A 56676-nucleotide genomic window follows, 5' to 3' on the forward strand; every position below is an offset into this window, starting at 1 on the left:
ATAATCTTCAATCGTTAAGGGTTTTACATTCATGACTTGTTCCATGGGGTGTATCTCCTTTATCAAGCGTGTGCAACTTAATATTCTCACACGCTGACAGAAAAAGTCTATTCAGAAAGATTAGACTTCATCACGCTTGATATCAATTGGAAATGCTTATGAGTTTTGGTACAATGAAGGGACGCAACAGAGGAGGAAAAGGTATGCCAAGAGGACATGGAAAAACATTAGCTCAAAATAAAAAAGCCCGTCACGATTTCGCCATAGAAGAAACGTTTGAAGCAGGAATCGTCTTACAGGGGACAGAAATCAAATCGATCCGTAATGGACGTTTGAACTTGAAAGACAGCTTTGCCCGTATCCATAAAGGGGAAGTGTATTTGCACAACATGCACATTTCTCCATATGAGCAGGGGAATATCTACAACCATGAACCGACACGGGCCCGTAAGCTGTTGCTGCACCGAAAAGAAATCAATCAGCTGATCGGTCAAACCCAGCAAAAAGGTTATTCTTTAGTACCATTGAAAGTGTATATTAAAAATGGTGTGGCTAAAGTGCTTGTTGGAGTTGGTCGAGGCAAGAAGAAATATGATAAACGAGAAGACTTGAAGCGTAAACAGCAGAAGCGTGAGATCGACCGAGCAATCAAGGACAGCCTTCGCTAACAGCTGCCTCTTGAAAAATATTATATTTCTGCTATAATAATATTTGTCGTCAACACGACATGGATCAACAGCTTGACTGTTATCCCTTAATCCTAACGGGGACGTTACGGATTCGACGGGGATAGGTCGAGCTCGGGTTGCGAGTCGAGCGACGCCTCGTAAAACCGTCATTTGCCTAAATATAACTGGCGAATCTAACGAAAACCTAGCTGTAGCTGCGTAAGTAGTCTATAGCTGATCCTTCCTGGCATCGCCCATGTGCTAGATGAAGGGTCTCAAACTAAAGTGGGCTACGCGTTTTTCCACCGCCTGAGGAAAAACGAAGAGAACAATCAGGCTAGCTCCTCGGAAGCCTGTTGGTAGGCTGAAGAGGCAGTGAATGATAATATATCAACTACGCTCGTAGAAGCCCGAGTGCCGATATCTCCGGACGTGGGTTCGACTCCCACCGTCTCCACCAATACATACATTGGTGGTTTTTTTATGCTCAAAATAAAATAACCATAATATGTAAGACCTGGTCACCCATTTTTTGGGTGACCAGGTCTTACTTTATTTTCCATATTACCTTCTTTCAATGGGTAAAGTCATACATCGGATTCCCCCGCCCCCTGCTTCCAATTCGTCCACATTCACTTCGATCAGCCGTTTCTTTTTCAGGCGTTCGTGATGGAAGATTTTTTTGTGGGCTTTTGAGCTAATCAACAATGTTTCAGGGTCTAGGTTTAAAAAGTTGATATCCGCTACCGTATGCTTTACTTCCTCTGTCCAAATGATTTCATAACCGTGTCGCTTAAGAAATTCGTGCATCATGACATAGGACGATCCTGTGCAGGTTAAGACTTCAACAGGGAAATAGCGCATATAACTTTTGGCTAAGGCTATTCCTGCTCCTGCAATATTGAAATTCATGTCTAAGTGCATCGTGTCTCCGCGCCGAGGCAGGTCGATGATACCAACCTCAGAAAAACCGAGAGGAATAATCTTCTCTTTTAATGCTTTTGCGCTCTCGTAACTTGACCGCATTCCTACATTAATGAAGGCTGCATCCTTGTTTAAAACAAATACATCGCCATTCTCAAGCGCATTAGCTTTGTCATTTTCATGGATGGAATATTGTTCCTCGTCAAACCACTGTTCGAAAATTTTGTGGGCATGAAAATACTCTGGTCTTCTCATCGTGGTCCCCGCTTCACCCGGGATTACTTTATTACCGAAGACACAGGCTAGGTCTCTTACAAAAACGCGATTGATCAACTGTTCATGGAAGGCTTTCTCTTCTTCCTTGAGGTAAGTGGAATAGTCGACAACTTGGACTCCCTCTTTACTCATAGCCTCGACCATATGATCAAAACAGTGCTTCATTTTATTGCTATCCGCTGTTTTTTCCCAACGGATATCTGTTGCGGTTTGTTGATCAGGGACATGGAGAACGGAAGGTGTGCATACAACCACATTTTTAAGTTCATCGTATTCATTCCAGCAATTAGGGTTCCAATTCATCATGAATGCCACGCTCCTTCTATATCTCTTGATACTTTCTCCTCAACTACATAAAACATTCTTCGTTTCACACATAATCCTGGCAAATCCTTTCAAACTAAACGCAGAAGGAGGGGTGATCATGGCCGAAGTACATAAAAAAGGAAAACTATCATGGTGGCAGCTGTCGTTCATCGGGGTTGGGTGTATTATTGGAACAGGTTTTTTTTCTGGGGTCCAGTATCGCCATTGAAAAAGCCGGGCCAGCGGTATTGCTAGCCTATTTCACCGCAGGGATTGGGACGTATATTGTCTTCCGTTCCTTAGCCGCCATGACAGCGAATCATCCGGAAAAAGGATCGTTTCGCACTTATGCCAAACAAGCTTTTGGTCCATGGGCTGGGTTCAGTAATGGCTGGGTTTACTGGTCTTCAGAAATGTTGATTATGGGGAGTCAATTAACGGCCCTCGCCATTTTTGCGCAGTTCTGGTTTGAAAAAATTCCTCTATGGGTGTTGGCTTGTGTCTTTGCCGTCCTTGGTCTCTTGGTGATATGGCTTGGGGTCAAACAAGTAGAGCGAATGGAGAATGTTTGCGGGCTAATAAAAATATCTGCGATCATCATGTTCATTCTTATAGCGATCCTTGCTGTGACTGGAAACATTGGGGGAGGAGAACCGAAGGCTATGACAAGCCCGCTTTCTTCCATTTTTGATGGGAAGTGGTCCGGGCTGTGGATCGCCCTGCTCTACGCGTTTTATGCGTTTGGAGGGATCGAAGTCATGGGGTTGATGGCCAATGAATTGAAAGACCCTAAGGATGCACCAAAGTCCGGGACAATGATGCTCTTCGTGCTCACTAGTGTCTACGTGGTCGGCTTTTATTTTGTTCTTAAACTTACCTCATGGAAGAACATTTCCACTGAGGAAAGTCCTTTTCTGACAGCCTTGACGGAATATTCCCTTCCTTGGGTGCCACATGTATTCAACGGTGTCTTAATCATCGCTGGATTTTCAACCATGGTAGCATCTCTATATGCTGTCACAACCATGCTGATGGCCTTGAGTGAAGAAGGGGATGCACCTGGCATATTCGCTGAGAAGGAGGAAGGGAAAGTATCAAAGCCTGCCTTTCTTCTAACCATTTTCGTTGTCATTCTCTCCATTATTCTTGCTGTGCTGCTGCCTGATCGGATTTTTGAATATGTAACGACGGCAGCAGGTTTGATGCTCTTATATAACTGGGCTTTCATCCTCCTGTCTTATAAAAAGTTGATGGTGAAAGGGAAAAAGGGAACCCTGCTCGTGCTCATTGGGATCAGTCTAATTATTGTAGCTGTAACAGGCACGTGGATTGATTCCATGACTCGGATCGGTTTTTTTGTAAGCTTAGCGTTCCTGGTCCTGATCGGCTTTGCAACATGGGTGAAGCAAAAGAAAACACCCCATCCAGGCTCAGGGGCGTAAAGTTTTCCATTTGTTTTTCAATGCCGTAAAGGGACATTTGGATAGGGATGATTCGTCGTCTTTCAAGAAGTATTGTTTCCACTCATGGTTATCTTTTTGTCCATACCATTTTAAGGCAGGGTGGGTAGGGATACCATCGTAATCCTCTAACCGCTTGCGAATCACCTTTTTGATTCTTCTTCCAAAAGGAGTCGAATCGTTGATTTCATCAAAAACCCAGCGTGGCTGGAAAGCGAGCAACATACAAGGGAAGCTTCGACTGTTCCTGACTTCATGGGCAGGGGTCGCACAAAATGCGAAGTAAGGTTCACCATTGAAACAAAACTCCCATGCAGGGTCCTCAGGGTTCTTTGGTATGTCTTCCGGCCAAGGGGATGGATCTTTCGTGTGTGTGACGTTCAGTAAAGTCCAAAAAACCTCTTCATATTCGTCCATCGTCGTTTGTTCATCCAGAAGTTTTCGGGTATCGCAAAAGATTACGAGGGATGCGTAGTTCCCTGTGGATCTGGATATCTCACCATATTCCGTTAATAATTCAGCTAAATGATCTGTACTTTCATCTGAACGTGGATCTCCGACAAACCCGAATCGCAACATGTTCTTCATAAAACCTTGTATTCCAGGTACACAAGGATAAGGGTTCTCTCGCTGAGTCATCATGTTCGAGAATTGATGATAAGCCTTAAGTTGCCAAAGGTCGAGGTCATTTGCGTGGTTCTCTATTTCTTCTTTGGTGTACAACATAAAAAATTTCCCTCCTAGGATACATCCATATCCTATTGGAGAGAGCGGGTATAGGTGACTGTCTACCCAACAAACATCTTGACTGCTTGAAACGCAAAATAAACACCGAAACCAATCAGCAATACTCCTGAAAGTACGGAAACCCCTCTTAACAACTTTGCTGTCATCCACCTTCTAGCTCCTGATGCTGCTCCAGCCATCGTAAAATCCCACAACATGATCCCTATAAAGATGCCTCCACTGTATATAAGGAGTTGAGTGTGTTCATATTGAGAAGAAATCTGGGCGAGGATGGAACCGTAAATGCCAATCCAGAAAAGAATGTTCAATGGGTTTGATAACGCCATCAAAAATCCTGTGCGGAAGGATTTCATTTTTGTCGATGAATAGGACCGATTTGTTTCTTCCGTGTGGGATGCCGTCATACTTTCAATTCCTGTATAAATCAATACAAAAGCGCCAAAAGACCAAAGGAATGTTTTCACAAGAGGAAGCTCTACATATTGAGCCAGTCCAAAGTAGATCATCAGCATGAACAAGGCATCCGCGCACATCGCTCCCACACCGACAAGTCCAGGCATGCCAAAAGCCATATCGAATCCCCTTGTCCAACTGGGCGGCGTTGATGGGACCGATCGGAGCGGATAATGATAAGCCGAGCAGAATATAACTGAATAGCAAGGTGAAGGACCTCCTTTATAGGTGCTTGTCCCTATACTATATTAAAACGATGCTTTTGGTATTAATAAAATCACAAATCAACAGTATTCCTAAAATCCATTTACGTAGGATTCTCCTTCAGGGTGCGTGAAACAGTCATGGAGACAAATGTAGGTTTGACGTAAAAGCATCTAATAAAAAGGACGCCCGCGGAAAAACAGGCGTCCTTTTTATTTAGTGTGGCATGTTACCTTGTGACGCGGTTGTATAGCTCTGTAACATCTGGTTCATGTCTTGTTGCTGCAACTGTGGAACCTGGTAGTACCCGTGTTTGTTCTGATAAAGAAAAACCTCATAACTCATCTCGATGAAGTTCGGGACACTATCTGCAATCACACGGCGCAGGACAGGGTTCGTCATTTCAAGCGCTGTCATAGACAATAAAGTTGCAAGCGTCTTTGTTTGTCCCAGCATATAGGCAGAGAGCCCATTATCTGCGAGTTCATTGACCGATTGGTTCGGTTTCTTTGGCTGGCCTGGTTTGATTCCGTAAACGACTTCGTTGCTTTGCTGCATTTTATATTGTTGTGTATCTTGAGCTGGATCTTGACCAGTGCTGAAACTCTGGACAATCGTATTGTACATTTGGGTCACAAACGCATGTTGACGCTGCTGAATGCTTTGAAGCTCTGGGTCCTGGATATGCTGTGCATACATTTGGTATTGATCCAGCATATTGATTAAACTTGCGATGACTTCATGAGCATCAAATAACTCATGACCACCGTGGTTTGGATTCATCATGTTTTGTGGCATTTGTTGTCCCTGCGGTTTTTGGTTTTGACCTTGATTTGGATTCATATCTTTTCCTCCTCCTTTTTCATCTTTTAAGTTTTCCTTATTTTCTTGTTTCATGTACAGGGAAAGAAACCCACAAGATACTCAAGGAAAAGGAGGCAGGTTGATGAATGTAATAGGATATCGCTACATGAATTTGGAACAGTATGGAGAATTGATGTACTCCTTCAAAGTCCCAAGTTAGGACGATGACCATTCAAAAAAAGGTATAACAATGATGAACTGGAAACGGTTTCTTTTTACTTATGGACAACTTCGGAGAAAATGGTAAAATGAAGTCATCCTTAAGTAGAGGGAGACTTTCTGAAATGAAGCCGCTAATGAGAAAAGTATTTGTTGTACTTATATCTGTCATGACTCTAGGCCTTTACGTACCACCAATGCAGATCGATACCGATGCAGCTGATAAAAAAGAGCTGTCGGCCGATCGCCATGTTCAAGAATCACCTCATGATACAAAGACTGAAGAATTTGAAATCACGCCTCCATCATCTGTAGAGCCTTTGACCACGGATGATTGGATTGAAACCATAACAGAGCAAGCCAAAACACAGACCCTTACAAAGCTAGGGCCACGAATTATTGAAAAAGTAGATGAAGACATGACGACAACGATTCTACCGAAGATTGAAGAGGTTATGGGAGAGATTCTTACATCTGCTGATGAAAACGAAGTCCCTTATTATGAAATTTCTGAAGATCCGTCTCCTGGATACGGAGAAAGAATTTTTAATATCCATAACAAACATACAGATGAAGAAGTCGCTCGTTTTCATGTCCGCAGGGATAAGCGGCCTGGTGAAGGGTACTGGTTTAACTTCCATTACCATTTGCAAGAGGACAACTTCATGAAACACCATGAACTTGGCGAGATTTACTGGGAAAAAAACACGCCCCCGAAATGGATGTCTTAAAAAAAGCGACCTCAACAGGTCGCTTTTTATTTTTGCATAAAATCCCGGCCTGTCCAACAGCTGTTCATCTGAATCCCTTCTTGTTCCGCATAATCATCCCCCCATTGACACATTCCATAAAGAACCGGTTGCAGCTTGCGGCCAAATTCAGTCGTAGAATACACAACCCTGGGAGGAACATCTTCAAAAACTGCCCGTTTTACAAGTCCATGTTCCTCAAGCTCTCTCAATTGTTGTGTTAACATTTTTTTGGTGATCTCAGGAATGGTTCTCCTCAATTCATTGAACCTCTTATCCCCTTCATTCAAATGCCAGAGTAATAAAACTTTCCACTTTCCTCCAATTAAATCGATGACTAAATTAATCGCGCACTGGTATTCTGATTGCAGTTCTTTCATCGTGTTTCCCTCATTTCTAACCATTGTTAGGTTACCCTTTAGTAACTCAGTTACTGAAAAGTGCCTTCTTGTTTCTTCTTGAACCTCTCGTTAGTATATAATATATCGTTTCAATTGTTGATGGAAACTGTTTATAGAGGAGTTGAAAACGGTGAAAGCACTTCTTTTACAAGATAAGAATCAATGGAAAGAGATGAAGGTGGAGGAAGTAGAAAAGCCTCACCCTCGAAAAGGGGAAGTTCTTATTGAGGTTCAAGCGGCTGGATTGAACCCTGTCGATTATAAAACCGCAACGAATGGGAACCCCAATTGGACGTATCCTCATATCCTCGGTCTGGATGCTGCGGGTACAATTGCCGAGATTGGAGAAGGTGTGACTGATTGGAAGAAGGGTGATCGAGTGGTCTACCATGGTGATTTGCTCAGTAAAGGGGCTTATGCGGAATATGCTGTAACAACAGCTCATACGATTTCGCGAATTCCAGATGAAATCAGTTTTGAAGAGGCGGCTGCATTACCGACAGCTGGTTACACGGCTTACCAGGCGATCCACCGTAAGCTTCCGTTGGATCAAGTGGAAACCATTTTGATTCACGCAGGAGCAGGAGGTGTCGGAGGTTTCGGTATACAACTTGCAAAAGCAGCAGGAAAGACGGTCATTACCACAGCTTCTGCCCATAATCGCGATCACGTCCGCCAGTTAGGCGCAGACTTCGTTATTGATTATCGTAATGAAGATGTTCACCAAAGAGTTAAAGAAATCACCAAAGGTAAAGGTGTCGATGCAGTCGTTGACGCAGTAAGTCGTGACAATGCTACCGCATCACTGGATTACCTTGCCTTTATGGGCCATTTGGTATACATCGCTGGTGCGCCTGATTTCACTAAAGTAAAACCCTTTACTACTGTTGTATCGTACCATGAAATTGCTCTTGCAGCGGCACATAGAGCGGATGTAGAGTCCCAAAAGGATCTTTCTGTCATTGGGGATGAGATGCTTGAGATGATGGTTGATGGTAAACTTTCTTCTCTACTGGAAGAGACCATCTCATTGAAAGAGGTCCCTCGGGCTCTTGAGCGTCTGTCCGAACGCCATGTGAAAGGTAAAATCGTAGCGAAAATAAAATCATAACAAGAAGGAGTTTTAATGATGTACCCATATCCAAGAAGTTTTTCACATATCGGTTTGTCTGTACCAAATTTAGAAAAAGCGATTGAGTTTTATACCGAGTTATTCGGGTGGTATGTCATTATGGAACCATCAGACGTCCATAACGATGATACACCAGTCGGTCAGATGTGCCGAGACGTTTTCGGCAACGACTGGGAGACATTTAGAATTGCTCACCTATCGACTGGAGATAAGATAGGCATTGAGCTTTTTGAGTTCCCACATCAGGAAGATCCGGAAAATAACTTCGAATATTGGAAAACAGGCATTTTCCATTTCTGTATCCAAGACCCGAATATTGAAGACGTTGTAGAGAAAGTGAAGGCCAAAGGCGGGAAACAGCGCATGCCTATTCGTGAATATTACCCCGGAGAAAAACCGTACAAGATGGTTTATGTTGAAGATCCTTTTGGTAATGTTTTCGAAATTTACACCCACAGTTATGAATTGACCTATTCCAAAGGGGCTTACTAAGGAACGATTTTTAGAACAAGAAGCTTAGGTGAAGAAAAAAAGCCTGCGCGCTGCGCAGGCTCTTTTTTTAGTCTTTATCGTCACCGATAATCCGAACTTCTCTTTCCAAATCGACGCCGAATTTTTCTTTCACCGTTTTTTGAACGTGCTCAATCAGAGAGATGTAATCAGAGGTCGTTGCATTATCTTTGTTAATGATAAACCCAGCATGCTTTTTAGAAACTTCGGCACCACCAATGTTGGTCCCTTGAAGGTCGCTGTCTTGAATAAGCTTCCCAGCGAAATATCCTGGAGGTCGTTTGAAGACACTTCCGCATGACGGATATTCAAGTGGTTGTTTAGATTCACGCTTATAGGTTAAGTCGTCCATCACTTCTTTAATTTCATCATATTTCGCAGGTTTCAGATGGAAGGTGGCCTCTACTACGATATCTCCATTAGCAGAAATATTACTTGTTCGATAATCAAGATCCAGTTCAGCGGCGAGACGTTTCACGAGATTTCCATGTTTATCTACCACATACGCGTAATCAAGTACATCTTTGATTTCTCCACCATATGCACCTGCATTCATGTACAAAGCCCCTCCGACAGTTCCAGGGATTCCGCAGGCAAACTCTAATCCGGATAAATTCTTATCAAGAGCGTAACGAGAGGCATCAATGATACGGGCACCGCTTTGGGCGACCACTGTGTTGCCTTCAGAATAAATGGTATCCAGATGTTTTAAATTGATGACGATTCCGCGGATGCCGCCATCTTTGATGATTAAGTTGGATCCATTTCCAAGCAAAGTGAAAGGAATGTTGTCTTCATTCGAAAGTTTAACGACATTTTGAACTTCTTCGTAGGATGTTGGAGTAATGAAAAAGTCGGCTTTTCCGCCAAGCTTTGTGTACAAGTGGTCTCTCAACATTTCATCCACTTTCACATTTTCTTCTTTTACGAGTTCCAACAATTTATTATAGATCTTTTGCTTCTTATTCATAAACACCAGTCCTATTATAAGTTGATTATGTTCTGATTGGACCTCAATCAGTCTTTCCAGCGATCTCATTTAATACAATTTATGAAAAAACGTGGGAAAAGTTCATTTTGACCTTTTACAATCACGCTTCCTATTCTATCACAAAACGGAGTGGTCATTGTGTAGGATTTTGCTTCATGCTTTTGTGCACAGCCCTGACACGAATATTCAAAGTCTTATTAGCAGAAAATAACGGTTATAGGGAGGTGTTAGAGGATGGCGCTGGATGTAAAATGTGAAGTTCGAAACTGTGTGCATAACAATGACGGAATTTCCTGCGGAGCGGAGGAGATTTACGTTGTCAGTCATAAAGGTAAAAAAGCGAACCACAGTGAAGAAACGGATTGTAAAACATTTGAACCTGCAAATGTGTAAGATTCCCCCCTATGAATCAAGGTCTGCTATATCAGCAGGCCTTTTTTTCATTTTTTTCTCTTAATGAAAGCGTTTTAATTATGGGGAATGTTTATTATATTCAGAAAAATCATTGCTATGCACCTTACTTGTTAGTATTATCATGGTAAGTTCATTCATTTACGAATTGATTCGACCATTTTATATAAGGAGTGTTAGGGATGGAGAAAACAAAAAAAGATCTAAGAATAAGAAGTAAAGACATCAGTGAAGGCGTCAATCGAGTCCCGAACCGCTCGATGTTAAGAGCTGTTGGATTTACAGACGAAGATTTCAAAAAACCGATGATTGGAATTGCGAGTACGTGGAGTGAGGTTACTCCTTGCAATGTACATATCGATAAACTTGCGCAAGAAGCGAAAAGTGGAGCCGGTGAAAATGGTGGAGCACCGATGATTTTCAATACGATCACAGTAGCTGACGGTATCGCGATGGGACACGAGGGCATGTTTTATTCTCTGCCAAGCCGTGAAGTAATTGCGGATTCCATCGAAACTGTGACCAATGCTGAAAGATTGGATGGTCTGGTTGCCATTGGCGGCTGCGACAAAACAACACCAGGCTGTTTGATTTCCATTGGCCGTCTGAACATTCCTTCGGTGTATGTATATGGAGGAACCATTCAACCAGTAAAGCTTGATGGAGAGGATATTGACATTGTATCGTCGTTTGAAGCCGTAGGGAAGTACCATGAAGGACAAATTGACGATGAACAACTGCACAGAGTTGAATGTCATGCCTGTCCTGGAGCAGGTGCTTGTGGTGGAATGTACACAGCAAACACAATGGCTTCTGCAGTAGAAGCTTTAGGAATGAGCATTCCTGGATCTTCCTCTACACCAGCGGTTCACGATTATAAAGAAACGGAATGTAAGCAAGCGGGCGAGCTTGTCATTGAGCTGCTCGAAAAAGAGATTTATCCTCGTGACATCATGACCAAAGAAGCATTTGAAAATGCGATCACCGTCGTTATGGCCCTAGGGGGATCGACAAATGCATTCCTTCACCTCCTTGCTATGGCCCATTCTGCAGGAGTGGATTTGACACTAGATGACTTTGAGCGCATCAGACAGGAAGTCCCTCATATTGCAGATATGAAGCCAAGTGGAAAATATGTAATGCAGGATTTGTATGAAAGTGGCGGCGTTCCGGCTGTTATGAAATTGCTCCTTGAGGAAGGTTTATTGCACGGGGAATGCCTTACAGTCACCGGGAAAACGGTCGCTGAAAACTTGGCAGAAGTTCCTTCACTCAAAGAAGGCCAAAAGGTCATTGTTCCTTTTGACCAGCCGATTAAAGAAAAAGGACCACTCGTCGTCTTGAAAGGCAATCTGGCTCCAGAAGGGGCTGTAGCTAAAATGTCCGGCCAGAAAATCAGCCGTTTCGAAGGACCAGCGCGGGTGTACAACAGTGAAGATGAAGCGACGGAAGCAATCGTTAACGATGAAATCAAAGAAGGAGATGTTCTCGTCGTGCGAAACGTAGGTCCAAAAGGAGGACCCGGCATGCCTGAGATGCTTTCTATTACAGCCATGATCGTTGGGAAAGGGCTCGGTGGAAAGGTTGCGCTGCTTACGGATGGTCGTTTCTCAGGTGGATCACATGGTTTCGTAATCGGTCACGTGGCTCCTGAAGCAGTAGTGGGCGGTCCTATCGGGCTGCTTCAAGAAGGGGATACCATCACGATCGATAGTGATACGCAGCAAATTAACTTTGAAGTTAATGATGAAGAATATGAGCGCAGGAAGCGGGAGTGGAAACGTCCAGAACCTAAGCATAAAAGGGGCGTGCTGGCGAAGTATGCCAGACTCGTATCTTCTTCTTCCAAAGGTGCCGTTACAGACTTGGACCTTGATGAATAATATGCCTCATGAAAAGCCCGGATTCCACTCCGGGCTTTTCTATTTATCCCATAACAATCTTCCCCTAAAGCTCCCTTTCTTGAAGACTCAGTTTCGAGACTTTTGTTGAGTGGAAGGGGGCTGCGGGGAATAACTCGCTTTCCGCGGGAGCGCGGTGAGCCTCCTCGGACTGCGTCCTGTGGGGTCTCACCATGCACTTTTTCCTCTTCGATATCCGGTTCCGGCGCCTAGCGGCTAGTGAGACTTCCCTCGCTTCTGTACGATAAGTCAACATCGAATCACTCCGTTCTTCGTGTTTCCTTTATCTCCGCCAGCTCAGTCCAGTCCATACGCCGCTGATCAAGGCGCCTGCACACTTAAGTTAGGAGTCTCGCCATTCCCCTTCGCCCCTTTGCTATAGGAGATTCTCGAAACCACTACTAAAAGGTCAGCTCGTATGATTATGGGAAGTGGGTTATAGATCACCTCCATAGCACTTAAAAGTTTGATGCAGAGCGTTTTACACCTCTAACAGTTGGATAGTAGAAGACCACCCAACTTGGTAAAGGGGTTCGTTATCTCTTTCATCGAAAGGGGTGGTTGGGAAGCTGCGAGACTCCCGTGGGAGAAAGGAGATAGGCGAGATCCCGCAGGGCTTTAGCCCGAGGAAGCTTGCCACTCCCCCCACAGGAAAGCGAGTAGCTTCCCAACCACCCCAGACGCTCCACAAGGCAACGAACCCCGGAAACATCTCGAAACTGAGTCTTACACAATCCTGCCATGATGCTTAATAAGGATTTATGAAGGAGTTAGGTTTAAAGGATATGATCATCTTGTTGTAGAAAAAGAAGGAGGGAGGTGGAGTAATAATGACGAAGGTTGCATTGATTAGACATGGCAGTACACCATGGAATAAAGAAAAAAAGAGCTCAGGGAAGCTCTGATATTCCTTTAGATGAAGAAGGAAAGGCAGACGCTCGTAAATTAGCTGAGCGCTTACATAAGGAAACTTGGGATGTGCTTTATTCAAGCCCTTTGAAGAGAGCGAAGCAGACAGCGGAATTCATCAGTGGAAAAGTAGGATTGACCATCCAATTTGACTCTCGAATAGAAGAAGCCAGTGGTGGTCAGATAGAAGGAACTACAGAACCTGAAAGAATCGAAAGATGGGGAGAGGACTGGCGTTCTAAGGAATTGGGCATTGAAACCCCTGAGAGTGTTGTTTCGAGGGGAATGTCGTTTGTGGATGATGTTTTGAAAAAGCATAAAGGGAAGAAAGTTATTGTTGTTAGTCATGGTGCTTTAATCAGCCATTTATTGAGGGAACTGGACAGTGAAAATGTTGGTGATGAACATATGAAAAACACTTCTTTATCAGAAGTTCATTTTAGAGAGGGACAATGGGTTTGTGATCGTTTTAATTGTACGATCCATTTGGATTGAGAGAAGCGGCTCAGAGGTGAGCCGCTTTATTTATTATTCTTTTGTATAGTTCAAATCCCAAGTTATTCCGTAAGGGTCTTTCACTTTCGCGTAGATCGCACCCCAAAAGGTATCCTGAAGTTCCATCAATACGTTTCCGTCCTCTTTTAATCGGTCGTAATAGGTTTGAATTTCATCGGCACTGTCACATTCTATGACGAGGGCTATATGGCTCCCGGTCTTAACACTTTGATCTGTAATCGAATCAGAAACCATAAAGAACAAGGCATCTTTTTTGAACTGAGCATGCATGACTCGCTCGTCCATTTCCTTCGGTGTTTCAAATTCTGCCTCTCCGAAGGTTTGGAGATTGATAACGTCACCATGGAAAATTTGTTTGTAATAATCCAGCGCCTCTTTTGCGTTACCGTTAAAAGTTAAATAAGGGGTAGCTTGATGCTTCATAGCCGCGAAACACTCCTTTTGGAATTTTTTTGATTCACAATCATTATAAGGTGTTGAGAGGAATAAAACAAGAACATTTGTTCGTTTATTTTTTGAAGGCGTTGTTCCATGCCTTCGTCTTATCCAAAGCAAGTAAATCTTCTTTGATTTCTCCAGGTTTGACGGCATTCCCTATCACATAATCTTCGAATGACATTCCTACAAAATCGAAAATATGGCCGAACTGTTGAATTAAAGGAAGCCCTGTGACATATGGATTGCTTCCGCCTGTTGTAATCACATAGGCCTTCTTACTGCGCACCTGTTTTTTGAAGTCAAATCGATCATCACGCATATATTGGGACCAGCGGTCGAAGAACAACTTCATGTGAGAAGTCATTCCAAACCAGTAAATTGGAGTGACAAAAATGATAAGATCATGAGCTAAAAAGGCCGACAGTACGGATTCATAATCGTCATCTACAGGTGAAAAACCTTCATCCGTATGCCTCATATCAATGATAGGGTTAATCTTATAATCACTCAGACGTAACTGTGTATGCTCAAGGCCTTCAAGTGCTTGTTTGACAAGGTATTCAGAATTACCGTTCTCTCTTGAACTTCCTAATATAGTCAATATTTTCATTAAATACTGCCTCCTTTGCTTCTAAAAAGTATATCATTGAACAAATCATCATAGTTATCTATACTTATCGATAATAACTATTGTAAAAAATGATAGAGGTGTATGTATGGATGTTTCTTATCTTTATACATTTAAAGAAGTAGCCAAATGGGGGAGCTATACCCGTACGGGGGAAGAACTCGGTTATGCTCAGTCTAGTGTGACGACACAAGTGAAAAAGCTTGAAGATTACTATGGGGTGAGACTTTTTGAGCGCGCTGGACAAACGATGCGTTTAACCCAGTCTGGTGAACAACTCTTATATTATGTCGACCTACCAGGTCGTCGACTTAATGGAAGAAGCGGAAAGCAAGCTTTCGGATCGTGTTCAAATGCGAGGGACGGTGAGGATTGGAGCTGTTGAATCGTTGGCAGCTTATTTTATATCCAAGTCTTTGAAAGCTTTTAAAGAGCAAAACCCCGACTTGCGAATTCAGTTAGAATCAGGACTCTGTCCAAATCTAAAAGATGGTGTGTTAGAAAGTCATTATGATCTCGCTGTGGTACTTGATGAAGAAGTGAAACATCCTCATTTGAAAGCTTTACTTCTTCGAAAGGAAAGAATGGTGATGGTTGCTGCTAAGGAGCACCCGCTTGTTGGTGAGAAGGGAATAGACTTGCGGTGTATAGAGGACGAGACACTCATTCTGACAGAAAAAGATTGCTCCTATAGAAATATGCTGGAGCGGCTTTTAAAGAAACGTGCCGTAGAACCCCGCTCTGTGATTTCCTTTACAAGTCTTGAAGCAATCAAACAATGTGTGATTGACGAACTGGGGATCGCAATGCTCCCGGAAATGACAGTCGCCAGGGAACTTGAGAATGGAAGTCTTTGTGCTTTGGATTTTGACCATGGAGAATTGGCTTTATACATTCAAATCATTCATCATCATAAGAAATGGTTATCTCCTTCGTTGGAGAAGTTCATCGAATTGCTTTATGAGAAAAAATGAAGATGATGATCTGTATTAAAACAGTAATTTTGGTCAAATGAAGCGTTATATTCATTTTTTAGTAAGGAACCAAAAGAAATTAAGATACAAAAAAAAAGGCGCTGAACCCTTTCACAGCGCCTTTTTTGTATCTGGCAAATGCCTAAATTAAAAAAACTTTCAGAAAACGGTTGCAATTTTACCTCCCTCACAGTAAACTGTACCATAACAGATAAACAAAATAACTTCTGTTATAACAAAGGAGGAGCTAAAATGAAAAAACAACAGAATGTCCCTTGTCCGCAGTGTGGTTCTAAAATTGAAGGTCATACTTACAATTACATGATGGAATGTGATCGTTGCCTTTCCAAAAAAGATGAATAATTTTTTGGAATACCTGTTATATATCAGTGTTGTTTAGTGGTTATTAGTATACAACAGAGGTGGCGATTCAATGGAAACCAAATTGTCTGGAATACAAATTCATGGAACGATGCACGACGGGTTTGCAGAGATTTTAACAGACGAGGCATTATCCTTTATCATTCAATTGCATGAAAATTTTAATGACAAAAGAAAACAGTTACTTGCAGACCGGGTCGAGACCCAAAAGAAAATTGATCAAGGAGAACGGCCTGATTTCCTGAAAGAAACAGAACATATCAGAAAAGCTGACTGGACGATATCCCCCCATACCTGACGATCTTAAAGATCGTCGGGTAGAAATTACAGGGCCTGTGGATCGGAAAATGGTAATCAACGGCCTGAATTCCGGAGCGAAGGTGTTCATGGCTGACTTTGAGGATGCGAATTCTCCGACCTGGCTGAATACGATTCAAGGCCAAATTAACTTGAGAGATGCCGTTAGAAAAAACATTCGTTTTGAAAATCCAAACGGGAAAGTATATGAGTTAAACGAAAAAACCGCTGTACTCAAAGTACGCCCGCGTGGGTGGCATTTAGAAGAGAAGCATCTGACATACAATCAGGAACGGCTCTCAGGTAGTCTCGTGGACTTTGGCCTCTATTTTTTCCATAATGCAAAAAAAACTCATAGAAAATGGTTCGGGACCGTATTTTTACTTACCGAAGCTTGAAAACCATCGAGAGGCGAAGTTGTGGAACGATGTGTTTGTCTTTGCTCAAGACTATCTGAACATCCCACAAGGTACAGTGAAAGCGACTGTCTTGATTGAAACGATTTTAGCTGCATTTGAGATGGATGAAATCCTTTATGAATTAAGGAATCATTCCGCTGGATTGAACTGTGGCCGTTGGGATTATATTTTCAGCTACTTGAAAAAGTTCCGTCATGATGAAAATTTTTTGCTGCCTGACCGTGCAGATGTGACGATGACTGTTCCATTTATGAGGGCCTACTCGCAATTAACCATTCAAACCTGTCACAAGCGAAAGGCTCATGCCATGGGGGGGAATGGCGGCTCAAATACCAGTGAAAAATGATAAAGAGAAAAACGACGCTGCTTTTGAAAAGGTACGTGCAGATAAGGAGCGGGAAGTGAAAGATGGCCACGATGGGACGTGGGTCGCCCACCCGGCCATGGTAGAGACAGCGGTGGATATTTTTAACAAATATATGCCTGGTGAAAATCAGATTCAAAAAGATCAAGCGACCGTCTCTTACCGTGCAGAGCAATTGCTGGAAGTACCTGAAGGGTCTATTACAGAGCAGGGGTTAAGAACAAATATTAATGTTGGTATCCAATATATGGCGTCATGGCTGGATGGCAGAGGGGGCAGCACCGATCCATCATTTGATGGAGGATGCGGCAACTGCTGAAATATCGAGATCCCAAGTATGGCAGTGGATCAGACATCCGAAAGGCATTTTGAAAGATGGCCGGGAGATCACGATGGAGCTTTACGCATCGTTGAAAGAAGAAGAGATGGAAGCGATACGTTGGGAAGTTGGAGAGAGTGTTTTTGAAAAAGGTTCCTATACAGAAGCCGCTCAGTTGTTTGACCAACTGATTCGAAACGATGAGTTTGCTGAGTTTTTAACTTTAGAAGCTTATAACCATTTATCTTAAGGGGGATTTCATAATGAATGAGCGTATAGAAAAGTTGCGTCACCAGTGGCAGGATGAGAGTCGATGGAGCGGGGTGCAAAGACCATATGAAGCCGAAGAGGTCATTCGGTTAAGAGGGTCCATGGATATTCAACATACCTTAGCGGAAAAAGGTGCCGAAAAGCTCTGGAAGTTAATGAACGAGGAAGATTATGTCCACGCTTTGGGTGCTTTGACAGGAAACCAAGCGATGCAGCAGGTGAAAGCAGGGCTTAAGGCCATTTATTTGAGTGGGTGGCAAGTGGCAGCTGATGCCAACCTTTCAGGGCACATGTATCCTGATCAAAGCTTGTACCCGGCTAATAGTGTACCGCAAGTGGTGAAAAGGATAAATCAAGCTTTGCAAAGAGCGGACCAAATTCACCACATGGAAGGCAAAGACGATATAGATTGGTTTGCACCTATTGTCGCAGACGCCGAAGCTGGTTTTGGTGGGCAGTTGAATGTGTTTGAGTTAATGAAAGGAATGGTTGAAGCGGGGGCGGCAGCCGTTCACTTTGAAGATCAGCTTTCTTCGGAGAAAAAATGTGGTCACCTCGGAGGAAAAGTCCTTTTGCCGACACAAACGGCGGTTCGAAATTTGATTTCCGCAAGGTTTGCTGCGGATGTTATGGGAACACCGACGATCATCATTGCAAGAACCGATGCGAATGCAGCGGATCTGATTACGAGCGACGTGGATCCATATGATGCGCCATTCATTACTGGTGAGAGAACGGCTGAAGGTTTCTTTAAAACTAGGTCTGGGTTGGATCAGGCTATTGCACGTGGTTTGGCTTATGCGCCATATGCTGATCTTGTTTGGTGTGAAACGTCGGAGCCTAACCTGGATGAGGCCCGTCGTTTTGCTGAAGCCATTCACGAACAATACCCCGGAAAGCTATTGGCTTATAACTGCTCTCCATCTTTCAACTGGAAGAAGAAACTGGATGATGAAACGATTGCAAACTTCCAGCGGGAGTTAGGGAAAATGGGATACAAGTTCCAATTTGTCACATTGGCAGGATTCCATGCCTTGAATCACGGCATGTTCGAACTTGCTCGTCAATATAAAGATCGTGGTATGGAAGCCTATTCAGAACTTCAGCAAGCAGAGTTTGCGAGCGAAATTCACGGATACTCAGCGACACGACATCAGCGTGAAGTTGGAACAGGATATTTTGATGAAGTCGCTCAAGTGATCTCAGGTGGAACCTCTTCTACAACAGCATTGAAAGGGTCAACAGAAACGGAACAATTCAACACTGAAACCGTTAGCCCTTCTTCCTAATCGGAGCAAATGAATGAGTGAGAAACGTCGGGAGAGTTGAGCCTCCAGGCGTTTCTTTTTCTTGTCCATAAAGCACAATTCCTCGCCAAATTAATATGGTATGATATCAGTTATTTTCAGTGATTGCGAAAATCAGGAGTGATATCATGCCGGTGATTTCAGGAAAAGAATATATTAAACGGATCGATGCGATGCATGCGGAAGTGTGGGTGGCCGGTGACAAAGTAACAGGTAATATCTCTGAACATCCTGCTTTCAACGGGATTGTCCACAGCCAGGCGGAACTCTACGATCTTCAATGTGATCATAAGCACGACATGACTTTTTCCTCGGAAACGACAGGGAATCAATTAGGGCTGTCTTACTTAATTCCAAGAACGAAAGGGGACTTGGAAAGAAGGAGAAAAATGATTCAACGGTGGGCCCTTCATTCCGGAGGAGTGATGGGGAGAAGCCCGGATTACATGAACACCGTGCTCGCTTCCTTTGCGGCATCAATTGATGTATTGGACGGCGAAGAGAACTGTCATCCGGAACGGCTTCTGCAATTTTATGAATATGCTCGCGAGAATGATTTGTCGTTTACTCATACGTTCGTTAACCCTCAAAGCAACCGCTCCAAGTTAGCTTTTCTAGAAGAGGATGTCACCAATGCTCGAATCATGGACCGGACCGACCAAGGTTTGATCATTAAAGGAGCTAAACTTCTGGCCACTCAAGGAGGCATAACGGATGAGATCATTGTCTTTTCCGCTCCTGGTGCACAGGAAAATGCTCATGCCTACTGCTTTTCAATACCGAGCAACACAAAAGGATTAAAGTTTATATGCAGGGAATCGTTCGCGAATCAAGGACCAACTTACGATTATCCTTTATCCTCACGTTTTGAAGAGATGGACACAATCGTCATTTTTGATGATGTTCTCGTTCCGTGGGAGCGCGTCTTCATCCACGATAATATCCGAGCAGCGACCCGTTTGTATGTCCAGGGGAAATTTGTTCCTTTTACGTTACACCAAATTGTTTCACGGCAAATCATAAAAACCGAATTTCTATTAGGAATCGCTCAGGGAATCGTGGATACCATTCAGATCGGTGAATATCAACATGTTCAAAGTAAAGTTGTGGAAATAGTCAAAGGGTTGGAAGTTATGAAGGCCCTTGCCATCAAGTCCGAGCAGGAAGCGTCCGTGGATGCTTCAGGGATTATGGTTCCTGCAAAACAACCGCTATATGTGGCGGTTAATCAATTTCAAGAATCCTATCCGAGATTTGCTGAGATTCTTCAGATTCTTGGTGCCAGCGGGATGATGTCCATTCCGCAAAAGGCAGATTTTGAAGGGGAAGTCGGAGAGAAACTAGACCATTTTTTGCAAGGGGTCGAAGTGAGTGGGAAAGATCGAGTCTCCCTTTTTCGGTTAGCCTGGGATTTGACGATGAGCAGTTTTGGTTCCAGACAAACGCTTTATGAACGCTTTTTCTTCGGGGATCCTGTACGGCTCTCGCAAACCATTTATCAACTTTATGATGAAAATCATGCGCTGGAAAGCATTCAACCGTTCTTATCAAAAAAAGCTGACAAGTAAATGTCAGCTTTTTAACGTTTAGCGTTCGCTTTTTTTGCTTTTTGTTCTAACTGAGAGCGAGGTTGCTGATCGGCGACATCTTCAGAAAGTCCCTGCGGGTTTACCGTATTGCCGGCATTTCTTTTAAATGCGTTGCTTTTCTTACTCATATGCACACCTCCTATCGCTTATTTTGGAATATTGATCGGTTTTTATCCATGTTTTTAATAGGCAAAAGCTTACAACGAATGGGTTGTTCAAACATGCAAAGGCTAAGCTTAAAGGAGGAATGAGGTATGAAACAAAAGCAAAATAAACGTAATCAAAATCAGGAATCCGGTTCTCAGGGCTTAGCCATTACACAGGAGCAGGTATCCGACACGCTCACGGAAGGTACGTACGATGCCAAGATTGATGAAGTAGATGAAAATGGTCAGTTGATCAGCCATAAAGGTGAGGATATCAAAAAAGGAAAGAAGCGTGACTGATCATGGCTCGAAGAAATAAACTGCTTGTTCCAGAAGCAAGGGCAGGGCTAGATCAAATGAAAGCTGAACTCCTCCAGTCATCCTCTCCTGATCAGACGAAATATGAAGTAGCGGAAGAACAAGGAATACCTTTAACAAAGGGTGACAATGGTAACCTGTCTACCCGGGATGCAGGTAAAATCGGAGGGCAGATTGGCGGACGGATGGTAAAAGAATTGATTCGAAGAGCTCAACAACAAATGGAACAAGATCAAAGGTAAGAGGCGCGGTTGCAGCGCCTCTTTTTATGACACTGTAAGCTATTCGGAAAAGCTTATTGCTTATTAGCTAACATGTCTTTTGGATGCATCATCCTTAACTGATCAAGTTCTTTTTTATGGTAAAGGAATTCGGATTTATTTTTACATACAAGGGCCTGATCAATCTGGTGTTGATGCACAAGTATGGCTAATTCAAGATCCATTTCTGTATAAAGTGAACGGTCTTCATATTTTTCATCAATAAAAGGGATCGACATATAAAAAGGGTCAGTATCATTTCTTCTAACAGCGATATACCAGCCTGCATTGTCTACATAAATGGGATCTTCCAGGATGTGGAGGTGATCGCCTTGGTTGAATTCGATGATTTCATGGCACGTGCATTCTTGGTTGCCTTTTTCGTATGTGAATGTTTGTAGAACGGTTAAGGTATTCTCCATAGCCATTCTCCTTTCAAGGTGGTAAAACAATAATAATTGATAATGATTATCAATGTCAAACGAAAATCCACTTCTTTTTCTGATAATTTTGGTATAATGATATAAATAAAATGGCTTTTTCATAGAGGAGAATCTTTATGGGGAATATCAAAGATTTGGTTGAAAAAGTACAGTTTGATGGGGATTGTGCCATCGTTGTACCACAGGAATTCCAATGGATCGGCCAAGGAAGAAGTGCCGTGGTGTACCGGTTGAAGGGGACAGATATAGCAGTAAAGGTTTTTTATCCAGGTTACGAGGATCTGGCCCATATTGAAGGGGAAGTTTATGAGAAGCTTAATAATCATGAGTTTTTTCCAGCTTTTTATGAAAAAGGAGAAGGTTACTTGACGATGCAGTACGTGGAAGGGATCACTTTTTATGACTGTCTCGTCAATGGGGTGGCTATTACAGAAGAGATGGTCCAACGTGTAGATGAGGCGCTTGAATTTGCCTGTCGATTAGGCTTCAACCCTTCTGACACTCATTTGAAAAACATCCTGCTTACTACTGATGGTGAAGTGAAAGTGATTGATGTCGTTCGTTTCACTCAGGAGTTTGATTGTCCGCATTGGCGTGATTTGAAAAAAGCCTATGAAACCTTTTACCAACGCCGCTATGTCCCGAAAAGATTCCCAAGATTTTTTATAGAGTTTATCATACGCTTGTATCGTAAAAGGTTGCTGCCGATTTAAACATTTCCGTTGTTTGATCATCCAAATTTCTGGGAAATCATGAACTAGAAAGGTGGAATGTGATCATGACACAGCATCGTTTAAGTGATGTAGAAGTCGGTAAAAACTACAAGGCCAAAGAGTTAGACAGTTTTGTATCCACAACTGATGTTCTTGTTCTTTCCAACAATGATTCACAACTTTTCACAGAACCTGAAAGGGAGTATAAAGTTATCGATGCATTTGGAGGTTTTTTTGAACATTCCTCTGAAGACGGAGAGAAATATTTTCGTGAAAAGAAAGCCTATGTCGTTGAAAAGGTATAGTAAAAAAGGCGTCCAGGAAGGGCGCCTTTTTATGTTGGATCAGTATCTTAGTTTCATGAGAATTCCCCTGATTTCCTCATCGGCGATGAGAATTTCCTCGTATTTCTTCGTGATTTCAGTCAATGCCACATCATGATAGAAGAATTCAGTAAAGAATTTCACTAATGGTTTGGATAAGGTATGTATCCCCTGAAATGCATCCCCCTCCACACCTGCAAATAAAATTTCCTCATGATCAATAATCATAAGCTTGTGCCTTTCGAGGGCTTCGTGCTTTTCGTCAGGAAGGAGGACATGGGTATGCAGTTTTTCTGAATCCAGCTCACCGACAGAAAGAAGCTCTACTCTTATACCTTCTTTCTTTTTTTCTTCCAAAAGGGGAAGTAGGGGAGCCAATTCATCACTCCATCCAGTAACGAGTATTTCCTCCGTTGCGGTCTGAATCCGCTCTTTTAATAAAGCGTTGATGGAAGCATCATTTTGGATCGTCCACACACGTTCATCAGAATCATGAAGCTTAAAAGTCGAATTTCGTATTTCGTCTATGTTGGATTGAAATTCAGTCGTCAGCTTCTCAATCGTCGTCTCCAGTGAAAGGGCGGTGTAAAGTTTTTTTCTTTCTTGAAAAGAAGTGAGAATCAACCCTTTTTCTACAAGACGCTGAAGGACTTCATAGATCTTCGATTTCGGGACTTGTGAATATTTGACGATGGATGTGGCATCCATCGGCTCTTCACTTGCTGTAAGGACTTCGAAAACTTGACTTTCATACTGAGTGAATCCGAATTTCTGTAACATCATGTACCTCGCTTTTTGTGAACAGATTTTAGATTAGATGTAGAATAACCTTATTCAATATAATGAAAGGATTGTGTAAGACTCGGTTTCGAGACTCTGTTGAGTGGTTTGTGCTGCAGGGAATGACTCTCCCGCAGGAAAGCGAGTAGCTTCCCAACGACCCTCACTCCCATTATGGGAAACGAAACCCGAAACACCTCGAAACAGAGACTTCCACAATCGGGAGCTTTAGTGGAATAGAAGTTTTTATCAATGCTGTAGATTTAGAATACATGGAGGAATGAAAAACGTAAACATTTCCTCTTGTTTTATCCTTCCCTAATGGTTACCATTGTAGTGGTAACCTAATAGAAAGGGTCATGCAATCATGAATAAAAAAGTTTATTTGTTAGCACTTGTTGCGTTTGTTGTCGGAACCGTTGAATTGATTATCGGTGGTATTTTAGACCTTGTTGCTGATGATCTAGGTATTACTCTTGGTCAAGCGGGTCTATTGATCACTATTTTTTCCTTAGTATTTGCGGTGGCATCACCGATATTACTAACGGCAACCGCTCGATTCGACCGAAAAAAATTGATGCTTGTCACGTTGGTTATTTTCTTTCTTGGAAACATGCTCGCCTATTTGAGTCCGAATTATTCTACAATCATGCTGGCGAGGGTATTAACAGCAGCGAGTGGATCATTGCTTGTGGTGCTGGCTGTGACGATTGCCTCTGCAATTGTTACTAAAGAGTACAGAGGTAGAGCGATTGGTACCATTTTTATGGGCATCAGTGGTTCTCTTGTTCTTGGAGTTCCTATCGGATTGACTATTGGGAACAGCTTTGGATGGAGAGCACCTTTTTTACTGATTAGTGTACTGACTCTGCTCTCTTTTGTGGCCGTTTGGATTTCGTTAGGGAAAATTGCTCCGAAACCCGTCATTTCTATTAAAGAGCAAATGAGAACGTTGAAAGATAAAAAGATTTTCTCTGCACAGCTGACCTCATTTTTGTTTTTAACAGGTCACCTTGCTCTATATGCTTATCTAACTCCATTTCTTAAGTCGGAAATGGGGATGAATGGGACTTGGGTGAGCATTGTTTACTTCATCTTCGGTGTCGCTGCCGTTATGGGTGGAGGAGTCGGAGGTTTCTTATCAGACAAATTTGGATCAGAGAGAAGCATTCTTGGTATTATCCTAGTCTTTGCGGTCGCTATTTTCACCATTCCACATGTCACGTTCTCTCTACCATTATTTTTAATGGTGATGGTGATTTGGAGTGCTTTAAGTTGGGCCGTAACACCTGCACAGCAAAATTATCTGATTTCCTCCGCACCTGAAACTTCAGATATTCAGCAAAGCCTGAACAACTCTGCGTTACATTTCGGCATTGCTTTTGGTTCTTCTATCGGTGGTATAGTCATCGAGCAGACTTCGGTTATTCATAATGCAACCGTTGGAGGATTTTTTGTGCTTATCGCACTGGCTACCGCCTATTTTTCCATTACTCGCGGAAGAGAAATGTATGAAAAAGAAGCTTTGCAGCAATAGCAGTAAAACCCACCGTACTCGGTGGGTTTTTTTATTCTCCTTTATATTCAATGGTAATCATGTCCCAGTATTCCAAGCGAGGGAGGGTGAAGGAGAGACGGCCGAGGTTTTTTTCAAATTCAACAGGAACCGGGATCCCTTTCTTCCAATCAGGGGAGGCCACCCAAACTTTCTCTACTTGTCGTGTTTCATCTATTTGAATAGAGAGATCATTTTTTACCTCTGGTTTCTTTTGTGTACCATTCGGGTCACGCCAGTTCATATGTTCAGCATCTGTAAAGTTAAGAAGGTGAACAACCTTTTTGTCCTTGGTCTTTTTGCTGAATGCATAAACCGATCCCTTTTTTGGTTGAGGAGAGATGTTTGTTGTATTTGAAACTATAACTAACTCATCGGGAGAAAGCTCATCTCCTCGTAAAAGGTTTTGATAGCCGACCATAAAATCATAGTAATGGACGAGACGTTCTTTCAAGTTCTTTGTCATCGTCAAGTGATCGTTTGGAAAGTACTCTTTGGACAGCATATGTTCTCCGAGTTCTATATGGGCGCCACCATGAGCAAAAATCAATGCGTCTGTAAGCAAAATGCCTGGAAGGTTAAACACGCCTTCTTGATCTGCAAGGTCATAGTTCATGTATGCAGCCAAGACGGTATTTTTATTCCAGTTTTGTTCGTTTTCAATCAAAATGTTCTTTAGTTGCTCGTAGGTAGTGATTGGATCCCATACTTCCGTGTACAGAAATGGAGCACCAGCATTGGAAATTTCCTCTTGGCCATATTGATTGACCGCATTCATAATGAAAGAATAATCGGGAAACCTTGACCTTACAGCCTCGAGAAAATGTTTGTAGCTTTGCTTCATGAATAAGGGGTCACCAGAATTCTTGTAAACATCTCCACGCTCTCCTAATTGATCGATATGCCAACCATCAAAGGAAAGAGCATCATACACGTTCTTTTGATTTGCAAAAATGTAGTTCTGCCAATCAGGGTTTCATGGGTCGGTTAAGAAGATATCGCTCTTCCAATGGTCAGGAAGGGCGTGGCGGTCTACTTCAGTCGTGCCCTTGTCTTTATAAACAAACCACTCCGGACGAACACCATCTTGCTCCGCTCCTGATAGAGTCCCGTATAAAAGATTGTAAGCCATCGCCTGCATGTTATATTGATGAGCTAAATCAATATACTGCTCGACTGTTTTAAATTCAACGGGCTCGTTGGCTATGTTAGCCCACCTTCCCAAAGGCTCGTCATTCTTGTAATGCAATGGCTGGTGATGCTCATCGTGCCAATCGTAAAATTGGAGAGCATTGATGTGAAAACGAGCTAAGGTATCAACAATTTCTCGTTGTTGTTCATATGCGGGATCGGAAAAGTTAGATAGAAACCCATATCTGGGAAAAGCCGTCCAAGAAGAAGAGACGTCGACTGCTATCGTTTTTCTCTCCATTTCTTTAGAATGTGAAAGGACTTCTACTAAATAGCCTTGATGATCGGTTTCGGGAGGTTTCCATTTCCACTCTAGGAGCGATTCTTCCGGTACGACTTTCATTTGATCGATCTTTTTTCCTTTGTAGTAATAGTTCACAAGGAAAGCAGTGGAAGAGTCATGGTTTAATTGAGCTTTGAAATGTACTTCGTCACCTGGTTGATACTTCGCTTGGTCTTTTGAAAGGTGTTCGATTTCCGCGCTTTTATCTCCAAGATCAAACGATAGAATGACGAAGAGTAGAACGTTCATTAGAAGTAATAATGTCATCAGTGTTTTAGTTTTCATTCATAGATCAACCTTATAACAAATGGCTAGCAGAACATCTGCTAGCCATGTTGATTTATTGTAGATTTGATGAAAATTTCTTCAGGATTTGTAATCATCTCATCATTAGGATAGGCTTGGATGCCTATCATTTTTTCATCCTTGCCTGCTTAATCTTTTTTACCATTGAAGAAAATCTTCACTTTATGCTTCTCATCTGCTGGAACATTCACATAAAGAGCTTCTTCTTCATTGTCATAGAAGAAGGACTCCTGAGTCGATTTTACTTCCTCTACAGAGCTGACTTCCTTGTACTTCGCTTTTGCAGCACGTACACGTGTAGGTGCTTCTTCTCCATTAAGCTTCAGTGTATAAGATTCTAAGTCAGTATCGTAGCCTGTAGCTTTTTCTTTTTTCTTGAATTCAATGTGTTTCCCTTTACGTTTCACTTTCAGGTCTGTCACATTGTACTCGCCATCCTTGTAATCTAATGTTGCCCCATCATCTTCATAGAAAGAGTAGGTTGCTTTCTCATCCAAGTAGGTGTCTAGAACAAGGTTTTTAAGTGGCTTTTCACCGGTATATTGCTGAACTTCACGTGTAGGGATCATGGAATCCTTTTTGACGTAAATGGGAAGGTGGTCCAGTTGTGCTTCTGTGGTGATGGTTTGACCTCCGTCAAATTCTTCACCCGTCCAATAGTCCATCCATGTTTCTCCTTCAGGCAAGTATACGTCACGTTCCGTTTGCCCCTGCTTAACGACAGGTGCAAGCATCATCTCTTTACCAAACATGAATTGATCACTTACGTCATAGGTGTTCTCGTCTTCTTGGAATTGGTAGACAAGCGGTTGCTGGACAGGTGTTCCATTTTCTGCCGCGTCGATGAATGCGTTGTATAAGTAAGGCATGAGTTGATAGCGCATTTCGATGTATTTTCTGCTGATGTCTTCCACTTCTTGACCGAAAGCCCAAGGTTCTTGAGCTTGTTTCTTTCCTTCTGCTTTCTTATCACTATCATAGTGTACACGAGAGAATGGCAGGAATGCCCCTACTTCCATCCAGCGTGCAAACATTTCGGCATCTGGTCGACCTGCGAACCCGCCGATGTCGTTTCCTACGAATGGAACACCAGAAAGTCCAACGTTCATGTTCATAGGTAGAGACATGGCTAAGTGATCCCATTCACTTACATTATCGCCTGTCCAAAGAGCGGCATAACGTTGAGAACCTGCGTACATATCACGTGTCAATACGAATGGACGCTCGTTCGGCTTGTACATTTCGAATGCATTGTATGTAGCTTCTGCTTCGTCATGTCCATAAAGGTTATGATATTCTTCGTGCGTTCTTTGGTTTTCGCCTTCGCCAAATGTTACATCCAACGGCATTGTGTGGTAAGGGCCATCGAAGACAGCTGGTTCGTTCATATCATTCCAAACCCCATCAATTCCTTTATCAAAGAGGTCATGCTTGCTTGCCCACCAGTCACGCACTTCTTCTTTAGAGAAGTCAGGGAACATAGAGTCCCCAGGCCAAACTTCTCCTACAAAGTTTGTTCCATCAGAATTTTTTGCCCAGTAGTCGTTGGCTGTACCTTCGTCGTACATGAAGTAACCAGGATCTTTTTTTAACGGCAGGATCGTTAATTGTGATTTTTTTGAAGTTCATGTCATCTAGTTTTTGGTGTAGAGCTTCGTCACCAAATTTATCGGACCATGTAAAGACACGGTATTCATCCATATAGTCAATATCGAAGTGCATCGTATCTACAGGGATCTCTTTTTCACGATATGTTTCAGCTACACGTTCGATATCTTCTGCTGAATATTCCCATTTGGATTGGTGCAAACCAAGTGTCCACTTGGCAGGCTTGTCCATTTTACCCGTCAATTCTGTGTAACGATCAAGAACATCTTCAATTTCAGGACCATACATGAAGTAGTAGTTTAATGTGCCGTCATCGGCGTAGAAGTAATAATAATCGTCGCTTTCACTCGCCATTTCGAAATAAGAACGGTTCGTGTTATCGAAGAACATTCCGTATGCTTTTTCATTTTTCAAACCGATGAAGAAAGGAATGGATGTGTATAAGTATTTCGTGTCTGTTTCATATGCATAGGCGTCCGTATTAAACATTCCAATGCTTTCACCACGCTGGTTCACTTCAAGTCCGGATTGTTCGCCAAATCCGTAAAACGCTTCATCTTCGGTCGTTTTCTTATATACGTATGGCTTTTCACCATCATACCCAGAACCGTTTTGCATGTAGTCTTCGTTGATTACATTCCCTTCCTTATCAAGGAATTTAACGCCAAAAGGTTCTTTCTTAATTTTGATGGTGATCTCATTAGTGGTGAGAGTAATATCGCCTTCTTCCTCAGAAATATCAAAAGAAGGGGTATCCCATTCTTTTTTGCTGATGGCTTCTGAGAAATACTCTTCTTCTCCCTCTTTTAAAATCGAAACTTTTGCCATGTCTTCAGAAAAAAGACGGATAAAAGCGGATTGATTAGAGGATAAATCGAGCTTCACTCCATTTTCAAGCTGTTCCACACCTTCGACTTGAAGTTGTTTTTTTACAGCTTCATGGTTCAGCTCTTGATCAGGATGGGGTTGTGTTACCGCTAGTACGTTCGGTGCTTGTGCTGCGAATACCGTAGCGGCAATAGCTGTTGTAGCAACTAAGCGGGAAATTTTTTTGGATGGTTTGTTCATCTTCGTTATTCACCTCGAATGGAAATATTCGCGTCAACCGGTTGCGCAAATCAACTGTATACCGAGAGTGAAAAACTGACAATAAAGGAAATGTGGAATCGTTACCATAAGCCATAAGGACCATTAGCCTTATGATTAAAGCAATGGAAGCGGTTGAAAAAGATTTTGTAAGAGTTTCCAAAAAAAGTGAGATTCCAACCAATGGTTCATGATTTACGATTCCTTAACAAATGTGGGGACTTTGGGTTCTTTTTATGTAAAAAGTGTGTGAACCCCCATAAATATAATTAATGAACCGAAATATCGGCCCCTGAGATTTTAACTTAAGAATATTTTTGGCGATTCGAAAAATACTATCCTTGTTCCAATTAAAAAGGAGGGGAAGAACATGGGTAGAGACGAACACCGTAAGAACAAAGGGAAACAAAAACGTAAATTACCTCAAACTCCTAAAAATCAGAAGAACATTGACGTAGAGTTCTCTGAAGAATTAGCGGATCGCGAAGATAAAATCGCTCAACAAAGAGCGGAAGCTGCAGACCGCCGCGCTCACAAAAAACAGTAATTGGTAAATATAGCCCACACCAGGTCATCCAAAATATGGATGACCTGGTGTGGAATATTCATACAGGAAAACATTTTGTACAGTTTAAATTGTTTGAACTTAAATTACTTTATGCTATAATTTTAAATTGTGTTTAAAAAGATCAATCACATAGTGAATGAATGAATACTTAGAGGAGGTCATTTGTTATGAAACAATGGCGTAAATGGTTACCGGCTGTATTGCTTGGTATTCTCTTAACTTTAGCTGCATGTGGCGGCGAGTCAGGAGAAGATACATCAAATGGTAACGAGAATGAAGGTGAAAATGCCGAAACTTCTGAAGAAAAAGGAACCGTCAGAATTGGAATGAACAATTGGGCGGAAAACGTTGCCGTATCGAATATGTGGAAACTTGTTCTTGAAGAGAAGGGCTATACTGTAGAGCTCGAGCAAGTAGAGAAAGGTTTCTTGTATGAAGCTTTATCCAGTGGTGATTTAGATATTGGTATGGAGATCTGGCTTCCGAACACGGACAAAGCGTTCTATGAGAAATATAAAGAAGATATCGACTGGCGTGAAACTTGGTATGAAGGAACAAAACTAGGTCTGGCTGTGCCAAGTTATATGGAAGATATCAATTCTATTGAAGATTTGAAAGGCTCCGATGCATTTTCTGACAAGCAGATTGTAGGGATTGATGCAGGTGCAAGTATTATGTCCCTGACAGAAGAAGTCATCAATGAATATGAGTTGGATTATACTCTTGCCGCTTCTTCTGAGCCAACAATGATCACAGAGTTGAAAAGTTCCATGGAAAGTGAAGAACCTATCGTTGCGACCCTATGGAAGCCACACTGGGTATTCTCTGAAATGGACCTGAAGTTCTTGGAAGATCCTAAAAACGTTTATGGGGACTCTGAGAATATCTCTTATGCTGCGCGAAAAGGATTAGAAGAGGACCAGCCTCAAGTGGTCAAGTGGTTTGACAACTTTATGTTGAACGATGATGAGCTTGGCAGCTTGATGGCCAGCATCAATGAAGCTGGCGACGCACAAGAAGGTGCACAGAAGTGGATTGATGAACACCAAGATGTAATTGATAAATGGACAAAAGAATAATACACCTAAGACCCGCTTTTCCCTAAGCGGGTCTATTTTTTATGTTCTTAATATTGGTGTACATCCAAATATAGTCCTTGTGTACGAGATCGGCAACTTTCTATCTGAATACATGACTTAGTTTAAAAAGTGCCCCTTATGCAAGGGGCTTGATCATCGAGAAAACTCAAGTGCGCGGGACGATTAGCAGAGCCCCCGGAACTTAAGGATGAAGAGGTGTAATCCTCGCCCGCGGAAATCGAGCCGCTTTTCAGACCCTCTTTTTATCCATCGGTCTCCATGCATATGATTTAGGTTTGAATTTCATAGGAAATAAGAATTATCTGATTTGAGAGAATTATCTAACATAATTTGGTATAATGGGTAACTGAAGTTTTAGTACAAAGGAGCCCTTTACATAATGAGTATAGAGAAAATAAGAAAAGCGAAAGAAGCGATTGGCCGGGTAATCCTCGGTAAAGATGAAGTTGTAGAACTGCTGTTTGTCTCAATCATTGCAGATGGACACGCACTTCTAGAAAGTGTGCCTGGATCTGGGAAGACGAAACTTGCTAAAAGTTTTGCTAAAGTGATGGATGGAAAATTCTCACGGATTCAATTCACCCCAGATGTCCTTCCGAGTGCCCCCACAATGAGAACAACTTTACTGCTTAAGCCGTGGGAACCGAACCAGTGGAACAATTGATCCATGGGCAGGAGCCTTTGTTCTTTATCTATTCGGGTCAACATTTCCAGGGATTGACGTAAATGAACGTTTCCTTCCCCTTTTTCTTGATAAAAATAAGGATTTCTTTGAGGTCTGCGCATATCCCTGATGGAACCATAGATCAGTTAAAAGATTGGGAATCTAAAGGTATCGTTGTCGTTCAGGTGCAGACGAATGGTTCATCTGCCTATTTACGGCCCGTCTTACAAAGGGGGAGGGCTTGAATATGGTAGAAGGAAAAAGGAATATCATTTTTGTATATCAGACCTTAGGGGAAGCCATGCTTTTCTTTGTTCTTTGTTTTCCTTTGATTCAGTTGGTATCTCTATCCCTTCCCTATATTCTTTTTAGCACATACGTGATGGTTAGTATTGTTTTATTTTTCCTTATGAGAAGGTGGTTGACAAACTTTACTCCCTATTTAGTTAGTTTAGTGGCATTAATAGCGGCTGCCTATATTATGGGAGCTAGTTTATTAGTAGCACTCGTGGTCGGATCCTTTCTAGTATGGAGATATTACCGGCACGAAACGGATCCTGATTTGAATAATGAAATTTCATTGATTTTATACACAACGGTTTTCACTTTTATCATGATATTCTTCTTCCAGTCCTGGGATCTTGTCTACGCATTGATTTCCCTATATGTGGTCACGTGGGGAGGACATGCTTTTTCACATTATTACAATGTAGATAAAAGGGAGAGAAAAGGAGGGTGGAAAGGTCTCTTCGTCATCTTTCTGTCTTTAATCACAGGCACTTCTCTTATGCTGCTTCTTTTTCCATATCTTCGTTTATTAATTGGAACACTCTGGAGCGGGATTACGTACGCCTTTCTTGTAGGAGTGAACGGAATTTTGACGCTGCTTGCCAAAATCGGTCTGGATGTTTCTAAAATCGAGCCTGTGGAAGAAGGTTCTTTGCCGGAATTGCAGGTTTCATCTCCAGAAAGGCAGGAAGAACTCCAACGAATGAATGAAAGCAATCAAGAAACCACTCAAAAAGTAGCGGAGGCGATTGAGACAGGAACACTGGTTTTGATTGTCGTTGCCATCCTTTTGGCTTTGGTCATCTTTTTCTTTTTGAGAAAAAGAGCGACCATGGATATGAACCCCGCCCCTGATGCTCTCAACTATCAGTATTATGCGTATGATAAAGGAGAGAAAAAAAGAGCCTCTTCTTCCATTCCTTTTCGAAGGTCACTTACAGAAGGGTGGGAGAGAAAGCAGTTTCGAACATTTGAACATTTTGCAAGGCGGCATGGGTATGGCAGATATCCCAATGAATCACTGGAAGACTGGTTTGATAGAATCGGGCTTGGTATTGAATCGACGGTCCTTTATCAAAAAGTGCGGTATGGAAGTCAGAAATTAACCACCGACGAAAAGGATCAATTTGAGCTTGAATTGAAAGAACTGAAACAAAAAATCATTGAGAAAGAGCAATGACCTCTAGGAAATGAGTTTAAGCACTTCTTTTTCAGGAAACATACAGAATAGATTCAATTTACAATTCTTGAAAGGAGTCGCTGTTTTATGGACTTAAATAAAGAAATAAAGAAACTAGAGGCAGTACATTTAGAAAAACCACAAAAAGTATTTACGATGTATTTAAACACCGACCCTTCCGACCCTGATCAACAAGGGGGAGAATGGAAGATCCATTTGAAGAACGGATTGAATAATTTCGAATCCTATCTTCAAGAAGATGGCGATTCGGACGAAAAGAGAAACTATTGGGCAGTAAAAGAAAAAGTGGAGCAATTCATAGAAGAAAATGAACAACACTTTGCTAAAAGTGTTGTCCTATTCGCCACTGGCGATGAAACGGTATGGTTTGCGGAGCGTTTCCAAATGCCTGTGAAAACAGAATTCTACTGGGAAGAAACTCCTGTCCTGGACCAATTGAAAGAAATGCAGAATAAGTTCCCTAAGACAGGAGTCATCTTAACTCAGAAAAATCAAATTAAATTGATTGATGCAGAACTTGGAACGTTGAATGATACTCAGTTGTTTGAACTTGATCTGGATACGGAAGATTGGAGACAGCATCAAGGGCCGCACCGTGCTCAGCCTTCTATGGGGTCTGGTGGTGCCAAAACTTCTAAGAGGGATCAATTTCAAGAGCGCTTTGAGGCCAATCGTTATCGTTGGTACAAGAGTGTAGCTCCTAAGATTGATAAACTAGCTAAAGAATATGGCTGGGAGCGCTTCTATCTTGTCGGTGATAAAGAAGAGTTAAAAGACTTGCAGGATAACATGAATAAAGAAGCGGATGATATGATCAACAAAAATCTTCTGGATCATGAAGAGATGCATGTACTTGAGGAAGTTGTACAATAGTAGGAGAAAGTGAGAAGGTGCTGGTGTGTTAGCCGGCACCTTTTTTCATGTATGGAGCGTTCTGGACTAAGAAGAGGCGTTCCCTCGTTTGGAATAGGAACAACCTGCGGCTCTACAGCCTAGGTCTTTTTTATAGGCGTGGTTTATCCCCGGGAGGTTTTTGTGCATTTATTGGATAGCATTAAGGAGAATCTTAACATTATACATAGAAGAAATAGGTATGATAAAATATTATTTAATGAAAATAATTAGATTGGGGAATGACACATGTTCGTCGTAGATTCTATGGTGCAGGTACCAGAGCATAAAGCGGATGATTTAATTGATATATATAGAAAACGATCCCGTCTTGTAGACCAGGCGGATGGTTTTATTTCCTTTCAACTGCTGCAGAACGACAGGAAACCTGGGGAACTAACGGTACACTTGGAATGGGAATCTAAAGAGGCCTACCTCAATTGGGCCCGTAGTGAGCAATTCAAGAAAATCCATGAATTAGAAAAGCAATATCCCGACCAGGAACTTCAGGGGATCGTGCCAAAGGTATCTAAATACGAGGTGGTCGCAAAGTGAATAAGTCGGAACAGAGCCGCTTAGTTCAATTAGTAGCAGATGAAATTTATGAGGCTTATCCATACCTTTGGGGAAAATTCGGTCAGAACGGAAGAGATCGGACCGAAGAAGATAACTTCCATCATTTAGATCATTTGCAGGCGGCTTATGAGATGGATAGTGTCGATTTTTTTATTGATTATACGAAGTGGCTGAATACAGTTCTTACCTCTAGGGAAGTTCCTACTTCATTGATCATTGATAATTATGAACGCCTGGTACGCCTTCTTAAAGACATGGAGGTTGTGGACGAGGCCGAAAAACAGTGTTATATCAAATATTTGGACGAGGCCTTACAACATTTGCATACACTTTCAAAGAGGTGAATACTTTGGACGTGCAACACGAAATTTTAGCCCATTATTTCCTTCAAGGAGATGAACAAGGGGCAGAAGAATATATTAAAACTTTATTAGAAAAACATCCGAGAGCATATTTGTATGAAGATATCATTACTCCCGCCATGTATTATATTGGAGAACTTTGGGAGAGAAATGAAATATCCGTTGCAGACGAACACTTGGCTACAGCCATCTGCGACTTCGTGCTTTCAAAACTTCACTCAGAAAGCGGTCTTGTAAGTAGAAGACACCAAAAAAACTTCAAAGCTATGTTATTCGGTGTAGAAGAAGAACAGCATTACATAGGTTTGAAAATGGTGGCGGATACGTTTAAAGACCATGGGTGGAGAGTACGTTATTTGGGACCGGACCTTCCTTTGGAACACTCCTTCACCCAAATTGAAAAATACAGACCTGATGTCATTGGAATATCAGCGGCCTTGCCTTATCGTCTAAAAACAATTAAGAGGTTGTTGGAGCGGTTTTCTCAATTAGAATGGAATCCGCTGATAATGATTGGCGGAAGAATAGTGAAGAAGTACGACTTGAAAGAATTTGAATCTGAACAAGTGATGGTTGTCAAGGATCTGGATCATCTTAAACGTTGGTTCAATGAAGGAAGGGAAGAAACAATCAATGAAACGAGTTGAACGCAGCTTTCCCTTGCCGCACTTTATCATCAATAAAAACTTTAAGATTGAATCCTTATCGGATGAGGCTGTTGAGATGTTCGGCGAAATAAACAATCTTCTAAATGTTATGGATGAAGGAAGCCTCACCAAGATTGAAAAATGGGTTACCCCGGATGTTCATAAACTTTCTGTAGAAGTTGCAATTAAGCCTTCTGATGAAGCGCAGAACCCTATCACATGCGATATGCATGTGAAGTGGAAAAATGATTTGTATGCAGAAGTGTTGATCATACCAAAAGATGAACAGTTATCGAAAGTTACCACAACCATGGATCAATTGCGGTCCCGTTTGAATGATACAAACTTTCAACTGCTTGAAGAAAAAGAGAAATTGGAAGACGCAATCCTACATGGGAATCGACTCTCGGCTCCGTTTATACGCTTAACGGAAGAAACCGCCTTAATTCCGCTCTTTGGTCATATTACGGCTGATAAAATGTACACAGTGGAAGAGCCATTGCTGCAAGCCACACAGAACGGGGATACAGAGAGGGTTCTTTTTGATTTTACGGCAGTAGGACAAATCGACGAGGATGGAGCTCAACTATTGAAAAATTTAATGACTTCCTTATGTTACATGGGCTCACAAGTCATCATCACCGGGGTTCGTCCAGAGCAGGTGAAACGGATCCAAAGGATTCATTTTTCTTCAGAAATTACTTTTATCAATTCTCTGCATCAAGCTTTAAAAAAATACTGCAATGATTAAAACTACCCGCTCCTTAAATTAGGAAGCGGGTTTTTAAATATTCAAAGGTCATGATTAAAAATATGTTAAGAAATCATTCTTTTGTGGAATAGTTCAATAAGAGCTTAGATTCAGAAAGGGTGTAAGATTATGGAGATGACTTTAGAAGTAAATGGTATGACTTGTAATCACTGCGAGCAGTCCGTGAAGGGTGGCCTTCAAGAATTGGAAGGGGTACATGGTGTTGAAGTTGATCTAGACAGTGGGAAAGTAAATATCACATATGATGAAGCTTATGTAAGCAAAAAGATGATGAAGGAAGCCGTTGAAGCTCAAGGATATGAGCCAGTAGGGTAAACAAAAAGAAGCCCGGAGTACCCGGGCTTCTTTTTTAGCTCTAAATCGATATCAATTACTGGACGTTGTATGGCAATTGGGTCTTGTACCCTGTGAATTGTTGATACGTCTGATCGATTTTTTGTTTTTCCGCCTGCTCAAGTGCATACCATCCATTTTTAAACATGAGGTTGTATAAGTTGCGTTGGCAGTCCTAGGTTTCTTTGAAGATTGTAGCAAGATCCTGATAAAGGTTTTGGTTGCTAGCTTCGTTTAATGCGATGTTATAAGAGGCTGTCATGTATTTTTCAGTGGTCAGCTGATCATTAACAAAGTCTCTCTCATTCATTTGTGGAGTTTTCGGTACGTTCGTTTCAGGATTCTGTATCTTTTGAGTCTGATTCATGCTGTTCCTCCTCAGTTGGTTGTTTGGGATTGGGAATTCAAATGATTCAGGAGCTTATCATAGTGCCGCTGGTGCATTTGCCCAGCTTCTTCTAAAGCCGCCTGAATTTCCGGTGTTTGGCAGTTTTGTGCAAAGAAATGAGCTTTTTTACAAGCATTCAAATTCCATGACAACATATCAGCAAGATAAAGCTGATCTTTTGTGCTCACGATGTTGGGGACTTGAGACATAGGCTGGGATTGCTGCATCGATTGGTTTTGTTGTTGCATCAAGTTTCCTCCTTCTTTTTTCATTTTTTATTATGACCTTCATCTTCATTTCTATAAGAAAAAATCACTTCGTTCATCCTAGGTAGTAAATCCCTTCGTGAAAGAGAGGAGGGTTTGTCGAAGAAAACATTATTTTTACCCATTTCATCTAATAAATGATAAAATAGTAGTATGTTAACGATTACATGACAGAAAAATCAGAACCGATTTTGTGAACGGGAACAAGGTTTAGGGGGTTGGAGAATGGAACAGATACTCAGAAACTTTTTTCTTTTTTTATCAAAGAATCGCTTTTTTACAAAGTTAGCAAAAAAATATGGTCTTCGCTTTGGTGCAGGGAAGTTCGTAGCAGGGGAAACTGTTCCTGATGCCGTTGAAACAATTAAAGAATTAAATAAGAAAGGGATGGCTGTGACCATCGACCATCTAGGGGAATTTATTGATAGTGAAGCAGAAGCAAGGGAAGCAGCGGAAGGCTGCATAAAAGCAATCGAGGCGATTGCAGAACATCAGTTGGACTCTCAGCTTTCTTTGAAGTTAACGTCTATGGGGCTTGATATATCGGAAGAGCTTGTCATGGAGAATATGCGCAGGATCCTCGATGTAGCTGAAGAAAAAGATGTGTTTGTCACCATTGACATGGAGGATTACGAAAGATGTGAAAAGACGCTTGAAATATTTAAGAAGCTGCGTGAGGATTACGAACATATTGGAACCGTATTACAGTCCTACTTATACCGCACCGTAAAGGATATTAAAGAACTCGACAAGTATAATCCCAATTTAAGACTTGTGAAAGGCGCCTACAAAGAGTCGCCGAAGGTCGCTTTCCCTGATAAGAAAGATGTAGATGAAAATTTGAAAAAAATCATCCGTATCCATTTGCTAAATGGAAATTATACAGCTGTAGCCAGTCACGATGATCGAATGATTGAATATACGAAATCTCTAGTTGAAGAAAAGGAGATTTCAAAGGAACAATTCGAATTCCAAATGCTCTATGGAATCAGAGTGGAAAGACAGGAAGAGCTAGTAAAAGAAGGGTACAAGATGCGGGTCTATGTCCCTTATGGCAATGACTGGTATGGATATTTCATGAGAAGGCTGGCTGAGAGACCGGCAAACGTTGCCTTCGTGTTAAAAGGTGTGTTCGGAAAATAACCAACTGCCCGCAGATCTGCGGGCAACCTATGGGATGATCGTGCATAAAATATATGAACGATAAAAAATTCCAAGGAAGATTTTACAGAATTATAGGGAAAAGGATTGCGAAATGTCTGAAAATATTTTATATTATACATAGATACGAATTAGCCGTACTTATTTTTTTGGCTGTAAAATGAATGAATATTCATTCAAATGAGATAGGGGGAAATGTAATGAATCACAAAATCAAGCGGGCAGCCGTCCTTGGATCAGGAGTAATGGGCGCAGGGATCGCCGCACACTTAGCCAATGTAGGAATTCCTACATTAATGATGGATATCGTCCCTCGTGAATTGACGGATGCAGAAGCAAAAAAGGGTCTCACGCTAGAAGATAAAGCTGTGAGGAACCGGATCGCTGCTGAAAATAAAAAAGCACTTCTTAAACAAAAACCTTCACCACTGACAAGTAAACAAAATCTAAATCTAATTGAAGTTGGAAACTTCACAGACGATATGGAACGTCTAGCCGAAGTCGATTGGGTCATTGAAGTAGTCGTTGAGAACCTTGATATCAAGAAAAAGGTTTTAGCAAATGTGGATCGTCATCGTAAGAAAGGCTCATTTGTTAGTTCCAATACATCTGGTATATCTATTGAAGCCATGTCTGAAGACTGCAGCGAGGATTTCAAAGCTCATTTCCTTGGCACACACTTCTTCAACCCGCCACGTTATTTGAAGTTATTAGAAGTGATTCCTACGAAGCATACCAGTCCAGACGTTCTCCAATTCATGAAAGAATTCGGAGAAGATGTTCTTGGCAAGGGTGTCGTCGAAGCGAAAGACACGCCGAACTTCATTGCCAACCGAATTGGAACATACGGTCTTTTAGTTACTGTCCAACAGATGCTTGAAAAAGGATACTCAGTCGGTGAAGTGGATTCTGTCACCGGACCTATGATAGGTCGTCCAAAAAGTGCTACCTTCCGTACGCTTGATGTTGTTGGCTTAGATACTTTTGTTCATGTAGCGAACAACGTGTACGACCAGGTGGAAGGAGAAAGAGAAAAAAGCGTTCGAAATTCCTTCCTTCATGAAAAACATGCTTGAAAAAGGATGGTTGGGATCAAAGAGCGGGCAAGGATTCTTCCTTAAACAGAAAGGTGATAAGGGAAGTGAAATCTTGCAGCTTAACCCTGAAACCCTTGAGTATGAAAAACGAGGCCGGCTGAAAACCAAGGCCACTGAGATGGCGAAACAGGAAAAAGGGCCACAGCGGAAATTGAAAACCCTCGTAAACGCTGAAGGAGACCGTGCTGGAGACTTGGTCTGGTCTGTTGTAAAACCTGTCCTCCTCTACTCAGCAGAATTGTATGGTGAAATTGCTGATGATGTACCATCTATTGATGAGGCCATGCGATGGGGATTCGGATGGGAGCTAGGTCCATTTGAGATGTGGGACAGCATCGGAGTGAAATCTTCTGTTGAGCGTATGAAGAAAGAGGGGGAGACGATTCCGGCATGGGTAGAGAAGATGCTGGACGAAGAATTTGCTACATTTTATAAAAAAGAAAATGGAAACGTTTACTTCTATCATGAAGGAGAATACAAGCAGCAGTCCTTTAATGAAAAGGTTATTAATCTTAAACGCTTGAAAGAAGAGCGGGAGGTTATAAAGAAAAATGCCGGTGCGAGCTTAATTGATCTTGGCGACGGGGTTGCAGGATTAGAGTTTCATTCCAGAAGCAACGCCATTGGGCTTGATATCATTCAGATGATCAATTTTGCCATTGATCATGTAGATGAAAATTTTGAAGGTCTCGTCATTGGAAACCAGGCGAAGAATTTCTGTGTGGGTGCAAACCTTGGAATGATTCTTATGGAAGCTCAAGACTTCAACTTTTTTGAAATCGAGATGGTCGTTAAAAGTTTCCAGGATAGCATGATGAAAATGAAATATTCGGATAAGCCGGTCGTTGCCGCACCTTTCGGAATGACCCTTGGTGGTGGGGCAGAAGTTTGTCTGCCTGCTGATGCCATCCAGGCTTCACAGGAAACCTATATGGGGCTGGTAGAAGCGGGTGTCGGTCTCATCCCAGGTGGCGGTGGAAACAAAGAACTTTATATCAAGCACTTGAGAAACATACCTGAGGGCATAGATTTTGACCTTCAAAAGGTTGCAAACAGTGTGTTTGAGAAAATCGCTATGGCGAAAGTTTCTACTTCAGGGGAGGAAGCGAAGGAAAATGGCTTCTTAGATTCACGAGATGCGATTAGTGTCAATGGAGATCACCTCCTTCATGATGCGAAACAAAAAGTGCTCGGGTTAGCGAGGTCAGGCTACCAGGCGCCTAAACGGACAAAAATACCGGTAGTTGGCGAGCAGGGCTATGCAACGATGGTTCTAGGAGCTAAATCACTTGCTCTAAGTGGATATGCAAGTGAACACGATCTTAAAATCGCTGAAAAACTAGCTTTTGTCCTATCTGGAGGAAAGTTGAAAGAAGGAACGCTCGTGGATGAGCAGTATTTATTAGATCTTGAACGTGAAGCCTTTTTAAGTCTTGTAGGTGAGGCGAAGTCTCAAGCACGTATGCAGCATATGCTCATGAAAGGCAAGCCGCTACGTAATTAATTAAAAAAAGAGGGGGAAGAGCCGTGAAAGAAGCAGTTATCGTATCAGGAGCTCGTACACCAGTCGGTCGGGCGAAGAAAGGGTCACTTGCACATACGCGTCCCGATGATCTGGCCGCTTTGACAATAAAAGAAACTTTGAAAAGAGCCAACAATTATGAGGGCAACATTGATGATGTCATTATCGGATGTGCGATGCCTGAAGCAGAACAAGGAATGAACATGGCAAGGAACATAGCAGGCCTTGCTGGACTTCATCATAAAGTACCAGCGATAACAGTTAACCGTTATTGTTCCTCTGGTTTGCAAAGTATCGCTTATGCTGCAGAAAAAATTATGCTTGGTCACAGTGACACAGCCATCGCAGGTGGAGCAGAGTCCATGAGCCTCATCCCTATGGGAGGTCATGTGATTAAGCCGAACATCCAGTTGGTCGAAAATGCTCCAGAGTATTATATGTCCATGGGTCATACCGCTGAAGAAGTAGCGAATCGTTTTGAAATCTCAAGAGCTGATCAGGATGCATTTGCGGTTCGGAGTCACGAACGTGCAGCTAGAGCGATTCAGGAAGGAAAATTTGAAGATGAGATCGTTCCAGTTGAAGTGACAAACCGAGAGCTTGGGAAAGACAACAAAGTAAAAGAAACGAAAACCCTATTCTCAATGGATGAAGGAGTTCGAGCAGGTACTACACCTGATGTCCTTAATAAGCTGAAGCCTGCCTTTTCAACAAAAGGTTCTGTAACAGCCGGGAACTCTTCGCAAATGAGTGATGGAGCAGCAGCTGTTATGGTGATGGACCGGGAAAAAGCAGAAGCTGAGGGCCTTACACCTTTAGTTAAATTCCGCTCTTTTGCAGTGGCTGGAGTGGAGCCTGAGATCATGGGAGTTGGACCGATTGAAGCGGTACCGAAAGCTTTGAGGATGGCTGGTCTTTCTTTATCCGACATTGGACTTTTCGAGTTGAACGAAGCGTTTGCTTCTCAATCTCTTCGAGTCATACGTGAACTTGGATTAGATGAAGATAAAGTAAATGTGAACGGTGGAGCCATTGCTCTAGGTCATCCACTAGGATGTACAGGAACAAAGCTTACCTTAAGCTTAATCCATGAAATGAAACGCAGAAATGAACAATTCGGTGTTGTGACTATGTGTATTGGTGGCGGTATGGGAGCCGCAGGAGTATTTGAATTAATTTAACTTGGGGAGGAACAGAAAGATGAGCGATTTAAAAGAGATGATTAAAGGCGGAGGATTTATTGTTGAAGATTTGGCTGCAGAGGATGTTATTACTCCGGAAGACTTCACTGATGAACATTTAATGATTGCGAAAACGGCGGAGGATTTTGTCCTTGGTGAGGTTGTTCCAAAGATCGAAAATCTCGAAAACCATGAGTTCGAGCATTCCGTTGCCTTACTTAAACAAGCAGGTGAGTTGGGATTGTTGGGTGCCGATGTACCAGAAGAGTACGGTGGATTGCAGTTAGATAAAATCAGCTCTTCACTAATCACTGAAAAGTTTTCTCGTGCGGGAGGCTTTTCCGTTACTCATGGTGCTCACGTAGGAATCGGATCGCTGCCGATTGTTTTCTTTGGTAATGAAGACCAGAAACAAAAGTATCTTCCCCTCCTTGCGACAGGGGAGAAGATTGCAGCTTATGCTCTGACAGAGCCTGGTTCAGGTTCTGACGCGCTTGGAGCGAAAACGACAGCCAAGTTAAATGATGCAGGTACTCATTATGTTTTAAACGGTGAGAAACAGTGGATTACCAACTCTGCTTTCGCTGACGTCTTTGTTGTATATGCAAAAATCGACGGCGATAAGTTTACTGCTTTTATCGTGGAGCGTGATTACCCAGGAGTATCTACAGGACCTGAAGAGAAGAAGATGGGGATCAAGAGTTCTTCCACTCGTACATTGATTCTAGAAGATGCTGAAGTCCCTGTTGAAAATGTTCTTGGGGAAGTTGGCCGCGGGCATGTCATCGCATTCAACATTTTAAACGTTGGTCGTTATAAGCTCGCTATTGGTGGAGTAGGGGGATCTAAGCGAGCAATTGAACTTTCTGTCAAGTATGCAAAGGACCGTAAACAGTTCAAGACTCCAATTGCAAGCTTTCCATTGATTCAGGAAAAGATTGGTTCCGTAGCAGCCAACACCTATGCGAATGAAAGCTCCGTATATCGTACGGTAGGGTTATTCGAACAAAGCATGGGTAAATTGTCTGACGAAGAGCTGAAAGATGGCGCTGCCGTTGCTAAAGTAATTGCAGAATATGCAATCGAATGTTCACTGAACAAAGTGTTCGGTACAGAACTCCTTGACTTTGCCGTTGACGAAGCGGTACAAATCCATGGTGGATACGGGTTCATGGCTGAATATGAAGTGGAAAGAATGTATCGTGATTCCCGAATTAACAGAATTTTTGAAGGGACGAACGAAATCAACCGCATGATCGTCCCGGGTACATTGTTGAAGAAAGCGATGAAAGGCGAGTTGCCTCTCCTTCAGCAAGCGCAAGCCCTTCAAGAAGAAATCATGATGATGATGCCGGAAGAACCAGGTGTAGAAGTACTGGAACAAGAGAAATATTTGCTGAAAAATGCGAAGAAGATTGGCCTCCTTTCCGCAGGTCTTGCCGCACAGAAATACGGAGAAAAACTGGAAAATGAACAAGAACTCCTTGTAAATATCGCTGATATGGTAGGCGAGATTTATAACATGGAATCTGCCGTTCTTCGTACTGAAAAAGCGATCAACAAATCAGGAGAAGAGAAGAACAAACAAAAACTTCTTTATACGCAAGTGTATGTGCAGGAAGCCTTTAACCGTATTGAAGGACATGCGAAAGAAACATTAATTGCAGCGGAGTCCGGGGATTCCTTAAGAATGATGCTCGGTGCCCTGCGTAAACTGACACGCCATACACCGACGAATGTTATTCCTAAGAAGCGTGAAATCGCCAAAACATTGATCGAAGCCGAAAAATACACGGTCTAAACTTTTTGATTGAATGTGATACAGGGCCTGCACTTTCGAAAACGCGAAGGTGCAGGCCTTTGTTTTTCCCTCTTCTTAAACAATATGGCAGGATACTTGAAGACTTAGTTTCGAGACTTTTATTGAGTGGGTGGGACTGCGGGGAATAACTCGCTTTCCGCGGGAGCGCGGTGAGCCTCCTCGGACTGCGTCCTGTGGGGTCTCACCATGCACTTTTTTCCCGCAGGAGTCTCGCCATTCCCCTCCGCCCCTTTATCGTGGAAAATTCTCGAAACCACTACTGGAAAAATCAGCTTGTATCGTGAGGGAAGTGGATAATATCAACTCATCCTAGTGGGCATTTAGAACGTAAATGCTTGATACAGAGCGCTTTATGCCTGCTTAGGAGAGACGAGTGGGAGCCATACTTCTCGATACAGGGGTTCGTTTTTCCTTCAATGAGATGGGGTGGTTGGGAAGCTGCGAGACTCCCGTGGGAGAAGGAGATAGGCGAGATCCCGCAGGACGTAGTCCGAGGAAGCTCGGCGCTCCCCCACAGGAAAGCGAGTAGCTTCCCAGCCACCCCTAACGCTCAACCAGGGCAACGAAGCCTGAAAACATCTCGAAACTGAGTCTTCAACAAAGCGATTATGGAAGAGCTTTGGGTGAATATGAAGACAATCTTAGAAATAAATGAAATCTTTACCTTCGTTATGATAAAATATTAGACAATAAGAATGAAGGAGGGTGTGTAGATGTCTTTAACCTTCTATTGGTACCCGAATTGCGGTACATGTAAAAAAGCTAAAAAGTGGTTGGATGAGGAAGGGATTGACTACGAATCTGTACATATTGTCGATAATACCCCCTCAGAAGAACAGTTGAGAAGCTTTGTTGCTACTAGTGACAAGCCTGTAAAGAAATTCTTTAACACTAGTGGGAAAAAGTATAGAGAACTGAATATGAAGGAAAAGCTAAAAGAAGCAGAGGAAGCCGAAATGATGGAGTGGCTTGCATCTGATGGGATGCTGATTAAGCGGCCCATCCTTACTGATGGTGAAAAAACAACGGTAGGGTTCAAGCAGGAAGAGTTTGAAAACGTTTGGGCTCAGTGAGCACATTATTGGGAATAGAAGCCTATAGCTTTTATGTTTATATTAGTTTTTAAACTATAATTATTTTTTTGGAGGTAATTAAAATGAGCGTACCTAAAGATCTGCGTTATTCTGAAGAACACGAATGGGTGAAAGAAGAAGGGGAGAAGGTTAGAGTCGGCATTACTGAATTTGCGCAATCAGAACTTGGAGATATCGTATTCGTAGAACTTCCTGAAGTTGGGGATGAACTAGAAGCGGATGAGCCATTTGGCAGCGTAGAATCTGTCAAGACAGTTTCTGAACTTTATGCCCCTCTTAGTGGTACAGTTGTAGAAGTAAACGAAGACCTGGAAGACAGTCCGGAGTTTGTAAATGAATCCCCTTACGATAAAGCATGGATGGTTGTTGTTGAACCAAGTAACAACTCTCAAATCAACGACTTAATGACTCCGGAAGAATATGAAGCCATGATCGATGAAGACTAATAAAAGTGCATTGGACAGGCAGGGCTTTAAGAAACCTTGTCTGACATGATCGCGTTTGATCTTAATCATGTTCAGACCATGCCTGATTGGCATGGTCTGTTTCTATATAGTAGGTGATGAAGATGGATGGAGAACGAATCGTCATTGTTGAAGGAATCACGGACAAGAAGAAATTGAATAAAGTTCTTGATGAAGAGATTGAAATCATCTGCACCCATGGTACTTTAGGAATCGAGCGCATGGAAGAAATGATATTTGATCATAACTTAGATGATCGAACAGTGTATATTTTAGTAGATGAAGATGACTCTGGCTACAAATTAAGAAAACAATTGACTGAAGAGCTTCCTCACGCCGAGCATATCTATATAGATAAGGCTTTCAGGGAAGTGGCAGCTACCCCGGAACCTGAATTGGCAAGAGCCTTACTTAGTAGACATTTCAATGTAAAGTCGATCTATTTAATTTAGGAGGAAGACTTTTGCAGGAAATAAAAACAACAGAAGTAAAGAAGCTCTTCAATACTCCACAAAGGACCCTCATATTCGTTCACAGCCCTTTTTGTGCAACTTGTCATTTAGCACGTCAAATGCTTACAACACTTGAAGCTGTTTTTAATAGAGAAGTTTTTATGGAAATGAATGCTTCTCTACACCCCGAGTGGATGCAGCATTATAAGATAAAAAGTGTTCCGTGTCTTCTAGTGACCAGTGGAGGAGAGGTAGAAGAAAAGATTTATGCGTTTCACTCTGTTTCCTATATGTATGAGAAAGTAGTCAATTTTGTTGAATAGTGTTTATATTTCCCAGGAAATGACCGCTAGTGTAGAATTGAAAAATTCTCTTTAATACTTAAGTGAGATGTGGAAGTTATTCAATAATAAAAAAGAGAGCCAAGGCGTTGCAACGCCTTGGCTCTCTTTTTTATGAGAATTATACGATTTCTCCTAATTTGCTAACAATATCTAAAAAAGAGGCCTGATCGCCAAAATTAGCATGGATATCTCCTTGTTGATCAATGATGATGGTGGAAGGAACACCATGACAATTGTAGAGGTCATAAACGGAGCATCCATCATCAGAAAGAGTAGGTTGTGTTAAAAACTTTTCGTTGAATTCAATGCTTTCCTCTATATTCCGCTCCCTTCCAGTTACATTGATCGTCATCATTTTTACTTTGTCATGGTCCATCGTTTTGTACAGTTGTTCTTTCATAGGTAAGTCTTTTCCACAATCGGGACACCATGAAGCCCAAAAGGTCAAGACAATAACTTTCCCTAAGTCTTCCTCAAGTTTATAAATAGAAGAGTGGTCGTTAATATAAGGTAGTTCAAATAAAGGGGCTTGTTTACTCAAGGTCATTCTCCTTTTATTTATCGAAGGTTATGGATTGACGCTCATCTATTCCCCATGCTAACATAATTATTAATTTCATATCGACATCTTCACTTATCCAGAGTGGCGGAGGGACTGGCCCTACGATGCCCGGCAACCGGCAGGTACACTGCACGGTGCTAATTCCTGCGAAGTCTTATGACTTTGATAGATGAGAAATGTAAAAACGACAAATCTCTTCTATTAAAGAAGGGATTTTTTTATTGTTTAAATTGATGGAGTATTGGATGTTTTGTGTGGATGATGTAAGGATTTTTTTAGTGCATGTGGATTTTATTTTTCTGAACAATCTGTTTATGAGTTGACACAAAATTCGTACGGTGCTAAAATCCTCTTTGTACTACTTAAACGAGTTAAAGCAATAATAAATTAATAGATTAAAATCTCTTATCCAGAGTGGCGGAGGGACTGGCCCGATGATGCCCGGCAACCGGCAATACTGTTTTGCTCAGGTGCCAAATCCTGCAAAGTATAAAGCTTTGACAGATGAGAGAACAGATTTTTAGGTATGAATAAAAACGCCATTCTGTTCTCAAGACAGAATGGCGTTTTTTTTGGAAGTGGAGGGAAACAGCATGATTAAAATTAAAGGACTATCTAAGATATTCCACACGAAAGATCAGGATGTACGCGCAGTGGATGATTTAAGTCTTAATATTAACAAAGGAGAAATTTATGGGGTCATCGGCTATAGTGGGGCCGGTAAAAGTACATTCATTCGTTTACTGAACCGGTTGGAAGATCCCACAGAAGGAAGTGTTCTTGTCGATGAACAGGAACTTACGTCTTTAAGCAAAGGGAAATTAAGGTTGGCCAGACAAGAAATCGGAATGATCTTCCAGCATTTCAATTTGCTCTGGTCACGAACCGTTCATGATAACATCGCTTTTCCTTTAGAAATTGCAGGGATCCCAAAAGCAGAAAGGCAAAAACGTGTCGATGAATTGATAGAATTGGTGGGGTTAAAAGGCCGAGGGGGTTCTTATCCATCCCAATTGAGCGGTGGACAGAAGCAAAGAGTGGGAATAGCCAGAGCGCTCGCAAACAACCCTAAAGTTCTTTTATGTGATGAAGCCACATCCGCGTTGGACCCTGAGACGACGGATTCGATTCTTGATCTTCTGGTGGATATCAACGAAAAGCTCGGACTTACGATTGTTCTCATTACACATGAAATGCACGTCATTCGCAAAATTTGTCATCAGGTGGCGGTTATGGAAGATGGAAAGATTGTTGAACAAGGAGAAGTGCTGGATGTCTTTCTTCATCCTCAAAAACCGGTTACGAAGAAGTTTGTGGATCAAGTAATGGGGGACCCGGAAAAAGAGACGTCCCTGCAGGTGATCAAAGATAATTATCGGTCCGGAGAAATCATACGTCTTCACTTTGTGGGAGAAAGTACAAATCAGGCATTAATTAGTGATTTATCAAGGAAGTTTGAAGTGGATGTCAATATTCTTCATGGAAAGATTACCCAGACACAGAAGGGGGCGTATGGGACAATGTTTGTTCAGTTTGACGGAGATCAAACAGAAGTCCAACGTGCCATTGAATATATTGAATCAACATCTGTAGAAGTGGAGGTGAATCCACATGTTTAATCAATGGTTTCCGAACGTAAGAATGGAAGACATGATTACAGCTACAAACGAAACCCTTTATATGACGCTGGTTTCTGTCGCTGGGACATTCGTTTTAGGTTTGCTTTTGGGGCTCCTCCTTTACTTGACTGGGCCCGGTGGGATTTGGTCAAATAAAACGTTGAATTGGATCACTGCTTCCATCGTTAACGTATTTAGAGCGATCCCTTTTATCATTCTTATATTGTTATTGTTCCCGTTTACTGATTTTCTGTTGGGGACCATTCGAGGACCGCAAGCAGCATTACCTGCACTGATTATTGGGGGGGCGCCATTTTATGCCCGTCTGGTGGAAATTGCTTTGAAAGAAGTTGATAAAGGTGTCGTGGAAGCAGCAAAATCAATGGGGGCGAAGTATTCCACCATCATTTTCAAAGTATTGCTTCCAGAATCGATGCCAGCTCTAATATCAGGGATTACCGTAACAGCTATCGCATTAATTGGATATACCGCAGTAGCCGGTGCAATCGGATCTGGTGGTCTTGGAGATTTTGCCTATTTCTACGGGTTCCAAAGAAGTAACTTTGATGTTGTATTCATTTGTACCATCTTAATCATATTCATTGTGTTTATATTCCAATTCATCGGAGATGCCATCTCACGGAAATTGGATAAAAGATAAAAAATAAAAGGGAGAGAATGAAAATGAAAAAAATCTGGACAAGTTTAATTGCTGCTTTGCTTATCGTTGTTCTCGCAGCTTGCGGATCATCGAGTGAGGATGAAAATACATCAGGATCTGAAGGTGAAGAAGGTGGAACCAAAGAGATAAAGGTAGGAGCTACCAGTGTTCCTCATGCTGAAGTCCTTGAAAAAGCAAAACCTTTGCTTGAAGAAGAGGGCATTACGTTAGAGATTGAAGAATATCAGGATTACATTTTACCGAACCAAGACTTAGATGAAGGCCGTATTGACGCGAACTATTTCCAAACGATCCCTTATATGGAGATCCAAGAGGAAGAGAAAGGGTATGACTTTGCCAACCTTGGGGGTATCCATATTGAGCCTATCGGAGTTTATTCTCAAAAGTATGAAAGCCTGGAAGACGTTGAAGAAGGTACGACACTAGTAATGAGTCGTTCGGTCTCCACTCACGGTCGAATTCTATCGCTCTTAGAAAAAGAGGGACTGATTAAATTGGATGAAAGCGTTGAAAAAGTAGATGCTACCGTACAGGATATTGTAGAAAATCCTAAAAACATCGAATTCGATACAGGAGTAGATGCAGCTAACCTTCCACAAGTTTATCAACGTGAAGAAGACGTGCTTGTAGCGATCAATACGAACTATGCCATTGAAGCGGGACTGTCTCCTAGCGAAGATTCAATTATTCTGGAGGAATCTGATTCTCCTTACGTGAACGTTGTTGCTGCTAATAGTGAAGATAAAGACAATGAAGCATTGAATACACTTGTAGAAGTTCTTCGTTCTGAAGAGATCGTGAACTTCATAAAAGAAGAATATGACGGTGCTGTTGTGCCGGTATCAAGTGATGCTGAATAACGGATAAAATGGGTGACTGCGGTTTATACTAACCGCAGTCACTTATTTTTATTGGGAGGTTTTCATATGCAGGAGCAAAATATGACGTGGACGCAAACGTATTTACATGATTATAAAGAAGGAATGGGAGCCTTCAGAGAGCACATGCCGGAAGTTTCTCATAAGTTCGATGAATTTACACAAGAATGTTTTAAAGCTGGAGAACTATCTAAAAAAGAGAAGCAATTGATGGCATTAGGAATCAGCATTGTTGCACAGGATGAGTATTGTATGATCTATCACACGAAAGGCTGTGTCGATCAGGGCGCAACAGAAAAGGAAATATTGGAAGCTTGTGGTGTTGCAGCTGCATTTGGAGGGGGAGCGGCTTTAAGTCAGGCCGTCACACTTGTACAGGATGCATACATGGATTTGACGACTACGGTCAATTAAATTAAATAATTAGAAAATTCAAGGAAATCGAATGTATTCTATATACTCGCCCGGGGTAAACGCTTACATTAACGAAGAGGATTTGTTTTGCATGAATTTAAAGTTTCAAGAGGTTTTATTTGGGTATAAGAATTGTGGTACTTTAAATTGTGTAAATAATCTGAAAGGATTGATTCGTTATTAGTGACGATCTGAACTTGAATTACACTGCTGATATGGAGAAAGCCATGCACCAATCTCATAACATGAGTTATGCGGAGTACAGCAGAAAGTTGGATACACGCTTGAAAGTAGAGGAAAAACGCCAACGTGAATTCGAAAAGAGTCAGAAAATGTTTGCCCAGGTCGACCGTCAATTGCATAGATAATAAATAAGATGAAATGAAAAAATCAGGTGTGTTTAGCCACCTGATTTTTTCATGTTATAATACACATGAAAAATGTAGAAATTTGTTTGTTGCATGGTCATTTCCTTGGCGTCAGCTAGTGGGAAAAAGTTGATAACAAGCACTAAATGATATAAGATTGTAATGAGAATAAATTGAGAATAGTTCTTTGTTTCCGATTAACTTGGACATTCTATAAAAATAGATACTGGAGGTATTCATTTATGGCAGGATCAACTTTAGAAATCAAAGATCTTCACGTAGAAATCGAAGGTCAAGAAATCCTTAAAGGTGTTAATTTAACAATCAACGGTGGGGAATTCCACGCTGTTATGGGACCGAACGGAACTGGTAAATCCACACTAGCTTCCGCAATCATGGGTCACCCTAAATATGAAGTGACAAAAGGTGAAGTATTGCTTGATGGCGAAAACGTTCTTGAAATGGAAGTGGACGAGCGAGCTCAAGCAGGTCTATTCCTAGCTATGCAATATCCTAGTGAAATCAGTGGTGTAACAAACTCTGACTTCTTACGTTCTTCTGTTAACGCACACCGTGAAGAAGGCGATGAAATCTCTCTTATGAAATTCATTAAAGAGATGGATGCGAAGATGGACACACTTGATATGGATAAAAATATGGCTCAGCGTTACCTAAACGAAGGTTTCTCCGGCGGTGAGAAGAAACGTAATGAAATCCTACAGTTAATGATGATTCAACCAGCAATTGCCATCTTGGATGAAATTGATTCAGGACTTGATATTGATGCACTGAAAGTAGTTGCAAAAGGAATTAACGAAATGCGTAACGATGCTTTCGGTTGCTTAATCATCACTCACTACCAGCGTCTATTGAACTACATTACTCCTGATAAAGTACACGTTATGATGCAAGGACGTGTTGTCAAATCTGGTGGACCAGAACTTTCCCAGCGTCTAGAAGCGGAAGGTTATGATTGGATTAAACAGGAACTTGGCATCGAAGACGAAACCGTTAACGCGTAATTAAGATAGGAGGGTAACCATGACAGTAGAAGTCTCACTACCATATGACAAAGAGTACATCTCACAATTCTCCCAAGGGCAGAATGAGCCTGAATGGATGAAGAACCTTCGTCTTAGCGCCCTGGAGAAATCGGAATCTCTACAACTTCCGAAACCAGATAAAACGAATATCTCCAAATGGAACTTCACAGAGTTCGAACATCACGTAACGGGTGATCGTATTGAATCCCTTGATGAACTTCCAGTTGAAATCAAAGATTTTTTAGATGAAGAGAAAGAACAGCAAAACCTGGTCATCCAGCGTAACCATACTGTGGCTTACGGAACCATTGATCAAAAATTGAAAGACCAAGGTGTCATTTTCACAGATATCGGCACAGCACTTAGAGAGCATAGTGAATTGGTAGAGAAGTATTACATGAACGATGCCGTTCACATGGATGAGCACCGTTTGACTGCTCTTCACGCAGCTCTTATGAACGGAGGAATTTTCCTTTACGTTCCAAAGAATGTGCAAATAGAAGATCCTATTCAGGCGATTTTCTGGCAGGAAAATCCAAAGGCTTCCTTGATCAACCACATTTTAGTCGTGGCCGAAGAGAATAGTTCCGTGACATATGTAGAGAACCATATTTCTCACAATAAAGAAGAGAAGACTTCCGCGAACATTGTGACAGAGGTTATCGCTAAAGATGGAGCAAAAGTATCCTTCGGTGCGGTCGACAACTTTGAAGCAGGCACGACAGTTTATGCCAATCGCCGTGGAGTTGCTTATCGTGATTCTGTTATTGAATGGGCGCTTGGACAAATGAACGAAGGCGACACCGTTTCTGAGAACATCACACACTTGATTGGTGACAACTCACACTCCAATGCGAAAACAGTTGCTATTGGACGTGGAAAACAGAAACAAAACTTTACAGCTAACATCACGCACTTCGGAAAAGGCTCTGACGGTTACATTCTTCAACACGGGGTGATGAAGGATAAAGCGTCTGCTATTTTCAACGGAATCGGTAAGATTGAACATGGGGCAAGCAAGTCTAATGCCGAACAGGAATCACGTGTTCTTATGCTGAGCAGTGACGCACGTGGTGATGCGAACCCAATCCTTCTCATTGATGAAGATGATGTAACAGCGGGACACGCCGCTTCGGTTGGACGTGTTGACCCGATTCAATTGTATTACTTGATGAGCCGTGGAATTTCCAAGTTCGAAGCCGAGCGATTGATTATCCATGGTTTCCTAGCACCAGTAGTAAACCAATTACCTGTAGAAGCTGTGAAACGCCAGTTGCAGCAGGTAATTGAAAGGAAAGTATATTAATGGATGTAAAAGCGGTACGCGACGAATTTCCTATTCTGCATCAAGAAGTTAATGGACATCCGCTCGTGTATTTGGATTCATCAGCGACTTCTCAGAAACCGATAAAGGTGATTGAAAAGCTTGATGAATACTATCGTGGTTACAACTCCAATGTCCATCGAGGTGTACACACGCTTGGTACAAAAGCGACAGACGAGTACGAAGGGGCACGGGAGAAAGTGAGACGCTTTATTAATGCGTCCAGTACCCAAGAAGTCATCTTTACACGTGGGACAACAACCGCCATCAATACCGTAGCAGCAAGCTATGGCCGCGCGAACTTGAGTGAAGGTGATGAGGTTGTCATCACCCCTATGGAACACCACAGCAATATTATTCCATGGCAGCAGATTGTTAAAGAAACGGGTGCTACTTTGAAATATATCCCGTTGCAACCTGATGGCACGATTCATTTAGAAGATGTTCAGAAGACAGTAACATCGAAAACGAAAATTGTTGCCGTTATGCATGTATCGAATGTTCTTGGAACGATCAATCCGGTGAAAGAGATTGCGCAAATTGCTCATAACCAAGGAGCTGTGATGCTTGTTGATGGAGCTCAAAGTGCTCCTCACATGAAGATTGATGTACAAGACTTGGATGCTGATTTTTATGCGTTTTCAGGTCATAAGATGTGCGGTCCAACTGGAATCGGAGTTCTATATGGCAAGAAAGCGCTCCTTGAAAAAATGGAACCTGTCGAGTTTGGTGGAGAAATGATTGATTTCGTTAACCTTTATGATTCGACATGGAAAGAGCTTCCGTGGAAGTTTGAAGGCGGTACGCCCATCATAGCTGGAGCTGTCGGCCTCGGTGCAGCCATTGATTTCCTTACTGATATCGGTTTGGATGAAATTAAAGAGCATGAAGAGAAGCTTGCTTCTTACGCCATGCAGGAAATGAATAAAGTCGATGGCATGACCATATATGGTCCAGAGCATCGGGCGGGACTTGTCACTTTCAATCTTTCAGATGTCCACCCTCACGATCTTGCGACGGTCTTGGACGCTGAGGGAATTGCTGTACGTGCAGGACATCATTGCGCGCAGCCATTGATGCGTTGGTTGGAAGTTTCAGCGACGGCAAGAGCAAGTTTTTACTTGTATAATACCAAAGAAGATATTGATCGACTTGTTGCAGGATTAAAAACAACAAAGGAGTATTTTGGCGATGTCTTTTAATAACCTGGATACACTTTATCGTCAAGTCATCATGGATCATTATAAAAATCCGCGCAACCGTGGCTCCATCGAAGGAAACCCTATGACTGTAGACATGAACAACCCTACATGCGGGGATCGCATTCAACTGCAATTGCTGGTTGACGATGGTATGGTAAAGGATGCTAAATTCGATGGTGAGGGCTGTTCTATCAGTCTATCCTCAGCCTCCATGATGACACAGGCAATCAAAGGAAAGCCAGTTGACGAAGCACTGAAAATGTCTGAGCTCTTTTCTGACCTGATGCAGGGGAAAGATATTGACGAAGGCGATATAGACCTTGGAGATATTGAAGCCCTGCAGGGAGTTTCCAAGTTCCCTGCTCGTATTAAATGTGCGACGCTCGCTTGGAAAGCAATGGAAAAGGGTGTAGATGTAGAGAAGGAAGACTAAGCTTTTCTATACCAAAAGGAGGTATATAACATGGCCAAAAAAGCGCCAGAAGTGGGAGAGTATCAATACGGTTTCCACGAAAAAGATGTTTCGATTTTCCGTACGCAAAAAGGTTTGACGAAAGAAGTCGTTGAACAAATCTCCAACTATAAAGAAGAACCGAAATGGATGCTCGACTTCCGGTTGAAGTCTTTGGAGCAATTCTATAAAATGCCGATGCCTCAGTGGGGCGGCGATCTTTCTGAACTTAATTTTGATGACATCACTTATTATGTGAAGCCATCTGAACGTTCAGAGCGTTCATGGGATGAAGTCCCTGAAGAAATTAAAAACACATTCGACCGTCTGGGAATTCCGGAAGCCGAGCAGAAGTACCTTGCTGGTGTATCCGCTCAGTATGAATCCGAGGTCGTTTATCACAACATGGAAAAAGACCTTGAAGATTTGGGTGTTATTTTTAAGGACACGGACTCTGCGCTTAAAGAGAACGAAGACCTTTTCAAAGAGTACTTTGGTAAAGTCATTCCACCATCTGATAACAAATTCGCAGCGCTGAACTCTGCGGTATGGTCCGGAGGTTCCTTCATTTATGTACCGAAGGACACGAAAGTAGAAACGCCTTTGCAAGCGTACTTCCGTATCAACTCTGAGAATATGGGTCAATTTGAGCGTACGTTGATCATTGCTGATGAAGGGTCTTCTGTTCACTACGTGGAAGGCTGTACAGCACCAACGTATTCTTCAAGCTCTCTGCATAGTGCCGTTGTAGAAATCTTCGTTAAAGATAACGCTTATTGCCGTTATACAACGATCCAAAACTGGGCGAACAACGTGTATAACCTTGTAACGAAACGTGCGGTTGCAGAGTCAAACGCTACGATGGAATGGGTCGACGGAAACCTTGGTTCCAAGTTGACGATGAAGTATCCTGCCGTGCTTCTTAAAGGCGAAGGAGCGCGTGGTATGACACTGTCCATCGCTCTAGCTGGTAAAGGACAGCACCAGGATGCCGGTGCTAAAATGCACCACTTGGCACCGAATACTTCTTCTACGATCGTTTCTAAATCCATCTCTAAACATGGTGGTAAAGTAACGTATCGCGGAATTGTTCAATTCGGTCGTAAAGCTGAAGGCGCTCGTTCCAACGTTGAGTGCGATACGCTCATCATGGATAACGAGTCTACATCCGATACGATTCCTTACAATGAAATCATGAACGAGAACATCTCTCTTGAGCACGAAGCGAAAGTTTCTAAAGTGTCCGAAGAGCAGTTGTTCTACTTGATGAGCCGTGGTCTTTCTGAAGAAGAAGCTACAGAAATGATCGTTATGGGCTTCATCGAGCCATTCACAAAAGAGCTCCCAATGGAGTATGCCGT

Annotated in this window: 57 protein-coding genes, 1 other RNA gene, 8 pseudogenes and 2 riboswitches (2 of these 68 running past the window's edge); of the genes and pseudogenes, 48 read left to right on the plus strand and 18 right to left on the minus strand. The window is 42.1% G+C overall.

The window, feature by feature from the left end:
* Positions 1-45, minus strand: partial view of a GNAT family N-acetyltransferase gene (locus tag LC065_RS09375; RefSeq protein ID WP_306163923.1) — the start only. Its footprint begins 564 nt before the window's first position; the window shows 45 of its 609 coding nt (coding positions 1-45); the start codon lies at positions 43-45; the stop codon falls past the left edge of the window.
* A gap of 158 nt (positions 46-203) precedes the next feature.
* Between LC065_RS09375 and smpB the strand changes: the two genes are divergently transcribed.
* Together smpB and ssrA are read left to right on the plus strand one after the other, a co-directional pair.
* Positions 204-668 (plus strand): SsrA-binding protein SmpB, encoded by a 465-nt coding sequence (gene smpB, locus LC065_RS09380; RefSeq protein WP_226591918.1) that lies wholly within the window; start codon positions 204-206, stop codon positions 666-668.
* Positions 669-765: 97 nt separating this feature from the next.
* Positions 766-1128: a transfer-messenger RNA gene (ssrA, locus tag LC065_RS09385) on the plus strand.
* Positions 1129-1232: 104 nt separating this feature from the next.
* On the opposite strand, the gene LC065_RS09390 is transcribed toward ssrA, so the two are convergent.
* On the minus strand, positions 1233-2174 hold the full coding sequence (locus LC065_RS09390; protein WP_226591916.1) for an arginine deiminase family protein: 942 nt from the start codon (positions 2172-2174) through the stop codon (positions 1233-1235).
* 118 nt (positions 2175-2292) lie between these two features.
* Here LC065_RS09390 and LC065_RS09395 point away from each other — a divergent pair.
* A pseudogene (locus LC065_RS09395) lies at positions 2293-3616 on the plus strand (amino acid permease).
* Here the strand turns inward: LC065_RS09395 and LC065_RS09400 are convergent.
* From LC065_RS09400 to LC065_RS09410, 3 genes and pseudogenes are all read right to left on the minus strand, one after another.
* The gene (locus tag LC065_RS09400; protein ID WP_226591913.1) at positions 3605-4360 is read right to left on the minus strand and encodes a YqcI/YcgG family protein; all 756 of its coding nucleotides are present in this window, start codon (positions 4358-4360) and stop codon (positions 3605-3607) included. The pseudogene LC065_RS09395 and the gene LC065_RS09400 overlap by 12 nt on opposite strands.
* A gap of 62 nt (positions 4361-4422) precedes the next feature.
* Positions 4423-5041: pseudogene (locus LC065_RS09405) on the minus strand (LysE family translocator).
* 213 nt (positions 5042-5254) lie between these two features.
* Entirely contained in the window at positions 5255-5881 is a 627-nt protein-coding gene (locus LC065_RS09410; RefSeq protein ID WP_371933427.1) for a spore coat protein, read from the minus strand.
* 305 nt (positions 5882-6186) lie between these two features.
* Here LC065_RS09410 and LC065_RS09415 point away from each other — a divergent pair, with 305 nt between their 5' ends.
* On the plus strand, positions 6187-6792 hold the full coding sequence (locus LC065_RS09415; RefSeq protein ID WP_226591909.1) for a YpjP family protein: 606 nt from the start codon (positions 6187-6189) through the stop codon (positions 6790-6792).
* A 26-nt stretch (positions 6793-6818) separates the two neighbouring features.
* Here LC065_RS09415 and LC065_RS09420 read toward each other — a convergent pair whose 3' ends face one another.
* Entirely contained in the window at positions 6819-7190 is a 372-nt protein-coding gene (locus LC065_RS09420) for a winged helix-turn-helix transcriptional regulator (protein WP_226591907.1), read from the minus strand.
* A 151-nt stretch (positions 7191-7341) separates the two neighbouring features.
* Between LC065_RS09420 and LC065_RS09425 the strand changes: the two genes are divergently transcribed.
* Complete coding sequence (locus LC065_RS09425; protein WP_226591905.1) at positions 7342-8322, plus strand: zinc-binding dehydrogenase; 981 nt, start codon at positions 7342-7344, stop codon at positions 8320-8322.
* A gap of 18 nt (positions 8323-8340) precedes the next feature.
* A complete protein-coding gene (locus LC065_RS09430) occupies positions 8341-8835 on the plus strand; it encodes a lactoylglutathione lyase family protein (RefSeq protein ID WP_160913196.1) in 495 nt (164 codons plus the stop codon).
* A gap of 67 nt (positions 8836-8902) precedes the next feature.
* On the opposite strand, the gene murB is transcribed toward LC065_RS09430, so the two are convergent.
* Positions 8903-9823: a UDP-N-acetylmuramate dehydrogenase gene (murB, locus tag LC065_RS09435; RefSeq protein WP_226591904.1), complete on the minus strand. Its 921-nt coding sequence runs from the start codon at positions 9821-9823 to the stop codon at positions 8903-8905.
* Between the two features lie 255 nt (positions 9824-10078).
* Here murB and LC065_RS09440 point away from each other — a divergent pair, with 255 nt between their 5' ends.
* The 3 genes from LC065_RS09440 to LC065_RS09450 all read left to right on the plus strand — a co-directional run bounded on the left by LC065_RS09440 (position 10079) and on the right by LC065_RS09450 (position 13560).
* Positions 10079-10237: a DUF1540 domain-containing protein gene (locus LC065_RS09440; RefSeq protein ID WP_226591902.1), complete on the plus strand. Its 159-nt coding sequence runs from the start codon at positions 10079-10081 to the stop codon at positions 10235-10237.
* 200 nt (positions 10238-10437) lie between these two features.
* On the plus strand, positions 10438-12138 hold the full coding sequence (gene ilvD, locus LC065_RS09445) for a dihydroxy-acid dehydratase (RefSeq protein WP_306163924.1): 1701 nt from the start codon (positions 10438-10440) through the stop codon (positions 12136-12138).
* Positions 12139-13011: 873 nt separating this feature from the next.
* Positions 13012-13560: a histidine phosphatase family protein gene (locus tag LC065_RS09450; protein ID WP_371933428.1), complete on the plus strand. Its 549-nt coding sequence runs from the start codon at positions 13012-13014 to the stop codon at positions 13558-13560.
* A 33-nt stretch (positions 13561-13593) separates the two neighbouring features.
* On the opposite strand, the gene LC065_RS09455 is transcribed toward LC065_RS09450, so the two are convergent.
* Together LC065_RS09455 and LC065_RS09460 are read right to left on the minus strand one after the other, a co-directional pair.
* The gene (locus LC065_RS09455) at positions 13594-14004 is read right to left on the minus strand and encodes a VOC family protein (protein ID WP_226591896.1); all 411 of its coding nucleotides are present in this window, start codon (positions 14002-14004) and stop codon (positions 13594-13596) included.
* A gap of 85 nt (positions 14005-14089) precedes the next feature.
* On the minus strand, positions 14090-14629 hold the full coding sequence (locus LC065_RS09460) for a flavodoxin family protein (protein ID WP_226591894.1): 540 nt from the start codon (positions 14627-14629) through the stop codon (positions 14090-14092).
* A 106-nt stretch (positions 14630-14735) separates the two neighbouring features.
* On the opposite strand from LC065_RS09460, the gene LC065_RS09465 reads away from it, so the two are divergent.
* The 6 genes and pseudogenes from LC065_RS09465 to hpaB all read left to right on the plus strand — a co-directional run bounded on the left by LC065_RS09465 (position 14736) and on the right by hpaB (position 20546).
* Entirely contained in the window at positions 14736-15032 is a 297-nt protein-coding gene (locus tag LC065_RS09465) for a LysR family transcriptional regulator (protein ID WP_306163925.1), read from the plus strand.
* A complete protein-coding gene (locus LC065_RS09470; RefSeq protein ID WP_306163926.1) occupies positions 14962-15621 on the plus strand; it encodes a LysR family transcriptional regulator substrate-binding protein in 660 nt (219 codons plus the stop codon). Before LC065_RS09465 ends, LC065_RS09470 begins: the two co-directional genes overlap by 71 nt.
* A 252-nt stretch (positions 15622-15873) precedes the next feature.
* The gene (locus LC065_RS09475) at positions 15874-15984 is read left to right on the plus strand and encodes a YhfH family protein (RefSeq protein ID WP_115822687.1); all 111 of its coding nucleotides are present in this window, start codon (positions 15874-15876) and stop codon (positions 15982-15984) included.
* 70 nt (positions 15985-16054) lie between these two features.
* Positions 16055-17651 (plus strand): annotated as a pseudogene (aceB, locus tag LC065_RS09480) (malate synthase A).
* A 13-nt stretch (positions 17652-17664) separates the two neighbouring features.
* Complete coding sequence (gene aceA / locus LC065_RS09485; RefSeq protein ID WP_264187829.1) at positions 17665-18960, plus strand: isocitrate lyase; 1296 nt, start codon at positions 17665-17667, stop codon at positions 18958-18960.
* 146 nt (positions 18961-19106) lie between these two features.
* Positions 19107-20546 (plus strand): 4-hydroxyphenylacetate 3-monooxygenase, oxygenase component, encoded by a 1440-nt coding sequence (gene hpaB, locus LC065_RS09490; RefSeq protein ID WP_226591889.1) that lies wholly within the window; start codon positions 19107-19109, stop codon positions 20544-20546.
* Between the two features lie 11 nt (positions 20547-20557).
* Here the strand turns inward: hpaB and LC065_RS09495 are convergent, their stop codons facing one another.
* Positions 20558-20695: a hypothetical protein gene (locus LC065_RS09495; protein WP_167356006.1), complete on the minus strand. Its 138-nt coding sequence runs from the start codon at positions 20693-20695 to the stop codon at positions 20558-20560.
* Positions 20696-20821: 126 nt separating this feature from the next.
* On the opposite strand from LC065_RS09495, the gene LC065_RS09500 reads away from it, so the two are divergent.
* Both LC065_RS09500 and LC065_RS09505 read left to right on the plus strand, forming a co-directional pair.
* The gene (locus LC065_RS09500; RefSeq protein WP_226591887.1) at positions 20822-21013 is read left to right on the plus strand and encodes a YozQ family protein; all 192 of its coding nucleotides are present in this window, start codon (positions 20822-20824) and stop codon (positions 21011-21013) included.
* A gap of 2 nt (positions 21014-21015) precedes the next feature.
* On the plus strand, positions 21016-21273 hold the full coding sequence (locus LC065_RS09505) for an alpha/beta-type small acid-soluble spore protein (protein WP_226591885.1): 258 nt from the start codon (positions 21016-21018) through the stop codon (positions 21271-21273).
* Positions 21274-21326: 53 nt separating this feature from the next.
* On the opposite strand, the gene LC065_RS09510 is transcribed toward LC065_RS09505, so the two are convergent.
* Complete coding sequence (locus LC065_RS09510; RefSeq protein WP_226591883.1) at positions 21327-21713, minus strand: hypothetical protein; 387 nt, start codon at positions 21711-21713, stop codon at positions 21327-21329.
* 137 nt (positions 21714-21850) lie between these two features.
* Here LC065_RS09510 and LC065_RS09515 point away from each other — a divergent pair, with 137 nt between their 5' ends.
* Positions 21851-22447 carry a serine/threonine-protein kinase gene (locus LC065_RS09515; RefSeq protein WP_226591881.1) on the plus strand — a complete coding sequence of 199 codons (597 nt, stop codon included), beginning with the start codon at positions 21851-21853 and terminating at the stop codon, positions 22445-22447.
* Between the two features lie 65 nt (positions 22448-22512).
* Positions 22513-22752, plus strand: a complete 240-nt coding sequence (locus LC065_RS09520; RefSeq protein WP_226591879.1) for a hypothetical protein — start codon at positions 22513-22515, stop codon at positions 22750-22752.
* Positions 22753-22791: 39 nt separating this feature from the next.
* On the opposite strand, the gene LC065_RS09525 is transcribed toward LC065_RS09520, so the two are convergent.
* Positions 22792-23550 (minus strand): TrmB family transcriptional regulator, encoded by a 759-nt coding sequence (locus LC065_RS09525; RefSeq protein WP_226591877.1) that lies wholly within the window; start codon positions 23548-23550, stop codon positions 22792-22794.
* Between the two features lie 367 nt (positions 23551-23917).
* Between LC065_RS09525 and LC065_RS09530 the strand changes: the two genes are divergently transcribed.
* On the plus strand, positions 23918-25087 hold the full coding sequence (locus tag LC065_RS09530) for an MFS transporter (RefSeq protein ID WP_226591876.1): 1170 nt from the start codon (positions 23918-23920) through the stop codon (positions 25085-25087).
* 31 nt (positions 25088-25118) lie between these two features.
* Here LC065_RS09530 and LC065_RS09535 read toward each other — a convergent pair.
* The 3 genes and pseudogenes from LC065_RS09535 to LC065_RS20490 all read right to left on the minus strand — a co-directional run bounded on the left by LC065_RS09535 (position 25119) and on the right by LC065_RS20490 (position 29561).
* Positions 25119-26864: pseudogene (locus LC065_RS09535) on the minus strand (glycoside hydrolase family 66 protein).
* Between the two features lie 149 nt (positions 26865-27013).
* On the minus strand, positions 27014-27382 hold the full coding sequence (locus LC065_RS20485; RefSeq protein WP_371933451.1) for a DUF5110 domain-containing protein: 369 nt from the start codon (positions 27380-27382) through the stop codon (positions 27014-27016).
* Between the two features lie 55 nt (positions 27383-27437).
* Positions 27438-29561: pseudogene (locus LC065_RS20490) on the minus strand (TIM-barrel domain-containing protein).
* Positions 29562-29949: 388 nt separating this feature from the next.
* On the opposite strand from LC065_RS20490, the gene LC065_RS09550 reads away from it, so the two are divergent.
* From LC065_RS09550 to copZ, 10 genes and pseudogenes are all read left to right on the plus strand, one after another.
* Positions 29950-30126, plus strand: coding sequence for a YfhD family protein (locus tag LC065_RS09550; RefSeq protein ID WP_089654190.1), 177 nt, complete (start codon positions 29950-29952; stop codon positions 30124-30126).
* A gap of 188 nt (positions 30127-30314) precedes the next feature.
* Positions 30315-31226, plus strand: coding sequence for a glycine betaine ABC transporter substrate-binding protein (locus LC065_RS09555; RefSeq protein ID WP_226591870.1), 912 nt, complete (start codon positions 30315-30317; stop codon positions 31224-31226).
* A gap of 400 nt (positions 31227-31626) precedes the next feature.
* A pseudogene (locus LC065_RS09560) lies at positions 31627-31848 on the plus strand (AAA family ATPase); the annotation flags it as partial.
* 310 nt (positions 31849-32158) lie between these two features.
* A complete protein-coding gene (locus LC065_RS09565) occupies positions 32159-33379 on the plus strand; it encodes a hypothetical protein (RefSeq protein ID WP_226591869.1) in 1221 nt (406 codons plus the stop codon).
* An 87-nt stretch (positions 33380-33466) separates the two neighbouring features.
* Positions 33467-34273, plus strand: coding sequence for a VLRF1 family aeRF1-type release factor (locus LC065_RS09570; RefSeq protein ID WP_226591867.1), 807 nt, complete (start codon positions 33467-33469; stop codon positions 34271-34273).
* 267 nt (positions 34274-34540) lie between these two features.
* Positions 34541-34846, plus strand: coding sequence for an antibiotic biosynthesis monooxygenase family protein (locus LC065_RS09575; protein ID WP_226591865.1), 306 nt, complete (start codon positions 34541-34543; stop codon positions 34844-34846).
* The gene (locus tag LC065_RS09580) at positions 34843-35211 is read left to right on the plus strand and encodes a hypothetical protein (protein WP_226591863.1); all 369 of its coding nucleotides are present in this window, start codon (positions 34843-34845) and stop codon (positions 35209-35211) included. The genes LC065_RS09575 and LC065_RS09580 overlap by 4 nt, the downstream gene beginning before the upstream one ends.
* Before the next feature lie 11 nt (positions 35212-35222).
* Positions 35223-35876, plus strand: coding sequence for a cobalamin B12-binding domain-containing protein (locus LC065_RS09585; RefSeq protein ID WP_226592792.1), 654 nt, complete (start codon positions 35223-35225; stop codon positions 35874-35876).
* The gene (locus LC065_RS09590; protein ID WP_226591861.1) at positions 35863-36627 is read left to right on the plus strand and encodes an STAS domain-containing protein; all 765 of its coding nucleotides are present in this window, start codon (positions 35863-35865) and stop codon (positions 36625-36627) included. Before LC065_RS09585 ends, LC065_RS09590 begins: the two co-directional genes overlap by 14 nt.
* A gap of 129 nt (positions 36628-36756) precedes the next feature.
* Positions 36757-36963, plus strand: coding sequence for a copper chaperone CopZ (gene copZ / locus LC065_RS09595; RefSeq protein WP_226591859.1), 207 nt, complete (start codon positions 36757-36759; stop codon positions 36961-36963).
* A gap of 55 nt (positions 36964-37018) precedes the next feature.
* Here copZ and LC065_RS09600 read toward each other — a convergent pair.
* Both LC065_RS09600 and LC065_RS09605 read right to left on the minus strand, forming a co-directional pair.
* A pseudogene (locus LC065_RS09600) lies at positions 37019-37348 on the minus strand (spore coat protein).
* Between the two features lie 11 nt (positions 37349-37359).
* Positions 37360-37617, minus strand: a complete 258-nt coding sequence (locus tag LC065_RS09605) for a hypothetical protein (protein WP_146816734.1) — start codon at positions 37615-37617, stop codon at positions 37360-37362.
* Positions 37618-37860: 243 nt separating this feature from the next.
* On the opposite strand from LC065_RS09605, the gene LC065_RS09610 reads away from it, so the two are divergent.
* From LC065_RS09610 to LC065_RS09645, 8 genes and pseudogenes are all read left to right on the plus strand, one after another.
* Positions 37861-38778, plus strand: coding sequence for a proline dehydrogenase family protein (locus LC065_RS09610; protein WP_226591856.1), 918 nt, complete (start codon positions 37861-37863; stop codon positions 38776-38778).
* A gap of 218 nt (positions 38779-38996) precedes the next feature.
* A pseudogene (locus LC065_RS09615) lies at positions 38997-41397 on the plus strand (3-hydroxyacyl-CoA dehydrogenase NAD-binding domain-containing protein).
* Between the two features lie 23 nt (positions 41398-41420).
* Positions 41421-42596 (plus strand): acetyl-CoA C-acetyltransferase, encoded by a 1176-nt coding sequence (locus LC065_RS09620; RefSeq protein WP_226591853.1) that lies wholly within the window; start codon positions 41421-41423, stop codon positions 42594-42596.
* Between the two features lie 19 nt (positions 42597-42615).
* Complete coding sequence (locus LC065_RS09625) at positions 42616-44397, plus strand: acyl-CoA dehydrogenase family protein (protein WP_226591851.1); 1782 nt, start codon at positions 42616-42618, stop codon at positions 44395-44397.
* 734 nt (positions 44398-45131) lie between these two features.
* Positions 45132-45491: an arsenate reductase family protein gene (locus LC065_RS09630; RefSeq protein WP_226591849.1), complete on the plus strand. Its 360-nt coding sequence runs from the start codon at positions 45132-45134 to the stop codon at positions 45489-45491.
* Between the two features lie 83 nt (positions 45492-45574).
* Positions 45575-45958, plus strand: a complete 384-nt coding sequence (gcvH, locus tag LC065_RS09635; RefSeq protein ID WP_226591847.1) for a glycine cleavage system protein GcvH — start codon at positions 45575-45577, stop codon at positions 45956-45958.
* 122 nt (positions 45959-46080) lie between these two features.
* Complete coding sequence (locus LC065_RS09640; protein WP_115822662.1) at positions 46081-46428, plus strand: toprim domain-containing protein; 348 nt, start codon at positions 46081-46083, stop codon at positions 46426-46428.
* An 11-nt stretch (positions 46429-46439) separates the two neighbouring features.
* On the plus strand, positions 46440-46751 hold the full coding sequence (locus LC065_RS09645) for a thioredoxin family protein (protein WP_226591846.1): 312 nt from the start codon (positions 46440-46442) through the stop codon (positions 46749-46751).
* A gap of 139 nt (positions 46752-46890) precedes the next feature.
* Here the strand turns inward: LC065_RS09645 and LC065_RS09650 are convergent, their stop codons facing one another.
* Complete coding sequence (locus LC065_RS09650; protein ID WP_306163929.1) at positions 46891-47313, minus strand: TlpA family protein disulfide reductase; 423 nt, start codon at positions 47311-47313, stop codon at positions 46891-46893.
* A 90-nt stretch (positions 47314-47403) separates the two neighbouring features.
* A riboswitch (SAM riboswitch) is annotated at positions 47404-47510 on the plus strand.
* A gap of 226 nt (positions 47511-47736) precedes the next feature.
* Positions 47737-47845, plus strand: a riboswitch (SAM riboswitch).
* An 82-nt stretch (positions 47846-47927) separates the two neighbouring features.
* Between LC065_RS09650 and LC065_RS09655 the strand changes: the two genes are divergently transcribed.
* The 10 genes from LC065_RS09655 to sufB form a co-directional block, all read left to right on the plus strand.
* The gene (locus LC065_RS09655; protein WP_226591842.1) at positions 47928-48953 is read left to right on the plus strand and encodes a methionine ABC transporter ATP-binding protein; all 1026 of its coding nucleotides are present in this window, start codon (positions 47928-47930) and stop codon (positions 48951-48953) included.
* Complete coding sequence (locus LC065_RS09660; protein WP_226591840.1) at positions 48946-49614, plus strand: methionine ABC transporter permease; 669 nt, start codon at positions 48946-48948, stop codon at positions 49612-49614. Before LC065_RS09655 ends, LC065_RS09660 begins: the two co-directional genes overlap by 8 nt.
* A 23-nt stretch (positions 49615-49637) precedes the next feature.
* Positions 49638-50495 (plus strand): MetQ/NlpA family ABC transporter substrate-binding protein, encoded by an 858-nt coding sequence (locus tag LC065_RS09665; protein WP_226591838.1) that lies wholly within the window; start codon positions 49638-49640, stop codon positions 50493-50495.
* 66 nt (positions 50496-50561) lie between these two features.
* The gene (locus LC065_RS09670; protein WP_089654166.1) at positions 50562-50927 is read left to right on the plus strand and encodes a carboxymuconolactone decarboxylase family protein; all 366 of its coding nucleotides are present in this window, start codon (positions 50562-50564) and stop codon (positions 50925-50927) included.
* A 227-nt stretch (positions 50928-51154) separates the two neighbouring features.
* On the plus strand, positions 51155-51295 hold the full coding sequence (locus LC065_RS09675; RefSeq protein WP_226592834.1) for a YuzK family famiily protein: 141 nt from the start codon (positions 51155-51157) through the stop codon (positions 51293-51295).
* A 242-nt stretch (positions 51296-51537) separates the two neighbouring features.
* The gene (sufC, locus tag LC065_RS09680; RefSeq protein ID WP_146816706.1) at positions 51538-52317 is read left to right on the plus strand and encodes a Fe-S cluster assembly ATPase SufC; all 780 of its coding nucleotides are present in this window, start codon (positions 51538-51540) and stop codon (positions 52315-52317) included.
* 19 nt (positions 52318-52336) lie between these two features.
* Positions 52337-53644 (plus strand): Fe-S cluster assembly protein SufD, encoded by a 1308-nt coding sequence (gene sufD, locus LC065_RS09685; protein WP_226591836.1) that lies wholly within the window; start codon positions 52337-52339, stop codon positions 53642-53644.
* A complete protein-coding gene (locus LC065_RS09690) occupies positions 53644-54864 on the plus strand; it encodes a cysteine desulfurase (protein WP_226591834.1) in 1221 nt (406 codons plus the stop codon). The genes sufD and LC065_RS09690 overlap by 1 nt, the downstream gene beginning before the upstream one ends.
* Positions 54854-55297 (plus strand): Fe-S cluster assembly sulfur transfer protein SufU, encoded by a 444-nt coding sequence (gene sufU, locus LC065_RS09695; RefSeq protein WP_226591832.1) that lies wholly within the window; start codon positions 54854-54856, stop codon positions 55295-55297. Before LC065_RS09690 ends, sufU begins: the two co-directional genes overlap by 11 nt.
* 30 nt (positions 55298-55327) lie before the next feature.
* Positions 55328-56676, plus strand: the 5' portion of a protein-coding gene (sufB, locus tag LC065_RS09700; protein WP_146816698.1) for a Fe-S cluster assembly protein SufB. It continues 49 nt past the right edge of the window; 1349 of the gene's 1398 nt are visible here — the first part of the coding sequence; the start codon lies at positions 55328-55330; its stop codon lies off the right edge, out of view.

This window comes from Halobacillus litoralis (assembly GCF_020524085.2).
Classification (GTDB): Bacteria; Bacillota; Bacilli; order Bacillales; family Halobacillaceae; genus Halobacillus; species Halobacillus litoralis_E.

Excerpts from the sequence above, each read along its gene's own strand:
- smpB (WP_226591918.1), top strand. The coding sequence starts at position 204 with ATGCCAAGAGGACATGGAAAAACATTAGCTCAAAATAAAAAAGCCCGT.
- LC065_RS09390 (WP_226591916.1), bottom strand. The coding sequence starts at position 2,174 with ATGATGAATTGGAACCCTAATTGCTGGAATGAATACGATGAACTTAAA.
- LC065_RS09400 (WP_226591913.1), bottom strand. The coding sequence starts at position 4,360 with ATGTTGTACACCAAAGAAGAAATAGAGAACCACGCAAATGACCTCGAC.
- LC065_RS09410 (WP_371933427.1), bottom strand. The coding sequence starts at position 5,881 with ATGAATCCAAATCAAGGTCAAAACCAAAAACCGCAGGGACAACAAATG.
- LC065_RS09415 (WP_226591909.1), top strand. The coding sequence starts at position 6,187 with ATGAAGCCGCTAATGAGAAAAGTATTTGTTGTACTTATATCTGTCATG.
- LC065_RS09420 (WP_226591907.1), bottom strand. The coding sequence starts at position 7,190 with ATGAAAGAACTGCAATCAGAATACCAGTGCGCGATTAATTTAGTCATC.
- LC065_RS09430 (WP_160913196.1), top strand. The coding sequence starts at position 8,341 with ATGTACCCATATCCAAGAAGTTTTTCACATATCGGTTTGTCTGTACCA.
- murB (WP_226591904.1), bottom strand. The coding sequence starts at position 9,823 with ATGAATAAGAAGCAAAAGATCTATAATAAATTGTTGGAACTCGTAAAA.
- LC065_RS09440 (WP_226591902.1), top strand. The coding sequence starts at position 10,079 with ATGGCGCTGGATGTAAAATGTGAAGTTCGAAACTGTGTGCATAACAAT.
- ilvD (WP_306163924.1), top strand. The coding sequence starts at position 10,438 with ATGGAGAAAACAAAAAAAGATCTAAGAATAAGAAGTAAAGACATCAGT.
- LC065_RS09450 (WP_371933428.1), top strand. The coding sequence starts at position 13,012 with ATGGCAGTACACCATGGAATAAAGAAAAAAAGAGCTCAGGGAAGCTCT.
- LC065_RS09455 (WP_226591896.1), bottom strand. The coding sequence starts at position 14,004 with ATGAAGCATCAAGCTACCCCTTATTTAACTTTTAACGGTAACGCAAAA.
- LC065_RS09460 (WP_226591894.1), bottom strand. The coding sequence starts at position 14,629 with ATGAAAATATTGACTATATTAGGAAGTTCAAGAGAGAACGGTAATTCT.
- LC065_RS09465 (WP_306163925.1), top strand. The coding sequence starts at position 14,736 with ATGGATGTTTCTTATCTTTATACATTTAAAGAAGTAGCCAAATGGGGG.
- LC065_RS09470 (WP_306163926.1), top strand. The coding sequence starts at position 14,962 with ATGGAAGAAGCGGAAAGCAAGCTTTCGGATCGTGTTCAAATGCGAGGG.
- LC065_RS09475 (WP_115822687.1), top strand. The coding sequence starts at position 15,874 with ATGAAAAAACAACAGAATGTCCCTTGTCCGCAGTGTGGTTCTAAAATT.
- aceA (WP_264187829.1), top strand. The coding sequence starts at position 17,665 with ATGAATGAGCGTATAGAAAAGTTGCGTCACCAGTGGCAGGATGAGAGT.
- hpaB (WP_226591889.1), top strand. The coding sequence starts at position 19,107 with ATGCCGGTGATTTCAGGAAAAGAATATATTAAACGGATCGATGCGATG.
- LC065_RS09495 (WP_167356006.1), bottom strand. The coding sequence starts at position 20,695 with ATGAGTAAGAAAAGCAACGCATTTAAAAGAAATGCCGGCAATACGGTA.
- LC065_RS09500 (WP_226591887.1), top strand. The coding sequence starts at position 20,822 with ATGAAACAAAAGCAAAATAAACGTAATCAAAATCAGGAATCCGGTTCT.
- LC065_RS09505 (WP_226591885.1), top strand. The coding sequence starts at position 21,016 with ATGGCTCGAAGAAATAAACTGCTTGTTCCAGAAGCAAGGGCAGGGCTA.
- LC065_RS09510 (WP_226591883.1), bottom strand. The coding sequence starts at position 21,713 with ATGGAGAATACCTTAACCGTTCTACAAACATTCACATACGAAAAAGGC.
- LC065_RS09515 (WP_226591881.1), top strand. The coding sequence starts at position 21,851 with ATGGGGAATATCAAAGATTTGGTTGAAAAAGTACAGTTTGATGGGGAT.
- LC065_RS09520 (WP_226591879.1), top strand. The coding sequence starts at position 22,513 with ATGACACAGCATCGTTTAAGTGATGTAGAAGTCGGTAAAAACTACAAG.
- LC065_RS09525 (WP_226591877.1), bottom strand. The coding sequence starts at position 23,550 with ATGTTACAGAAATTCGGATTCACTCAGTATGAAAGTCAAGTTTTCGAA.
- LC065_RS09530 (WP_226591876.1), top strand. The coding sequence starts at position 23,918 with ATGAATAAAAAAGTTTATTTGTTAGCACTTGTTGCGTTTGTTGTCGGA.
- LC065_RS09550 (WP_089654190.1), top strand. The coding sequence starts at position 29,950 with ATGGGTAGAGACGAACACCGTAAGAACAAAGGGAAACAAAAACGTAAA.
- LC065_RS09555 (WP_226591870.1), top strand. The coding sequence starts at position 30,315 with ATGAAACAATGGCGTAAATGGTTACCGGCTGTATTGCTTGGTATTCTC.
- LC065_RS09565 (WP_226591869.1), top strand. The coding sequence starts at position 32,159 with ATGGTAGAAGGAAAAAGGAATATCATTTTTGTATATCAGACCTTAGGG.
- LC065_RS09570 (WP_226591867.1), top strand. The coding sequence starts at position 33,467 with ATGGACTTAAATAAAGAAATAAAGAAACTAGAGGCAGTACATTTAGAA.
- LC065_RS09575 (WP_226591865.1), top strand. The coding sequence starts at position 34,541 with ATGTTCGTCGTAGATTCTATGGTGCAGGTACCAGAGCATAAAGCGGAT.
- LC065_RS09590 (WP_226591861.1), top strand. The coding sequence starts at position 35,863 with ATGAAACGAGTTGAACGCAGCTTTCCCTTGCCGCACTTTATCATCAAT.
- copZ (WP_226591859.1), top strand. The coding sequence starts at position 36,757 with ATGGAGATGACTTTAGAAGTAAATGGTATGACTTGTAATCACTGCGAG.
- LC065_RS09605 (WP_146816734.1), bottom strand. The coding sequence starts at position 37,617 with ATGCAACAACAAAACCAATCGATGCAGCAATCCCAGCCTATGTCTCAA.
- LC065_RS09610 (WP_226591856.1), top strand. The coding sequence starts at position 37,861 with ATGGAACAGATACTCAGAAACTTTTTTCTTTTTTTATCAAAGAATCGC.
- LC065_RS09625 (WP_226591851.1), top strand. The coding sequence starts at position 42,616 with ATGAGCGATTTAAAAGAGATGATTAAAGGCGGAGGATTTATTGTTGAA.
- LC065_RS09630 (WP_226591849.1), top strand. The coding sequence starts at position 45,132 with ATGTCTTTAACCTTCTATTGGTACCCGAATTGCGGTACATGTAAAAAA.
- gcvH (WP_226591847.1), top strand. The coding sequence starts at position 45,575 with ATGAGCGTACCTAAAGATCTGCGTTATTCTGAAGAACACGAATGGGTG.
- LC065_RS09640 (WP_115822662.1), top strand. The coding sequence starts at position 46,081 with ATGGATGGAGAACGAATCGTCATTGTTGAAGGAATCACGGACAAGAAG.
- LC065_RS09655 (WP_226591842.1), top strand. The coding sequence starts at position 47,928 with ATGATTAAAATTAAAGGACTATCTAAGATATTCCACACGAAAGATCAG.
- LC065_RS09660 (WP_226591840.1), top strand. The coding sequence starts at position 48,946 with ATGTTTAATCAATGGTTTCCGAACGTAAGAATGGAAGACATGATTACA.
- LC065_RS09665 (WP_226591838.1), top strand. The coding sequence starts at position 49,638 with ATGAAAAAAATCTGGACAAGTTTAATTGCTGCTTTGCTTATCGTTGTT.
- LC065_RS09670 (WP_089654166.1), top strand. The coding sequence starts at position 50,562 with ATGCAGGAGCAAAATATGACGTGGACGCAAACGTATTTACATGATTAT.
- LC065_RS09675 (WP_226592834.1), top strand. The coding sequence starts at position 51,155 with ATGCACCAATCTCATAACATGAGTTATGCGGAGTACAGCAGAAAGTTG.
- sufC (WP_146816706.1), top strand. The coding sequence starts at position 51,538 with ATGGCAGGATCAACTTTAGAAATCAAAGATCTTCACGTAGAAATCGAA.
- sufD (WP_226591836.1), top strand. The coding sequence starts at position 52,337 with ATGACAGTAGAAGTCTCACTACCATATGACAAAGAGTACATCTCACAA.
- LC065_RS09690 (WP_226591834.1), top strand. The coding sequence starts at position 53,644 with ATGGATGTAAAAGCGGTACGCGACGAATTTCCTATTCTGCATCAAGAA.
- sufU (WP_226591832.1), top strand. The coding sequence starts at position 54,854 with ATGTCTTTTAATAACCTGGATACACTTTATCGTCAAGTCATCATGGAT.